The 41,612-nt window shown below is 73.4% G+C and carries 33 protein-coding genes; 19 read left to right on the top strand and 14 right to left on the bottom strand.

What is annotated here, in order from left to right; genetic code table 11:
* Together Q7T67_RS12980 and Q7T67_RS12975 are read right to left on the bottom strand one after the other, a co-directional pair.
* Positions 1 to 1,565, bottom strand: a 1,565-nt coding sequence (locus Q7T67_RS12980) for a hypothetical protein (protein WP_370695399.1), incomplete at its 3' end; no start/stop codon positions are given.
* 96 nt (positions 1,566 to 1,661) lie between these two features.
* The gene (locus tag Q7T67_RS12975; protein WP_304790081.1) at positions 1,662 to 2,438 is read right to left on the bottom strand and encodes a hypothetical protein; all 777 of its coding nucleotides are present in this window, start codon (positions 2,436 to 2,438) and stop codon (positions 1,662 to 1,664) included.
* A gap of 341 nt (positions 2,439 to 2,779) precedes the next feature.
* Here Q7T67_RS12975 and Q7T67_RS12970 point away from each other — a divergent pair, with 341 nt between their 5' ends.
* The 12 genes from Q7T67_RS12970 (at position 2,780) to Q7T67_RS12915 (ending at position 16,714) form a co-directional block, all read left to right on the top strand.
* Positions 2,780 to 3,940 (top strand): LuxR C-terminal-related transcriptional regulator, encoded by a 1,161-nt coding sequence (locus Q7T67_RS12970; protein ID WP_304790078.1) that lies wholly within the window; start codon positions 2,780 to 2,782, stop codon positions 3,938 to 3,940.
* A 679-nt stretch (positions 3,941 to 4,619) separates the two neighbouring features.
* The gene (locus Q7T67_RS12965; RefSeq protein ID WP_304790075.1) at positions 4,620 to 5,138 is read left to right on the top strand and encodes a hypothetical protein; all 519 of its coding nucleotides are present in this window, start codon (positions 4,620 to 4,622) and stop codon (positions 5,136 to 5,138) included.
* Positions 5,135 to 5,992, top strand: coding sequence for an ABC transporter ATP-binding protein (locus Q7T67_RS12960; RefSeq protein WP_304790072.1), 858 nt, complete (start codon positions 5,135 to 5,137; stop codon positions 5,990 to 5,992). The genes Q7T67_RS12965 and Q7T67_RS12960 overlap by 4 nt, the downstream gene beginning before the upstream one ends.
* Before the next feature lie 27 nt (positions 5,993 to 6,019).
* Complete coding sequence (locus Q7T67_RS12955; RefSeq protein WP_304790069.1) at positions 6,020 to 6,883, top strand: ABC transporter permease; 864 nt, start codon at positions 6,020 to 6,022, stop codon at positions 6,881 to 6,883.
* Positions 6,883 to 7,737 carry an ABC transporter permease gene (locus Q7T67_RS12950; RefSeq protein ID WP_304790065.1) on the top strand — a complete coding sequence of 285 codons (855 nt, stop codon included), beginning with the start codon at positions 6,883 to 6,885 and terminating at the stop codon, positions 7,735 to 7,737. The genes Q7T67_RS12955 and Q7T67_RS12950 overlap by 1 nt, the downstream gene beginning before the upstream one ends.
* A gap of 1 nt (position 7,738) precedes the next feature.
* Complete coding sequence (locus Q7T67_RS12945; RefSeq protein WP_304790062.1) at positions 7,739 to 9,052, top strand: MlaD family protein; 1,314 nt, start codon at positions 7,739 to 7,741, stop codon at positions 9,050 to 9,052.
* Positions 9,049 to 10,464, top strand: coding sequence for an MlaD family protein (locus Q7T67_RS12940; protein WP_304790059.1), 1,416 nt, complete (start codon positions 9,049 to 9,051; stop codon positions 10,462 to 10,464). The genes Q7T67_RS12945 and Q7T67_RS12940 overlap by 4 nt, the downstream gene beginning before the upstream one ends.
* A complete protein-coding gene (locus Q7T67_RS12935) occupies positions 10,461 to 11,759 on the top strand; it encodes an MlaD family protein (RefSeq protein ID WP_304790056.1) in 1,299 nt (432 codons plus the stop codon). Before Q7T67_RS12940 ends, Q7T67_RS12935 begins: the two co-directional genes overlap by 4 nt.
* The gene (locus Q7T67_RS12930; protein WP_304790052.1) at positions 11,756 to 13,165 is read left to right on the top strand and encodes an MlaD family protein; all 1,410 of its coding nucleotides are present in this window, start codon (positions 11,756 to 11,758) and stop codon (positions 13,163 to 13,165) included. The genes Q7T67_RS12935 and Q7T67_RS12930 overlap by 4 nt, the downstream gene beginning before the upstream one ends.
* Positions 13,162 to 14,427, top strand: coding sequence for an MlaD family protein (locus tag Q7T67_RS12925; protein ID WP_304790049.1), 1,266 nt, complete (start codon positions 13,162 to 13,164; stop codon positions 14,425 to 14,427). Before Q7T67_RS12930 ends, Q7T67_RS12925 begins: the two co-directional genes overlap by 4 nt.
* The gene (locus Q7T67_RS12920) at positions 14,424 to 15,770 is read left to right on the top strand and encodes an MlaD family protein (protein WP_304790046.1); all 1,347 of its coding nucleotides are present in this window, start codon (positions 14,424 to 14,426) and stop codon (positions 15,768 to 15,770) included. Before Q7T67_RS12925 ends, Q7T67_RS12920 begins: the two co-directional genes overlap by 4 nt.
* Positions 15,770 to 16,714 (top strand): hypothetical protein, encoded by a 945-nt coding sequence (locus Q7T67_RS12915; protein WP_304790042.1) that lies wholly within the window; start codon positions 15,770 to 15,772, stop codon positions 16,712 to 16,714. The genes Q7T67_RS12920 and Q7T67_RS12915 overlap by 1 nt, the downstream gene beginning before the upstream one ends.
* 15 nt (positions 16,715 to 16,729) lie before the next feature.
* Here Q7T67_RS12915 and Q7T67_RS12910 read toward each other — a convergent pair whose 3' ends face one another.
* The 5 genes from Q7T67_RS12910 to Q7T67_RS12890 form a co-directional block, all read right to left on the bottom strand.
* On the bottom strand, positions 16,730 to 17,704 hold the full coding sequence (locus Q7T67_RS12910) for an SDR family NAD(P)-dependent oxidoreductase (protein ID WP_304790039.1): 975 nt from the start codon (positions 17,702 to 17,704) through the stop codon (positions 16,730 to 16,732).
* A gap of 161 nt (positions 17,705 to 17,865) precedes the next feature.
* Positions 17,866 to 19,278 (bottom strand): NAD(P)/FAD-dependent oxidoreductase, encoded by a 1,413-nt coding sequence (locus Q7T67_RS12905; RefSeq protein ID WP_304790036.1) that lies wholly within the window; start codon positions 19,276 to 19,278, stop codon positions 17,866 to 17,868.
* Between the two features lie 43 nt (positions 19,279 to 19,321).
* A complete protein-coding gene (locus tag Q7T67_RS12900) occupies positions 19,322 to 21,238 on the bottom strand; it encodes a DUF3556 domain-containing protein (RefSeq protein WP_304790033.1) in 1,917 nt (638 codons plus the stop codon).
* 347 nt (positions 21,239 to 21,585) lie between these two features.
* Entirely contained in the window at positions 21,586 to 22,926 is a 1,341-nt protein-coding gene (locus Q7T67_RS12895; RefSeq protein ID WP_304790030.1) for a CdaR family transcriptional regulator, read from the bottom strand.
* Positions 22,927 to 22,948: 22 nt separating this feature from the next.
* Positions 22,949 to 24,205, bottom strand: a complete 1,257-nt coding sequence (locus tag Q7T67_RS12890) for a CdaR family transcriptional regulator (RefSeq protein WP_304790028.1) — start codon at positions 24,203 to 24,205, stop codon at positions 22,949 to 22,951.
* A 232-nt stretch (positions 24,206 to 24,437) separates the two neighbouring features.
* On the opposite strand from Q7T67_RS12890, the gene Q7T67_RS12885 reads away from it, so the two are divergent.
* Together Q7T67_RS12885 and Q7T67_RS12880 are read left to right on the top strand one after the other, a co-directional pair.
* A complete protein-coding gene (locus Q7T67_RS12885) occupies positions 24,438 to 25,988 on the top strand; it encodes an AMP-binding protein (protein ID WP_304790025.1) in 1,551 nt (516 codons plus the stop codon).
* Between the two features lie 116 nt (positions 25,989 to 26,104).
* Complete coding sequence (locus tag Q7T67_RS12880; protein WP_304790022.1) at positions 26,105 to 27,280, top strand: peptidyl-prolyl cis-trans isomerase; 1,176 nt, start codon at positions 26,105 to 26,107, stop codon at positions 27,278 to 27,280.
* A 53-nt stretch (positions 27,281 to 27,333) separates the two neighbouring features.
* On the opposite strand, the gene Q7T67_RS12875 is transcribed toward Q7T67_RS12880, so the two are convergent.
* From Q7T67_RS12875 to Q7T67_RS12865, 3 genes are all read right to left on the bottom strand, one after another.
* Positions 27,334 to 28,056, bottom strand: coding sequence for an SDR family NAD(P)-dependent oxidoreductase (locus Q7T67_RS12875; RefSeq protein WP_304790019.1), 723 nt, complete (start codon positions 28,054 to 28,056; stop codon positions 27,334 to 27,336).
* Entirely contained in the window at positions 28,053 to 28,814 is a 762-nt protein-coding gene (locus tag Q7T67_RS12870; RefSeq protein WP_370695400.1) for an SDR family NAD(P)-dependent oxidoreductase, read from the bottom strand. The genes Q7T67_RS12875 and Q7T67_RS12870 overlap by 4 nt, the downstream gene beginning before the upstream one ends.
* A gap of 73 nt (positions 28,815 to 28,887) precedes the next feature.
* Entirely contained in the window at positions 28,888 to 30,009 is a 1,122-nt protein-coding gene (locus Q7T67_RS12865; protein WP_304790012.1) for a DUF5938 domain-containing protein, read from the bottom strand.
* A 287-nt stretch (positions 30,010 to 30,296) separates the two neighbouring features.
* Here Q7T67_RS12865 and Q7T67_RS12860 point away from each other — a divergent pair, with 287 nt between their 5' ends.
* Positions 30,297 to 31,646 (top strand): CdaR family transcriptional regulator, encoded by a 1,350-nt coding sequence (locus Q7T67_RS12860; protein ID WP_304790009.1) that lies wholly within the window; start codon positions 30,297 to 30,299, stop codon positions 31,644 to 31,646.
* 51 nt (positions 31,647 to 31,697) lie between these two features.
* Here Q7T67_RS12860 and Q7T67_RS12855 read toward each other — a convergent pair whose 3' ends face one another.
* Complete coding sequence (locus tag Q7T67_RS12855; RefSeq protein WP_304790006.1) at positions 31,698 to 32,294, bottom strand: TetR/AcrR family transcriptional regulator; 597 nt, start codon at positions 32,292 to 32,294, stop codon at positions 31,698 to 31,700.
* Positions 32,295 to 32,427: 133 nt separating this feature from the next.
* Here Q7T67_RS12855 and Q7T67_RS21225 point away from each other — a divergent pair, with 133 nt between their 5' ends.
* The 4 genes from Q7T67_RS21225 (at position 32,428) to Q7T67_RS12830 (ending at position 36,243) form a co-directional block, all read left to right on the top strand.
* Complete coding sequence (locus Q7T67_RS21225; protein ID WP_370695398.1) at positions 32,428 to 33,945, top strand: fatty acid desaturase; 1,518 nt, start codon at positions 32,428 to 32,430, stop codon at positions 33,943 to 33,945.
* A gap of 194 nt (positions 33,946 to 34,139) precedes the next feature.
* Entirely contained in the window at positions 34,140 to 35,222 is a 1,083-nt protein-coding gene (locus tag Q7T67_RS12840; RefSeq protein WP_304790003.1) for a metal ABC transporter substrate-binding protein, read from the top strand.
* A 141-nt stretch (positions 35,223 to 35,363) separates the two neighbouring features.
* Positions 35,364 to 35,708: a hypothetical protein gene (locus Q7T67_RS12835; protein WP_304789999.1), complete on the top strand. Its 345-nt coding sequence runs from the start codon at positions 35,364 to 35,366 to the stop codon at positions 35,706 to 35,708.
* Between the two features lie 97 nt (positions 35,709 to 35,805).
* On the top strand, positions 35,806 to 36,243 hold the full coding sequence (locus Q7T67_RS12830) for a Fur family transcriptional regulator (protein ID WP_304789996.1): 438 nt from the start codon (positions 35,806 to 35,808) through the stop codon (positions 36,241 to 36,243).
* A 115-nt stretch (positions 36,244 to 36,358) separates the two neighbouring features.
* Here Q7T67_RS12830 and Q7T67_RS12825 read toward each other — a convergent pair whose 3' ends face one another.
* The 3 genes from Q7T67_RS12825 to Q7T67_RS12815 form a co-directional block, all read right to left on the bottom strand.
* Positions 36,359 to 38,692 carry a PhoX family phosphatase gene (locus Q7T67_RS12825; RefSeq protein ID WP_304789993.1) on the bottom strand — a complete coding sequence of 778 codons (2,334 nt, stop codon included), beginning with the start codon at positions 38,690 to 38,692 and terminating at the stop codon, positions 36,359 to 36,361.
* Positions 38,693 to 38,875: 183 nt separating this feature from the next.
* Positions 38,876 to 40,366, bottom strand: a complete 1,491-nt coding sequence (gene proS / locus Q7T67_RS12820) for a proline--tRNA ligase (RefSeq protein ID WP_304789990.1) — start codon at positions 40,364 to 40,366, stop codon at positions 38,876 to 38,878.
* A gap of 118 nt (positions 40,367 to 40,484) precedes the next feature.
* Positions 40,485 to 41,504: an alcohol dehydrogenase gene (locus Q7T67_RS12815; protein WP_304789987.1), complete on the bottom strand. Its 1,020-nt coding sequence runs from the start codon at positions 41,502 to 41,504 to the stop codon at positions 40,485 to 40,487.
* Positions 41,505 to 41,612: the final 108 nt, after the last annotated feature.

The following is a 41,612-nucleotide window of genomic DNA, read 5'->3' as shown; positions in this document are numbered from 1 at the left end:
GCGTCGACCGTCGCCGGGGCCCAGCCCACGCCGAGCCGCCGGCGCATCGAGGCGATCCGGCCCGCCGCCGCACCGCGCCGCGGGTCGCCGTGGGGCAGCGCCCCGACGAGGGCCTCGGCCGCGCGCAGGTCGTCCGCGCCGTGCGGGGCGGCGCACCAGTCGGCCAGCGCCTCGGCGTCCCCCGCCTCCAGCAGCGCGCCGCGCAGCTCCGCGTGCAGGTCGTCCGCGATCTCCCGCACGCCGGGCGCCGTGCTGTCGGGCAGGAGGGGTCCGCGGTAGGCCTCGACGGCCCCGACCAGGTCGCCGGCCCGCAGGCGGAGCCGCACCTGCGACAGGTCGCTGTCGACGCCCGCGGCCAGGCGGTAGGGCCGCGCCTGGACGACCCCGGGCAGTCTGCTCCGGAGCCGGGAGCACGCCGCACGGGCCGTGCCCGCGTTGGCGCGATCGCCGTGCAGGAGGACCGCGAGACGCTCGGCCGTGACGCCGGCGGGCGCGTGCACCAGCAGCGCGAGGATCTCGGCGTGGCCGCGCGAGAGCGGCTGGGCACCGTCGCGCTTGCGGGCCAGCGGGCTGTGCGTACCCAGCAGCTCGAGCGACACCGGCGGCCGGCGCCGGCCGGCCGGCGCGTCGGCGTAGACGAGGAAGCCGGCGTCGCCCGCGGGCTCCGCGTGGCCCATGCGCCCGTCCGGCAGCCGGATCGGTCCGCCCTCGGGCGCGGGGAGGGGCAGGCGCCACCGTCGGTCGCCCCCGTCGGTCGAAGGCGCCCCGGAGTCGGCGGCGGTCGCCCCGCGCTCCAGGACCACGACGCGACCGAGGGGACTGAGCGCCAGCTCGGGCCGCGGCGCACCCGCGGGTCGCTGACGGACCAGCGCGCGCAGGCGCCGGTCCCGCCGCTCGGCCTCGCCCCACAGCACCCGCTCGGCCGCCCGGGTCGCGCCGACGAGGTAGGGGAGGGTGCGGGGGTCGACGGTCAGCAGGTCGCCGGTCGCGTCCAGCACCCCGAGGATCTCGCCGGTCTCGGGACAGCGGATCGGCGACGCGGAGCACGTCCAGCCGTGGACCGCGGGGCGGAAGTGCTCGGCGCTGAAGATCTGGACCGCGTGCTGCTCGACCAGCGCGGTGCCGATCGCGTTGGTGCCCGCCGCCCGCTCGGACCAGTCCGTCCCCGCCTCGAACGCCATCTCGCCCCCGGCGCGCTCGACGGCGGCCTCGGACCCGTCGACCCACAGCAGCACGCCACGGGCGTCGCTCAGCGCGAAGACGTGGGGGGCGCTCGACGTCAGGTCGGTGAGCACGCGGGCCAGCGTGGGCCGCACCGCCGCGAGCGGATGGGTCGCGCGTCGCCGCTCGAGCACGTCGCGGTCCAGGGCGGCGCGGGGCCGGTCCGCCGCGGGGTCCACGCCGGCGGCCGCGGAGCGCTGCCACGAGCGGTCGACCACGGAGCGCACGGCGTCGCCCATCCGGCGGCCCTCGCGGGCGGACTCGTTCAGGCGGGCCAGGTGCAGCGCGTGGCGGAGGGGGTCGACGGCGGCATCGCCCGCCGCCCAGGGATCGCTCGTGTGCACGCTCAGCTCCTCTCCGCCCGCGGCCGCCCCGGGACGGGGCGTCCGACTCGCACAGAACCTACGCGCGCTTCCCCGGCGCGCGGTAAATATCCCGCCTCACGCGGCGTCCTCGCGCGCGACGAGCGACCGGCACATCCAGATCGCCTCCTCCACACGCAGGTCCGGCAGGCCCGGGACCCGCGCGCAGAAGAACGTGGTGCGCGTGGTCCGGCGGGTCGCGCAGAACGGCTCGCGGGGCTCGCGGCAGAGCTCGGCGACCACGCCCTCCGCGTCGACGACCACCGGCTCCGGTCGGCGGGGAGGCCGCTCGGCGGCGGCCGCCGCCGGGTCCGGGCGACCGAGCATCCGGCCCACCGGACCACGGGACCTCGGCTGCGGCTCGCCCGCCTCGAGCTCGCCCAGGAGGCTGCGCCGGATGCCCAGGTCGCCGGTGATGCGGTCGGCGTCCAGCGCCCAGATCGGCACGCCCGTCTCGAGGAGGACGAGGAGGAGGATGTCCTTCGGCGTGCCGCGGACCGGGAACCCGCCGTGCTTGATGCGGTCGTGGTAGGCGGCCTCCTGCGGGGCGCGGTCCTCGTTGGGGTCGCGGCCGATGCGCCGCAGCAGCTCGCGGTGCGCGGCCGGCGCGTCCTCGCGGTGGGCGTTCAGGACGGTGGGCCCGTCGACCCGGGTGGACAGCCGGGCCATCCAGTCGCGCGTCGAGCTCGGCGCGCGGCGTCGCCACTCCGTGCCCTCCGCGGTCCAGTGGAGGAGCTCGAGGCCGGGCAGCTCCTCCTCGACGTCGTGGGCGAGCCAGCCGCGGACCGGGGCGGGCTCGAGGACGAGGTCGTCGGGGAACGGTGGGAGGTCGCCGATGGGCTGCGAGGGGGGCACGTGGGCGCTCCGTGCGAGGGGGGACGGTCGTGCGGACGGGCGGTCCGGAGCACCCAGCATGCCAGTCGTCACGGGCCCGCGGGAGCGGTCGTCGCGACCGGTGGACGGTGTCCTCCGGATGCGGGACGCCGACACCTCCCGCGGGGTCCCGACAGGAGCCAGGACCCATCGACACGCCCGATGGGGGGTGGGAGAGTGGACGGCGATCATCGGGGCCGACCGCCGACCCGCGGCGCGCCGGACCGCTTCGCCGCCGCGGTCCCCGGACCGTCCCGGGCCCCGCTCCCCCACCGAATGCCGTCCCTCCTCCGCCATCGCCGCCCTCGCACCACGGCCGGGCCGTGCTGACGCGCGCCACGGCGTCCGGCCGGCAGCGCGGACCGGTCCTGCCGCTCCGCGACCCCGTGCTCCGCGGCGCGGTGACCGACATCATCCACCGCGTCGACCGGGCCCTCGAGCTGCCGTCCGTCAACGGCTCGGCCCGCACGGTGCTCGAGGACGGCGAGGCCGTCCGCGCCGAGCTGGCGGTGCGGCTCGTCCGGCTGGCGGAGCGGCTCCGCGAACCGGCCTCGCGGGACCGCTGGGCCACGACGCAGGACCAGCTCGTCGACCTGCTGCTCGACGTCCGCAGCATCTCCGACCGGGTCGAGAACGAGCTCGACGGCCGGTGGGCCTCGCTCTTCTCGCGCCTGCGCGACGCCGTGGCGACCGTCCGGCGGGCGAGCCGGCTCGACGAGCTGATCGCCGACACGCCGACCGCCGTCTGCGGGCTGGGCTTCCGCCGCGTCCTCCTCTCGTCCGTCGAGGAGGGCACGTTCGTCGCCCGCCACGCGCTCGACCTCGACGACCCCTCCCGCGAGGCCGTGATCGTGCACGCCGGCAGCGATCGGCCGCTCCTCCTGGACCGCGACCTGCGCGAGACCGACATGGTGCGCACGCGCGAGCCCGTGGTCGTGACGGACGCCCAGGGCGATCCGCGCGGCCACCCCGGCCTGCTGCGGGCGACGGGCTGGACGTCGTACGTCGCGGCACCCGTCACCGTGCGCGACGGCGAGGTCATCGGCTTCATCCACGCCGACCGCGGCGCGGCACCCGTCGGGACGATCGACGCGGAGGCCCTGCGGCTCTACGCCGAGGCGTACGGCATGGCGTTCGAGCGCCTGGCGGTCGAGCACCGCACGGAGCGCGCCCGCGACCGGGTGCGCCGGGCGGTCGCCGCGATGGAGTCCGTCTTCGAGTCCGGCGGAGGCGACGCCGGAGCGCGGCCCGGGGGCGACCCGCGGCCCGAGATCGAGGCGCTGCTGACGTCGCGCGAGACCGAGGTGCTGCGGCTGATGGCGACGGGGGCGACGAACGCGGCGATCGCCGCCCGCCTGGTCATCGCCGAGGGCACCGCCAAGACCCACGTGAAGAACATCCTCCGCAAGCTCGACGCGGGCAACCGCGCCGAGGCCGTGTCGCGCTTCCTCGGCGGCGTGGACGACGGCGACGACGCCGCCTGAGCGCCGGGCCGGGCCGGCAGAGCGGACCCTCAGCCCGTACTCGAGGCCGAGGGTCGGGCCGGTCGGCCCTCGACCCGCCTCGACCGCCTCTGGTCAGGAGGTGACGGGCGCCCTCCCGGTGGCGCGACGCGGTCCCCGGCGCCCCCGGCCCGCACCGGCGAACGGCGGCCCCGCGTCGTGGGCCCGCTTCCGGCGTGTCCACGGCACCCCCGTGGTGACCGCGTCCTACGGCACCGCGCATCCGGATCGGGTGCTCCGCGGGTGCAGGGCCGGCGGCCGGGTGGCCGCCGGCCGCCGCGCGTGGGCGGCCCGTCGGTCCGTGGTCGCTCTCCCGCGATCCCCGTCGTGGACGGGCGATCCGGGCCGGCGGAGGCGGCGGCACGAGCCGCCCGGGGTACGCCGCGACGCCCCCGGGGGTAGGAGGATCCCCCTTCCGGAGTATGGCGTCCGTCACACAGCGACTGACAGGGTGTCGTCACGTCGCGTGTTCTGTGGCGCCCGTCACCCCGCTTCTTCAGCCAGTGAACTCCGAGACCGCCACCTGCTTCCGCCCCACCGTACGGGGCCATGTGCTCGCGCACCAGCGCTCTACGACATCCGTGGAGCGGAACCCCACGGGCGGGCTCTGGGGCGCCCGTAGGTTGCTCCGGATTCCCGTCGCCCCCAAGGAAGGCCCCCGATGACCTCCGTCGAGGACGTGTACCCCCCGGGGCACGGCACCCCCGAAGACCCCGCCGACCCCGGCGCCCCCCGCCGGGCCACGTCCGGCGACGACCGGCCAGGCACCACCGCGGACCCCCGCGAGGTGTGGGAGTCGGTGATCGACGTCTTCGAGCAGGCCGCCGACGAGCCGAAGATCGCCGAGCCCATCGGCCGCATCGGGCACGACGTGCTGATCCGCTCGCTGGACGTCGAGGGCTCCGGGCTCCTGCTCGTCTGCCGCGACGCCCGCATCGAGGTGCGCGACGTCGACGGCGCCTCGGCCGACCACACGATCGAGATCGCCCTGGCGACGCCGGACCTCGAGAAGCTCGCCGCCGGCAAGTCGCGCACCGCCATGGCGATCGCCGACGGCCGTGCCACCTACGACGGCCCCGTCCGTCAGTTCCTCCGCGTCCTGCCGCTCGTGCAGGCGATGGTCAACCCGCCCGACGCGATGGGCACCAACGCCGAAGACATCGCCCAGGAGATCGTATGAGCACCGCCGACCCCAAGACCGCGGCGCTGCTGGACCGCGCGTCCGGCTACGACTACCACCAGGGGCCGATGACGGTCCCCCAGCGCAACCCGGGCGACTTCTGGTCGATCGAGTGCATCGACCTCTACAAGTCGTTCGGCTCCAACCGGGTCATGAACGGCCTGAACGTCGGCATCCCCGAGGGGATGATCACCGTCGTCCTCGGCCCGTCCGGCACCGGCAAGTCGGTGCTGCTGTCGCACCTGATCGGCCTGATGTTCCCCGACAAGGGCGACATCCTCGTCCACGGGGAGTCCGTCCCCCGGATGACGCAGTCGCGGCTCCTGGAGATGCGCCGCAAGTTCGGGATCCTCTTCCAGGACGGCGCCCTCTTCGGCTCCATGAACGTGTACGACAACGTGGCGTTCCCGCTGCGCCAGCACACGGACAAGTCCGAGAGCGAGATCCGCGACATCGTCATGCGGCGCCTCGACGAGGTCGGTCTGGCCAACGGCGCCGAGACCCGCACCCCGTCCGAGCTCTCCGGCGGCATGAAGAAGCGCGCCGGCTTCGCCCGCGCCCTGGTCCTCGAGCCCGAGATCGTCATGTTCGACGAGCCGGACTCCGGTCTGGACCCGGTCCGCACCGCCCTGCTCTGCCAGCTCATCGAGAAGGTCCACGCCGAGAACGGCGGGACCTACATCGTCATCACCCACGACATCGCGTCGGCCAAGCGCATCGGCGAGTACATCGCCGTGCTCTGGAAGGGCCGCATCGTGCAGTCGGGTGACCGGGACGACATGTTCGGATCTCCGAACCCGTTCGTCCGCCAGTTCCTCGCAGGGAATCCCGGTGGTCCCCTTGGCATGGAATAACCCCCGCAACGGAAGGAGGGCCGGCTGATGGAAGCCGCGACCCTGAGTCCCCCGACGCTGCCCCAGACGCCAGTTCAGCCGTCCGGGCCCCCGCCGGACAAGAAGTCGAGCACCGGCCTGGCGGCCGTGCTGGAGGAGATCGCCGCGATGCTCCTCCTCGTCGGTCAGGCCGCGCGTGCGTCCGTGACGCGCCCGTTCGTCTGGCGCGACGAGTTCATCGAGCAGACGTTCCTGATCATCCGCCGGTGCTTCATCCCGGTCGTCATCTCGACGACGTTCTTCGGCCTGGGCGCGCCCGGTCTGCAGGGCGGCAACATCACCTACATCCTGGGCACGGTCGACCGGCTCGGCGCCTTCTTCGTGATGGCGTCCGTGCGCGAGTTCGCCCCGTGGATCAACGGCATGGTGATCGCCGGCGTCGGAGGCACGGCCATCTGTGCCGACCTCGGGGCCCGCAAGGTCCGCCAGGAGCTCGACGCCCTGGCCGTCCTCGGCATGGACCCGGTGCGCACGATCGTCGTCCCGCGCTTCCTGGCCCTCGGCCTGGTGACCGCGCTGATGAACCTCGTCGCGATCGTCTTCGGCCTCGTCGGCGGCTGGCTCGCCGCGGTGCCGATCTTCGGCGACACGTCGGCCGGCTACCTCGCCACCTTCAGCTCGAACTTCACGATGCCCGACCTGCTGGGCAGCGTGATCAAGACCAGTCTGTTCGGCTTCATCGTCGCGGTCGTCTGCTGCTACAAGGGCATGACGGTCAAGGGCGGCGCCGAGGGCGTGGGTCGTGCCGTCAACCAGGCGGTGGTCCTGTCCTTCGTCGGGATCTGGGCGTTCAACTTCGTCTTCACGACGACGATGCTCGCCGCGTTCCCCCAGACCGGGAACCTCTCCTGATGTCGGCCCCGTCGCTCGCGGGCGCGTCCCCGACCCGCCGTCCGACCGCTCCCGCGCGGTTCCGTGAGGGCCTCGCCGGCCCCGTTCGCGGAACGCTGAAGGAGGTCGGCGAGATCGGGACCTTCTCGCTCCGCGCGGTCATGGAGCTGCGCGGCGTCTTCCGCTACTCCTCCGAGATCCTGCGTCAGGTCGGCATCCTGATCACGGGCTCCCTCGCCGTCGTCGCGCTCATGCAGTTCGTCATCGGCATGCAGTGCGCCACGGAGGCCAACTACGTGCTCCGCGGGTACGGCGCCTCCGCGTACTCCGGCGTCTTCACCGCCTGGTGCGGCGTCCGCGAGATGGGCCCGTACATGTGGGGCTACATCATCTCCGCGAAGGTCGGCTGCGGCCTGGTCGCCGAGCTCGGGTCCATGCGGATCAACAACGAGTTCGACGCGATGGAGTCCCTGGGCATCAACCCGATGCGCTACGTCGTGGCCACGCGCCTGATGGCCTGCATCATCGCGTTCCCGCTGATGTACCTCGTCGGCCTGGCGTTCCACAACCTCGCCGACCAGATCATCATCGTCAACCAGATCAAGGAGGTCTCCCAGGGCGGATGGGAAGGCGTCCACTGGGCCTTCATCCGGCCCATGGACGTCCTGTACTCCGAGGTCAAGATCATGGCGATGGGCCTGACCATCGTGCTGGTGGCCATGTACTACGGCTACACCGCGAAGGGCGGACCGGTCGGCGTCGGTACGGCGACCGCCCGCTCCATGATCCTCAACCTGGTTCTCATCCACATCATCGGGTCGGTCCTGACCATGGTGTTCTGGGGCCTCAACCCGGCGTCCCCCGTCGGAGGCTGACGTGCGGAGACTCGTCCTCGACAAGCCCTGGGCCATCATCGTCGCCGCGGCTCTGGTGGCGTTCGGATACTGGGCCTTGCAGACACGGCAGCAGGACCACACGGTCCGCGCGGCGTTCTCGTCCGCGGTCAGCGTGGTCCCGGGCCTCGACGTCCAGATCGACGGCGTCGACGTCGGCAAGGTCCAGAAGGTCCAGTACCAGGACGGGCAGGCGCTCGTGGATCTGGGCATCAGCGACCCCGACGCGTGGCCGCTGCCGCGTGGCACCAAGGCGGAGATCCGCTTCGGCACCACGATCGGCAACGGCACGCGCAACGTGGCGCTGACCCCCGGTCCCACGAACGCCCCGCCCATCCCCGAGGACGGGATCATCACCCGTGCGGACACCACCACCCCGGTGGAGTTCGACGAGGTCTTCAACACCCTCAGCGCCAAGACGCGGAGCCGGCTTCGCGCCGCGATGCAGGGCGCCGAGGAGTCGACGAAGAACCGCGAGGACGAGATCAAGGCGGCGCTCCGGCACGCGCCCGGCGCGCTCGACGCGACGAACGACGTGCTGGCCGACCTGCTGGCCGACGGCACGGCGCTCAAGGCGCTGATCCGCAACGGCGACCGCGTCACCGAGACCCTCGGGCAGCGGCAGGAGATCGTCTCCAACCTCGTCAGCGCCGCGAGCGGCACGTTCGACGCCTTCGGGCGGCGCACGAATCGCATCACGCAGTCGCTGGACCGCTTCGCGCCGATGCTCAAGGACGTCGACGGCACGCTCGCCCGCGCGAACGGCAGCCTCGACAAGGTCGACACGCTGATGCAGACGATCCGCCCGGGGGCCCAGGAGCTCCCGTCGCTGGCGAAGACCGCCGGCCCCGCGCTCGTCCGCCTGCAGGACGTCGCGCCGACCGCGGTGACCACGCTCAAGACGGTCCGCAACACGGCACCGCGGCTCTCGACGCTGCTCGACACGGCCACCCCGTTCATGAAGCCCACGAGCGAGGCCCTCAGCGGCCTGGCGCCCGTGGTCCGCTGCATCCGCAACTACACGCCCGAGATCGCGGCGTGGACGCAGACGTGGGGCGGCTTCACGAAGAACTACGACAACACCTCGCACTACGTGCGGATCAAGCTCAAGGAGGGCATCACGTCCGCCAACGGCCTCGTCCCGCCCGCGGAGTTCCTCAAGAACATCCCGGGCACCGACAACCGCTACGCCATGCCCCGGCCTCCCGGACTGAACGCCGGATCGCCGTGGTTCGACTCCGAGTGCGGCGTCACGAAGGACGCGCTCGACCCGTCGAAGGATCCGGAGAAGCGATGAACCGCACCAGGCGGCACTCCTACCCCCGACTGCTCGCGATCGCGGCCGTCGTCCTCATCGCGGTGGTCGCGATCGTCATCGCGACCACCGGCACCGACAAGGAGAGCTACACCGTCAAGGCCGAGTTCAAGGACTCATCCGGCCTGCGGAAGAACTCCGACGTGAAGATCGGCGGCGTTCCCGGCGGCAAGATCTCGAGCATCACCCTGACCCCCCGCGACACCGCGATGGTCACGATGCGGCTGCGCGACGGGGCCGTGCCGATCGGCACCGGCGCCACCGCCGACGCCCGCCCGGTCAACCTCCTCGGCGAGAAGTACGTCGACCTGCGCCCGGGCGACCTCAAGCGCACCGTGAAGTCCGGCGCGACCATCCCGATGTCGCGGACCGGCGCGCCGGTCGAGCTCGACGAGGTCATCGACACGCTCGACCCGACCACCCGCGGTCGGCTCCGCGTCCTGATCAACGAGGCCGGCGTCGGTCTCCGCGGCCGGGGCACCGACTTCAACGCGCTGCTCGACCGCATGCCGTCCTCGCTGCGCGAGGGCCGCCTGCTCCTGGAGAGCTTCGCGGCGGACACCACGCAGCTCAAGCGCGTCGCCTCGACCGGCGACCGGGTGCTGCAGTCCTTCGCGGACGGCGGCAAGCGCCTGGCGGACCTCGTCGACTCCGGTCAGCGGGCCCTGCAGGTCACGGCCCAGAACCGCGAGAAGCTCGGCTCCACGATCGACCAGGCCCCGAGCACCCTGCGCCAGCTGCAGGCCACGCTGACCACGCTCGACACCGCGGCCGGGCGCCTGAAGCCCGCCGCCGCCGAGCTCCAGCGCACGGCCCCGCCGCTGACGGACGCGCTCGACCGCCTGCCGGACCTCGAGGACGACGCACGGCCCACGCTGGCCAAGGTCAAGGACGTCTCGCCGGACCTCTCGCGCCTGGGGAAGAAGGGCACGCCGGTCGTCGGCCGCCTGCGCCTCCCCGCACGTGAGCTCCAGCGCTTCTCCACCGTCTTCGACCCGCTCAGCCGGGTGCTGGACGACCAGGTCAACCCGCTCCTGCGGGTGATGGAGGGCTGGACGCGGACCATCCAGGGCCGCGACGCCGCCGGCCACGTGTTCCGCACGGAGGCCGTCCTCGACGAGGAGCTGCTCACGAACCTCCTGTCGAAGATCAACAACGGCGGCGCCCAGGCCGACAGGCCGCAGGACCCCGGCCCGTCGGCCGGAGCCGAGGGCACCGAGCTCAAGCGCAAGGCGCAGCCGACGACGACCCAGGCCGCCCCAGCGGCGAAGGCGCCCGAGGCCGCACCCGCTCCGTCGACGAACCCGATCGAGCAGCTGACCGAGACGCTGAAGAAGCCGGAATCCTTGATCCCCGGCGTCCTGAACACCCTCAACGGGCTGGTGAACCGATGAGTCGCTCCCGTCCCCGCGGTCGCGCCGCCAGCCGGAGCCTGCCGCGTCCGGTGCTCTGGGCCATCGGCCTCGCCGGCATCGGTGCCGTCGTGGTCATGTTCCTGGTCGGCTACTACGCGCCGAACTCCATCCCGGGCAAGCAGTACTTCACGGTCCGGGCCGCGTTCGACAACGCCGACAACCTGACGGGCCATTACCAGGTCCGCATCGGCGGCAAGAACGTCGGTCAGGTCCTGAACCCGCGGGTCGAGAACGGCAAGGCCGTCGTCGACCTGCAGATGAACCCCGAGGTCGAGCCGCTGCGCTCCGACACCACCCTGCGGGTCCGCCCGCGCTCCCCGATCGGCGTCCGCTTCGTCGAGCTGAAGCCGGGGAAGTCGGGTACGCCGCTCGCGGACGGCGACATGCTCGGCACGGGCCAGACGTCCGCGTCGACCGAGCTCGACACCACGCTCGACACCTTCGACCGCGAACGGCGCCTGAAGGCGCAGGAGCTCGCGAAGGGTCTCGGCGGCGGCTTCCTCGGTCGCGGTCGCGACATCCAGGCGGTCCTCGACAACGGACCGCAGGGCCTGCGTGCCCTGAAGGCGATCGCCAAGCCGATCAACGACCGGACCGGTGCCGTGCGCAGCTTCATCAACGGTGCCGACGGCGCCTCGCTGGCCGCCGACCCGGTCCGCGAGACGATCAAGCAGGGCTTCGGCGACGGCGCCGACGCGTTCGACGCCTTCGCGAAGAACGGCGACAACCTGAAGGCCTCGCTCGACGCGGCCCCCGCCTCCCTGGCCACCGCGCGGGCCGGGCTGCGGGACACGGAGCCGTTCCTGCGCGAGATCCGTGCCCTGTCGCGGACGGCCCTCCCGGCGCTCGAGCCGGCCCCGGCCGGCCTGCGTGCCACGAGCCGCCTGATCCGCGAGTCCCCCGCGGGCCTGAAGAGCGCCCGCACGACGCTCGACAAGGCGCAGGAGGCGGTCGATCCCGTCCTCGGGCTCCTGGCCGAGGTCGATCCGGTGCTGCCGTCGATCCGCAGCGGGCTCGCATCGAGCCTGCCGATCGTGGACCGCCTCGGCGCCCACGGCTGCGACATCGCGCTGTTCACCAAGAACTGGTCGAGCATGCTCGGCTTCGGCGTTCCCGGTGGCGCGAAGGGCGTCGGCACGCTGAACGCCCTCCGCCTGAACGTCATGGGCAGCGAGGAGAGCGTCTCCGGCGCCGGGATCCGCTCGCCGCTGGTCGTCGACAACCCCTACCCGGCCCCGTGCACCGTCCGCCAGGACGCGAGGACCTTCCGATGAGCCGCATCCGCGATCGCTTCGCCTACCAGCCCGGGATGCACCGGGCGCGCCCGCTGCGCAACGGGTTCATCCTGCTTGGGCTCGTCGTCCTGGTGCTCTACGCGGGCTACAGCCGCTCCATTCCGTTCCTCGGCAAGGGCGGCGAAGAGATCCAGGCGCGCTTCGCCAACGCCACGCAGGTCCAGGGCGGCACCGTCGTCCGCACCGCGGGCGTCGACGTCGGCGAGGTCACGAAGGTCGAGCGTGAGCGCGGCCGTCGCGGCGCCCTGGTGACCATGCGCATCAAGGACGACCAGGACCTCGACCTCAAGAGCGACGCCCGCGCCGGCATCCGCTGGCGCACGCTGCTCGGCCGCAACATGTACATCGACCTCGATCCGGGGACGCCGGGCAACGGGGAGCTCGGCGCGGACGGCATCCCGCTGGACCGCACGAGCATCCAGACCGAGGCCGACCAGGCGATCCAGACCCTCGGCCCGACGCAGCGCAAGTCCGTGCAGGAGACGATCGCCGCGTTCGACGCCGGCACGAAGGAGCCGAAGGAGATCCAGGCCGCGATCGACGCAGCCGGCCCCGCGCTCAAGAAGATCCGCACCGGCGTCGGCTCCCTCCGCGGCACCAACCCGGGCAACCTCACGGACCTCGTCCGCGAGACCAGCCGCACGATGGGCGCGCTCTCGACGGCCGACGAGGACCTCGCCGGGCTCGTCGAGAACGGGCGCGTCGCGCTCGGCGTCACGGCCTCCCGCCGCGACAGCCTCGGCTCGCTGCTCGACCAGGCACCGGCCACGATGGACGACACCCGCCTGACGCTGGCCCGCGTCCGCGGCACGCTGAACCAGCTCGACCCGACGGCCGTGGACCTCCTCCCCGGCGCCCGGGCGCTGCCCGACGCCGCCGACGCGGCCCGGCCGGCCCTGCGCCGCCTGGACACCGTCCTCGACGACGCCGAGCCGACGCTCCGCGCGCTGCGTCCGGCGGTCAGCCGCCTGGCGACGACCGTCGACCCCGGCATCACGACGATCAACGCGCTGAAGCCCACGGTGACCAGGACGAACGACGTGCTCCTGCCGTGGCTCAACGAGCGCGACAAGGACACGAACCTGAAGCTGTCGGAGGCCATCGGGCCGTTCTTCAGCACGCTGAGCTCCGCGGCCTCCGGGTTCGACGCGAACGGCTTCATGATGAACTTCCAGACCGCCCCGAGCGAGCGGACGTTCCAGACGCTGCCGTGCACGACGTACCTGACGGACCCGGACGTCCCGGCCGACAAGAAGATCAACTGCGAGGCCCTCGGGGACATCGTCAAGGCGCTGTCGGGCTCGCCCCTGCCGCCGGCGACCGACTTCCCGGACGACCCGCCGCGGCCCAAGAGCGGCGCGGCGAAGAAGGGGAGCGACCGATGAGGTTCAACAGCGACCGCCTCAGGCTCGAGATCAAGCGCGGGCGCAAGCCCTTCGGGATCCTCCTGGTCCTCGTCGCCTTCGCCGGCGTCGCGGCCTGGTTCACCTTCCACAAGCAGGAGGCGCAGTGGCCCTGGCAGGCCACCCGCAAGTACCAGGTGGCCTTCCAGGACGTGAAGGGCGTCCGCCCCGGCCAGCAGCAGGTGCGGCTGGCCGGCGTCAAGGTCGGTCTGATCTCCAAGGCGAAGGTCGAGGGCAAGCACGCCGTCCTCACGCTCTCGCTCGAGGACAAGTACGGCGAGCTCTACAAGAACGCACGGATCCGGCTGCGTCCGGTGACGCCGCTGCAGGACATGTACGTCTCGATCGACTCGCGCGGCACGAAGGCCGCGGGGGAGCTCGGCAAGGACGAGGTCCTCGGGATGCAGCGCACGGACGTGCCGGTCGACATCTCGGGCGTCCTGAACACCTTCGACACCGACACGCGGGCCCGGCTGGCCGCGCTCACCGACGACTTCGGCGAGGGCGTCGGCGGGCACGGCGAGGAGCTGCGGCGCGCGTTCGCCTCGCTGGCCCCGTTCCTGCGCACCGCCGACAAGCTGGCGGGCGCGATGACCGACCGTCGTCGTGAGATCGCCCGGGTCGTCGACAACCTCGGTCGGCTGACCGCGGCGGTCAACACCCGCGACCAGCAGCTGACGAAGCTCGTCCGTGACGGCAACGGCACGGTCGCCGAGCTCGCCCAGCACGACGAGACGCTGTCGGCGACGCTCGCGGAGCTGCCCGGGACGCTGTCGCGCATGCGCTCGTCCTTCGCGACGCTGCGCGATGCGCAGACCGAGGTCGACCCGGCCCTGGCGTCGCTGCGCCCCGTCGCCGCGAAGCTCGAGACCGGCCTGAAGTCGCTCGAGGGCCTGAGCAAGGACGCGACGCCGTCGCTGACCGCGCTGCGGCCGGCCGCCAAGGACCTCAAGCCGCTGGCGACCTCGCTGCCGCCGACGGCCTCGGCGCTGAAGGACGCGTTCGACACGCTCGGGCCCGTCGCGCCGCGCCTGGACCGCGCGAGCGGGGACATCACCCCGTGCCGGCTGACGACGAGCAAGTTCTTCCAGTGGACGCTGTCGGTCCTGAAGTACTACGACGAGAACGGCGCGTGGCCGCGTGGTGAGCTCGTGGTGGGTGCGCCCGCATTCAGCCTGGGCAAGGTGGCGGAGCCCAACCTCCGCCGGGACAAGACCTGCACGCAGAACGGAGCGACCCGATGAGGATCGAGAACCGCATCGGCAAGCTGCTGACCATCGCGGTCTTCATGATCGCGACGATCGGCATCTTCGGCTGGCTGTTCGTCAAGGCCGGCGGCGACCTGCCCGGCGGCGAGTCGGGCAACCGCGCCCGCGCGCTCGTCCCGACCGCGTTCCAGCTCGTCCCGAACGCGGACGTCCGTCGCGCCGGCGTCAAGATCGGCCGCGTCAAGGACGTGACCAACCGCGGCTCGGTCGGCGTCGTCTCGTTCGAGGTCGACAAGGACCAGGGCACGCTCTACAAGAACGCCACGGTCCGCATCCGCACCAAGACGCTGGTCGGCGAGAACTACATCGAGCTCGACCCGGGCTCGCCGAAGTCGGGGCCCCTGGGGGACAACGGCGTGCTTCCGCTCGCGCAGGCCGGCGAGGCGGTGCAGCTGGACGAGATCCTCTCCGGTCTCGACGACCGGACCCGCAAGGCGATCCAGGCCAACCTGGACTCGCTCGGCGGCGGCTTCGGCGAGCGGGGGGCGCAGCTCAGCCGCCTGTTCGGCACCACGCCGGTCACGCTGAAGAACGTGCAGGAGCTCAGCGACCTGCTGGGCGACCAGAAGCCGCAGCTGGCGAAGATGGTCGACCAGACCGGACAGGTCCTGCAGGCGTTCGCCAACCGCACCGCCGACGTCCGCAACCTCGCGGTGCAGGGCCAGCGGACCGCCGCGGCCGCGGCGTCGCGCGACGCGCAGATCGGGGCCACGCTGGCCCAGCTGCCCGACACGCTGCGCCAGCTCGAGGAGACCTCGGCCAAGCTCGGTCGCGTGTCCCGTCGCAGCACACCGGTGACGGCCGACCTGCGCGTGGCGATGGCGGCGCTGCCGGCGGTGACCCGGCGCCTCGAGGAGTCGGCGAACGCCGGCCGCGAGCTGTTCGACGTGCTGCCGTCCGTCTCCCGCCGGGCCGATCCGATGCTCGCGAAGCTCAAGGACTTCAGCGGGGCGACGAAGGACGCGGTCCCCTCGATCGACGCCCTGATGCGCAACCTCAACCCCGCCCTGCGGTACCTGAAGCCGCACGCTCGGGACATCGGCACCGTCTGGGCCAACCTCGGCTCCGCCACCGACACGCGCGACGTGACCGGCAACCTGGGTCGGGTCCACGCCCTGGTCGACGAGGAGACCATCACGGCCCTGCCCAAGCAGGTCTACGACGCGGTCGAGCAGCTGACGAACATCGGCGGCTTCGGCCACGTCCACGGCGTCAAGCGCAACGCCTATCCCGATCCCGGGACGCGCAAGGCGCCCGTCGCCGGGACGAAGGCACCGCAGCAGCTGAAGACCGACCCGAGCGCACTGGGCGCGAAGTGATGGGTCGCGGCGGGACGACGTCGCTGGCGTACGTGCGGCTCGGGCTGGACCGCCCGCTGCCGCTGCCGCCCGGCCGCAACGTCATCGCCGCGGGACCGTCGGGCGCCAAGCCCGACCGGGCCACCGGGGTCGAGCGCTCCGAGGGCGGCGCGGACGTCCTCGAGTTCGAGATCCCCGATCCCGCCGACCCGGGGCGGGGGGCACCGCGCAAGCGCAAGCGCCGCGCGCCGGACCCGGCCGGCACCCAGTTCGTCGTCACGCTCGTGCGGGCCAGCGAGCCGCTGGACCCGCGGCGCGCCGGCGCGGTGCTCGAGGGCTGGCGTCGCGATCCCGACGAGGCCGGCCAGTGGGTCGGCGCCGCGCTCGCCGCCGTCAACGCGGCCGTGCGGGCCCACCGCCTGGTGCAGCGCGACCCGTACGCGATCGAGGTGACGCTCGACGACGTGCTCTGGGGCGTCGTCGGCCACGCGCCGGCCGACGTCGTCGGGGGCGGCGGCATCGGCGAGCAGATCGACGCGCTGGGCAACCGCCGTCGGCGCGAGTCCTCGTCGCAGCGCGCGCGACCGGGCGAGGTCACGGGCCTCGCGCTCACCGGCGGCCTCGCGCTGCTGGAGGGCGAGGAGCTGATCTCGTTCGCGGCGCGCGAGGCCAACCACGGGCGGCTGCACTCCGCCGCCGCGGCCCTGGAGGCCGGGCGCGGGCTGCTGGCCACCGAGCTGGACCCCCGCGCCGCCGACTGGCTGTCGCGGGTCCAGGCGCCGCACGGTGCCGACGCCACCGCTCTGCTGAAGGTGGCCGAGGGCCTGCAGGACGTCGTCGACCACTGGCGCTCGGGGATGGACGCCAACGAGGCTCCGGACGTCGTGCGCGCGGGCGAGACCGTCGACCCGTCGCGACCCTCCGCCCCGTTGCGCGCGGCGGAGTCCGACGGCTCGCGCCGCTGAGACGCGGCGTATCGCTCAGGCGCCCGTGGCGGACAGCGCGGCCCGTCCCTGCGCGACCAGCTCCTCCGACACGTCCCACAGGCGCCGCGCGTCCTCGGGGTCCAGCGCGTGGGGCAGGACCCCGTGGATGCCCTGCAGCTCGTCGACCGTCTCGGCCTCGTGGCAGTCCTCGAAGTACCGGCCGCCGACGCCCTGCAGCTCGGGTGCGGTGGCGACGTAGACCGAGGTCGCGGCACCCTGCTCCGGGGTCTTCATCGCGAACAGGCCCGTGGCCTCGGCCGCACGCGACTGCTCCTCGGCGGCGCGGCGCTTCTCCGGGCTCCAGTGGCGCTGCAGCGGGGTCCAGATGCCGCCGGGCATCAGCGCGTTGGCGGTGATCCCGTCCGCCGCCCAGCGGCGCGTCGCCTCGACCGCGAACAGGCTGTTGGCCGTCTTGGACTGCCCGTACGCCAGGCCGGGGTCGTAGGGGCGACGCTCGAAGAAGAGGTCGTCGAAGACGATCGGCGATGCGGCGTGCCCGCTGGAGGAGACCGACACGATCCGCGCGTCCCCCGCGGCCGCCAGGGCGGGGTGGAGCCCGAGGGCCAACGCGAAGTGACCGAGGTGGTTCGTGCCGAACTGCGTCTCCCACCCCTGCGCCGTGGTGCCGTGCGGCGCGTCCATCACACCGGCGTTGTCGACCAGCAGGTGCAGCGGACCGTCCCACGCGGCGACGAACGCGTCGATCGAGGCGAGGTCGGCGAGGTCCAGCGGTGCGACGCGGACCCGGTCGGCCCCGGTGCTCGCGGCGATGTCCCGCGCGGCCTCCTCGCCCGCCGCGGGGTTCCGGACGGCGATGGTGACCTCGGCGCCGGCCCCCGCGAGGGCCCGCGCGGTCTCGATGCCGATGCCCGACGCACCGCCGGTGACGACGGCGCGCCTCCCCGAGAGGTCGATGCCGTCGACGACCTCGGCGGCGGTGGAGGTGGCGGTGAACCCGTGCTCGCTCATGCCCCGACCATAGCGAACGAACCAGATAGTTACTAAACAGGTCGCTGCAGGGGATGTCGATCGGGGACGCCCGGTGGAGGGGGGGACGGCGGACGCCGGGGCACCGCCCTCCACCGGGCGTCGCCGCGGCGCCGGCGGTGGAGCGACGCCCGCGCTCGCCCCTACCGCAGGCCCTTGAGCGCGCTCGTCGCGGCGTTGAAGCCGCACATGCCGTGGGCGCCGGCGCCCGGCGGCGTCGCGGCCGAGCAGATGAAGAGGCCCGGGGCACCCAGGGAGTACGGGTTCAGCGCCGGGCGGGGGCGGAAGACCATCTGCAGCGCGTCGTTGGCACCGGTGATCGTGTCGCCGCCGACGAAGTTCGCGTTGTAGGCCTCGGTCTGCGCGACGCTGCGGACGTTTCGGGCGAGGATGCGGTCGCGGAAGCCGGGGGCGAAGCGCTCGATCTGCGCCTCGATGGCCGCGGTGGCGTCGCCGGTCCAGCCCGCCGGGACGTGGGCGTAGGAGTAGATCGGGTGGACGTCGCCGCGGGAGCGGGTCGGGTCCGCGAGGTACTGCTGGCAGAGCAGCACGAACGGCCGCTCCGGCATGCGGCCCCGGTTGACCATGCGCTCGGCCGTCGCCGTCTCGGCCAGGTCACCCGAGACGTGCACGGTGCCGGCCCGGCGGGTCGGCTCGTACGTCCACGGGATGCCGTCCTGGACGGCGAACTCGACCTTGAACGTGCCGGGTCCACGGCGGTACCGGCGCAGCGCCCGGGCCACGCGTGGGGGGATCCGGTCCCCGGCGATGCGGGCGGCGCCGGCGGGGTCGAGGTCGAGGATGGTGATGTCGGGACGGCCGAGCTCGTCGAGCGAGCGGACCTCGACGCCGGTCTCCAGCGTGGCGCCGTGCTCGCGCAGCAGCGAGATCATCGCCCCGGTGATCGACGCGGAGCCGCCTTCCGCGACGGGCCAGCCGTAGCGGTGCGCGGCGGTCCCCAGGGCGATGCCGATCGCGGCGGACATCGGGGCGTTGAACGGCCGCAGGGCGTGCGAGGCGACGCCGGCGAACAGCGCCCGCCCCTCCTCCGTCGACCAGCGCCGCGCCATGACCGCCGTGGGCATCGCCGCGTAGCCGCCGAAGCGGGCCATCTTGATCGGGTGCGACGGCATGCGCAGCATGGGCTGCGTGAAGTCCTCGGCGATGTCGCCGAAGCGCTCGTCGAGCTTGCCGTAGACCGCGGTCCAGGCCTTGCCGTCGCGGCCGAGGCCCTCGGCGGTGCGGGCGACGGACCGGTAGGCCGCGGCGCCGCGGCCGCCGTCGAGCGGGTGCGCGTACTCGACGTCCGCCCACTTCCAGGTGAGCCCGTGGGCGCCCAGGTCGAAGGCGCGCGTGAACGCGTTGTCGACGGCGAGCGGGTGGGCGGCGGAGCACTCGTCGTGCAGGAGCCCGGGGAGGGTCTGCTCGCTCGTGCGGGTCCCGCCGCCCAGGCGGTCGGCGGCCTCGAGGACCGTGACCTCGACCCCGGCGGCGGCCAGGGTCAGGGCGGCGGCGAGCCCGTTGGGCCCGCTGCCGACCACCGTCGCGCTCGTCATCCGGTGACGGACCGGTCGTGCTTGTGGCCCGTCACCGGCGTGCTCATGCGGTGACGGGCTCCCCGCCGGCCTGCGCCGCGCCGTCCTGGGGGGTGCTGGCGCCCGCCCGGACCTGACCGTGCTGCGACTGGCCGGCCTCGGCGCGACGACGCTCGACGGCCTCGCCCGAGCCGCCACGACCGCCCGGGTGGCTGACGCGCTCGTAGCCGTCCAGGCGCCAGGTGACGTTCGTCGGGATCGGGCCGTCGGGCAGCCACGGCTGGGCGTCGACGCAGTCCTGGACCTTCCAGGTGCCGCGCTCGACGACCCCGACGGCGGCGTCGATGATGCGGTACTCCTGCTGGCCGTTGCCGTAGGGCTCCGACTCGACCCAGACCACGATGAACTCGCCCGGCGCGAAGTTGCAGCGGCGCTGCAGCGCGGTGATCAGCCGCTCGTCGTGCAGGTGGCCCTCGCCGAAGTTCCAGCCGACGACCGCGTTGCAGGCGAACTCGGCCTCGCGCAGGTCGTAGCGGTCGACGTCGTCGCCGAGGGTCTTGATCATCACGGAGTTCATGCCGCGACCCTGGCTGTGCATCGAGCGCCAGCCGAGGAGCTGCTGGAGGACGACGGTGCCCTCGTCCTTGCCGTACTCGGCCTCGAGCTGGTCCTGCTGCATCAGCGACGCCTTCTTCACGTGGTCGTTGAGCTTCTGCTCCGCGCCCGGGGCCAGGGCCCACATCCCGCAGGCCCAGTTGCCGGCGTACTGGCGCAGGGCCGGCAGGAACGAGATCTGGTCGGGCCGGATGTTGCCCCAGATCGGGAACAGCACCATGCCGACGACCGTGAGGATCAGGAGGCCGGTGTTCATGTCCGCCAGCCCGTAGCCGTCGGACGAGCTGTGGGAGAGGAACAGGAAGCCGATGAGGAACATGAACATGACGTTCCACTCGATCGGCGTGGCGAGCGGGAAGCAGCTGATGATGAAGACGCAGTAGCCGAGCATGATGATCGCGGCGACCAGCGTGATCGTGTCGTTCGTCGAGAACAGCAGGACGAGCGGGACGACGATCTCGAACGCCGTGCCGGGGATCTCGGCCAGGAACTTCGCGCCCTTCGACGGGCGGAGGTCCTCCGGGAAGTTCCGGTAGTGCGCGCGCTTGATCTTCGTCGAGGTCAGCCACGGGGTGTTCGACACCATCGGCGGGATGACGTAGGCGAAGTGCTTCGTGAGCTTGGAGAAGCCGGCGCCGACCCACACGGCGACGATGAGGATCTTCGCGGCGATGATCATGTCGACGAACGGGAAGAACGCGAAGAAGATCAGGGCCGGCAGGTACTGCTCGGAGCGGGCGGCGAGGAAGACGATCTTGTCGCGCAGGCCCATGGCGACGAGCAGGACGATGATCGGGATCACCGACAGCGGAGCCATGAGGTCCGGGTTGTCGATGCCGGAGATCGCGGCGACCTCGCTGTCGAACTGCCCGGGGAGGGCGATCGCGACGACGTAGCTGAGGATCAGCAGCGAGTAGAGGCCGACGTCGACGATCGTCCGCTCGTCGCCCTTGGTGCCGGGGACCTTGTCCTCCCACGGCGGGAGGCGGATCGTGCCCATCCGGAAGTAGTGGCGGAAGCCGGCGGTGAACGGCTTGAAGTGCCCCGACAGCGGGCCCCACGACCCGCCCATGCCGAGCGACTCGATCAGCAGCATCCAGACGATCAGCTTCTGCCAGACGATCGCCTCGTCGAACCACTCACCCGGCTTGAACGGGTTGAGGCCAGAGGTCAGGGTGGCCGCGAGGATGCCGCAGCCGACCGTGAACAGGATCATCCGGAACAGGTAGATGAACGTGACGATCTTGGGTGCGCCGAAGCCGTACTCGGCCCAGTGCCGCGACAGGATCTTGATCCGCTCGCGGTACGGCATGTGCAGGAACGTCGGCGGATCGACGGGTGGGAAGTTCCCGGTGGTGAGGCCCATGACGGTCGTCTCCTGGGTCGGATGGGGAGTGGGCGGTGGGACGCCGGGAACCGCACGTGCGCGGCCGGGTCGTCCAGCGACGCGAGCCTCCCACCGGGGTGGGGGCCCCGCCGCGTACGTCCGCACAGGAATGCGGGCGGCACGTGGGTCGGCGACACCTCCCCGCGGCGCCCGCCGGGGCGGCGCAGGCGCGATCCGCCGCGCGGGCCGGGACGGCGTCCCACGGCGGGTGTGCGCGACACCCCTGCCCGCGGACGGCCGACGGTGCCCGGCGGGCCGGGCTCCCGGGGCCCGCGCGGGTCGGCCCCCGGGCCGACGGGACGCGGCGTCCGGGGCCCGGACGCCGGTCAGTGCGCGGTCTGCTCGCCGATGACCCGGTGGGGCATCGCCACGGCGAGCGTCAGGGCCGCGTGCAGCGCGGCGCGACCGGGGACCACCGGGGAGCCGAGCGACCGCTCGGCCCTGCGGACCCGCGTGTAGACCGTGTTCTTGTGCAGGTGCAGCGCCTGGGCGGCGGCGAGGTGGCTGCCGCCGTGGTCCAGGAACGCCAGCGCCGTCTCGCGCAGGCGGGCCGTCGCGTCGTCGGGGGCCGCCAGCGGCCCCAGCTCGCGCTGGACGAAACGGCGGCTGCGCTCGAAGTCGGCGGTCAGGAGCGACAGGAGCTCCATCGCGCGGTAGGAGACCGTCGGGGCGTCCGGACCGCCGACGCCGGCGTCCGGGTGCAGCTCGGCGGCGTGCTGGGCCTCCTCGTGCGTGACCCGGAACCCGTCGACGCCCGGCGCCGGGCGTCCGATCGCCAGGCGCAGCCCGCCGCGGGGCACGTGCTGCTCGAGCCGCTCGACGGCCTCGGCGTCGGTCAGCTCGCCCGTCGCCGCCCACGCCCAGAGGATCGACGTGCCGACCGGGACCAGCAGCGGGTCCTTGCAGCCGACGATCCCGGCGGCGGCGACGGCCGCGCGCTCCAGGGCGCCCGGCTGCGGCACGAGCTCGGGGGACGGCGCGGCCGAGACGATGAGCCCCAGGTGCCTGCCGCGCAGCTCGTAGACGAGGCGCTGGGAGGCGACGCCGACGTCGATCGCCGCGCCGTCGAGCAGCTCGCGGACCGTCTCGATCCGCACGGCGGAGGCGCTGCGGACCCACTGGTCGCGCTCCTGCTGGTAGATCGCGGCGAGCTTGTCCGAGACGCGGTCGACGTACTCGAACAGGAGCGACGCGATCGACTCCATCGTCTGCACGGACGCGGGGTCGTCGCCGGCGACCAGGCGCAGGCGCTCCGCGAACGTCAGCCAGAGGTGGTTCTGCCCGATCCGGTAGGCGCGCAGGAGCACGGCCAGCGGGATTCGGCGGTGGACGAGGGAGACCGCGTAGTCGCGCGCGGCGTCGGGGACCGTGACGTCGGAGACCGGCAGGCCGGACTCCAGGAGCCGCATGATCTCGGTGACGTTGGCCGCGCAGCTGGCCTCGGTCTCGGCGAACAGCGCCCGCTGCTCGGCGACGTCGGAGAGCTCGGGGATCCGCTGGTGGACCGACGTGGCCATCCGCCGGCCGTGCGCGGCGCTGTCGCCGCCGAGCGCCGCCAGCAGCTCGCGCATGACCTCGGGGCTCGGTGCGGTCGCGACCGCGGACCGGGGTAGCGCGGTGGGGAGGTCCTGGGTCAGCATCGGTGGGCCACCAACGGGGTCGAACATGGCAGGGGTGGAGGGCGCGAGCCTACGCCGAGGGCGCAAGCAGATGGGACGGATGTCCGAGGCCGGCCGGACCGGCGATCCGGTGCAGCCGCAGCGCGACCTGCAGCTCGGCCCGGCGGCCGGAGACCGGCGCACCCAGGAGCGCCTCGATCTCGCGGATGCGGTTGCGCACCGTGTGCTCGTGGACCCCGAGCGTCGCCGCGGTCGAGACGTGCGAGCCGGTCGCCAGCCAGGTCAGCAGGGTCTGGCGCAGGCGCTCCGCCCGCTCGTCCCCCTCCGCGAGCGGCCCGAGCTCGTCGAGCACGAAGCCGTGGGCGCGGTCGGGGTCGTCCAGCAGGAGCGTCTCCAACCGGACGTCGCGGTCGCAGACGACGGCCGGGGCGTCCCCGAGGGCGCGCTGGACGCGGGCGACCTGCAGCGCCCGGGCGCGGGCCTGGCGCATCCCCTCGACCCCCGGACCGGCGCCGGCGAGCGCGGCGACGACGTCGGTGGCCGCCAGCCCGCGGCGCAGGAGCGTGGTGGTCGCGGGGCCCAGCGGCTCGGGCAGGGCCAGCCACAGACCCCACTCGCCGAGCCCCTCGCGGTGGGCCAGCACGCCGAGCGCGGAGGCGGCGCGGCGCAGCGGCTCGACGACCGCGTCGGCGGAGGTGGTGGCCCCGGGCCGGACGACGACGTAGGCGTGGTGGGCCGCGGGGGAGTAGCCGAGCACGCGCTCCACCTCGTCGGCGGCGACCGAGGTCCGCGGGTCGGCCAGGCGCCCGAGCACCGCGCGGCGCAGGCGGTCGGCCCCGCCCCGGTGCTCGTCCGCCGCGGCCCGGTAGGCGGCGCCGACCGGCTCCAGCACGTGGCCGATGTAGGCGAAGAGCTGCTCGCTCGGCCGGCCGAGGTACGACTCCAGCGGCGTGCCGCTGGCGCGGGCGTGCGGCCCGGACGCGGCGAACCACCGGCTCCAGAAGCGGTTCTGCCCCGACCGGTAGGCGCGCTCGAGCAGCGCCTCGGAGAGCCCGAGCTCGGCCGTCGCCCCGGCGAGCTTCAGGGCCCCCGCCGTCGGGCGCGTGGCGGTCACCGTGGAGCGCCCGGCGAGGACGTCGCGGAGGTTGGCGAGGTTGCCGTGGGTGCTCGAGGTGACGAGCTCGGCGAAGTCGCGGTCCGCCCGCCGGCCGGCGAAGACGTCGTCCATCAGACCCCCGCAGAGGTCGGCCGTCAAGCCGTCGAGGTCGAGGCCGAGCGCCGCGTCCTGGACGGCCTCGGGTACGTCGGTGGTGGCGGTGCCCGTCATCGCTTGCTCCGGTCGGCGCCCGTGCGGGACGCGGGCCGGCGTCGCATCGCGCCCGCGGCCTGACGCAGGCTAGGCCGCACCGGACGCGCGATGCATGTGTTCCCGGCACATCCGTCGTCGCGGGCGATGGGCCGGGACCCGGCGGGGGCTCACGGATCCCGTCATCGCGCCGCGCGGCGGGCTCGCGACGGACGCCATTCCCGGCGCGCGGGGCCGGGCGTAGGGTCGGGCCGTGACCACGTCGTTCATCCATCAGACCGTCGGCGACCTGCTGGATCGCGCGACCCGGGCCTTCGCCGATCGCGACGCGATCGTCCACGGCGAGCAGCGCACGACCTTCGCCGCGTTCGGCGACGCGGTGCGTCGCGCCGGCCACGCGTTCGCGTCGCTCGGCCTGGAGCACGGGGACCGGGTGTCGATCCTCTCGGCGGACCGCACCGACCTGCTCGTCGCGTTCTACGGCACCCAGGCGGCCGGGTTCGCGGTGTCGCCGCTGAACGCCCGCATGTCGGAGGAGGACCACGTCTTCATCGTCGGCGACTCCGGCGCCAAGCTGCTCGTCCACGACGGGCCGTTCACGGAGCGGGCCGGCCGGATCGCGGAGGCCACGGGCGTGCGGCTCGTGTCGCTGGACGACGACGGACCCGAGGGCTTCGCGGCGCTCCTGGCCGCCCAGCCCGCCGAGGGGCGCGCCGGGCGCTCCGCCCCCGACGACCTGGCCGCGATCTTCTACACGGGAGGCACGACCGGGCGGCCCAAGGGCGTCGAGCACTCGCAGTCGGGCTTCGTCGCGTCGTTCGTCTCCGAGGCGCTCGAGATGGGGATCGCGGACCGCTCCGTGTTCGCGCACGCCGCCCCGCTGACGCACTCCAGCGGCGTCTTCTGCGTGCCGGTGTGGATGCGCGGCGGCACGAACGTCATCCTCGGCGGCTTCGACCCCGCCCAGATGCTGGCCGCGATCGAGTCGGAGCGGATCACCTCGACCCTCGTCGTGCCGACGATGCTCTACGTGCTCCTGGACCACCCGGACTTCGCCACGCGCGACCTCTCGTCGCTGCAGTCCGTGATCTACGGCGCCGCGCCGATGGGCCGGGAGCGGCTGCTGCAGGCCATCGATCGCCTCGGGCCGATCTTCGTCCAGCTCTACGGGCAGACCGAGGCGCCCAACCAGCTCTGCGCGCTGACGGCCGCCGACCACGCCGACGCGATCGAGCGCGGCGACCTGGCGGTCCTGTCGTCCTGCGGCCGGCCCGTGACGATCGCCGACGTGCGGGTCGTCGACGACGAGGGCAACGAGGTGCCGGTCGGCGAGCGCGGCGAGATCGTCGCCCGGGGGCCCCACGTCATGAAGAGCTACTGGAACAAGCCGGAGCAGACGGCGGAGACGCTGATCGACGGCTGGCTCCACACCGGCGACATCGCCACGGTCGACGAGCGCGGCTTCGTGACGATCGTGGACCGCAAGAAGGACATGCTGATCTCGGGCGGGTTCAACGTGTACCCGAAGGAGGTCGAGGCCTGCCTGTTCCAGCACCCGCACGTGCGCGACGCCTGCGTCATCGGCGTGCCGGACGAGAAGTGGGGCGAGGCGGTCAAGGCCATCGTGGTCACGGACGGGGAGGTCGAGCCCGCCGAGCTGCAGGCGTGGGTCAAGGACCGCAAGGGCGCGGTGATGGCGCCCAAGACCGTCGACCTCGTCGACGCCATCCCGCTGACCTCTGTCGGCAAGCACGACAAGCCCGCGCTGCGCAAGGCCTACGCCGAGGCGCAGGCCGCCGTCTGACGGCGGCCGGCGGGCGGGCCGGTCCGTCCGCCGGCCGCTCGACGGTCCCGTCGGCGCCGCGCCCCGTCCCCGGGCGTCCGGCACGCGCGGGGCGTCCCGGCGCCTACGATGCCCGGGTGGATCGTCGCCGCCTCGCCCTCCTCCCCCTGCTCCCCTGCGTCGCCGGACTGGCCCTGGCCGGGTGCGGCGGCGGGGACGACGACGGCGGGGTGCCCGCCGGTGCGGTCGCCAAGGTCGGCGACACCGTCGTCTCGAAGGCGGACTACGACCGGCTGCAGCGGTTCCAGCTCATGCGGATCAGCCGGCAGGTGACCAACGGCAAGCTGTTCCAGAGCGCGCAGCCGAAGCTGCTCGACGTCACCCCGCCGTTCACGGCCTGCATCAGGACGGCGACGGAGTCCGTCCCCGCGGAGGCCAAGGCGCAGATCACCGCCGCCCAGATCAAGCAGGCCTGCGAGAACATCCCGGAGCGCCTGAAGACGGACGCCGTCCAGCAGCTGATCGCCACCGAGGTGATCAAGCAGGAGGCCGAGGACGACGACGTCGAGGTCTCCGACGGCGACGTCGACAAGGCCCTGGACGCGGCCTACACGCAGGAGATCGACGGGCGCAAGAACCTCGCGAAGTTCAAGACCCTGACGGGCCTCGACGAGGGCATCTTCCGGCAGCTCGTGCGGCAGTCGCTGACCTACCAGAAGGTCACGGAGAAGATCGCCTCCGACGCCGGACCGGTCACGGACGACGACGTCCGCAAGGACTTCGACGACAACCGCGACCAGTACGGCCAGCCCGAGACGCGCGAGCTGCACGTCGTCCTGGCCAAGGACGAGGCCGACGCGAAGGCCGCGCGGACCGCGCTGGAGGGCGGCGCGACGTTCGCGTCCGTCGCCCAGCAGTACTCCACCGACGAGCAGTCGCGCGCGCAGGGCGGCAAGCTGACGCAGGTCCAGCGGGCGCAGCTGGAGAAGGCCGCCGGCGACGCCGCGTTCTCGGCCGGCGCGACGGAGCTGGCCGGCCCGGTCCGCACCGACCTCGGCTGGTACGTGATCCGCGTCGACAAGATCACGCCGGGCAAGGCGGTCTCGTTCGACTCGGTCAAGACGGCGATCCGGCAGCAGCTGCAGCAGACCAAGCCGCAGCAGGCGGTCGCGAAGTGGGAGGCCGACGTCCTGAAGCGCTGGAAGGCGAAGACGGACTGCGCCCCGGGGTACAACCTGGTCGCGTTCTGCAAGAACCAGGTGACGCCGAAGACCGGCACGACGACCGGCGTGGCGCCGGCGACCGGCGACTGAGGACCGAGGGCGCGAGCCGGTCCGACCCGCGCCCCCGGTCGCTGCACCTCGCCTCAGACGAGAGCGGCGTACAGGCCGCCGTCCATCACGTACGCGTTGGACGTCGAGAAGCTCGACCGGTCCGACGCGAGGAACAGCACCGTGCGGGCGATCTCCTCGGCCGTGCCCAGCCGGCCCTGGCGCGCGTCGATGACGTCGTGGACCGGTGCGCCGATCGCGGCCGTGAGCTCCTCCGCGTGTGAGGACACCATCTCGGTGTCCGCGAACCCGGGGCAGACGCAGTTGACGCGCACCCCGACGTCGCGCAGCTCCGCGCCCATCGTCTTCGTCAGGCCGACGACGCCGTGCTTGGAGGCACCGTAGGCCCCGATCAGCGGCGCGCTCCGCAGCCCGGTGACGGACGCGATGTTGACGATCGCCCCCTTGCCCGCCGGCGCCATGATCTTGGCGGCCTCGCGGGCCGTCACGAAGACGCCGTCGAGGTTGATCGACATGAGCTCGCGCCACTCGGCGAGCGACGTCTCGGTGATCGGCTTGACGAACGCGACGCCGGCGTTGGGCACGACGATGTCGAGCCGCCCGTGCTTCTCGGCGGTCTCGTTCAGGACGCGGCCGACCGCGGCCTCGTCGCGGACGTCGAGCTCGACGTCCGTGCCGCTGATGTCGGTGCGGACGACGATCGCGCCCTCCCCCTCCAGCGCGTCGCAGATCGCGGCGCCGACGCCCTTGCCGGCCCCGGTGACGAGGGCGACGCGGCCCTCCAGCTCGCCGCTCACAGGAGTCCCTCCACCAGTCCGCCGTCGAGCACGTGTGCGGCGCCCGTCGTCCATTCGGCGTCGTCCGACGCCAGGAACGCGACCATCTCTGCGACCTCCTCGGACGTCCCGAGACGTCCCTGCTTGATCTTCACGACGTCGCCGAACGGCAGGCCGACCGCGGCCTCGAACGGCTTGACCAGCCGGTCCACCATGGCGGTCCCGATGAACGCCGGGCAGACCGCGTTGACGCGGATGCCGGCGGCGCGCAGCTCGATCGCCGCGACCTCCGTCAGCCGCACGACCGCGCCCTTGGACGCGCAGTACGCGCCGAGCAGCGGGGCGCCGCCCAGACCGGCGACCGACGCCATGTTCACGATCGATCCGCCGCCGGACTCCACGAGCGCCGGGACCGCGGCCTTGATGCCCAGGAACGGGCCGGTGACGTTGATCTTCATCAGCCGCTCGAACTCGTCCTGGCCGGTCTCGGTGATCGGCTTGCCGATCTCGATGCCGGCGTTGTTGACGAGCACGTCGAGGCCGCCGAAGGCGTCGCGGGCGGCGGCCACGGCGGTCTCCCACTCGGCCGCGACGGTGACGTCGTGGGTGACGGCGACGGCCTTCTCGCCGAGCGCCGAGGCGAGCGCCTCGGCCCCGGCTCCGTCGACGTCGGTGACGACGACGCTGGCGCCCTGGGCGATGAACAGCTCGGCCGTGGCCTTGCCGAGGCCGGCCGCGGCGCCGGTGATGAGGGCGCGCTTGCCCTCGAGGCTCGAGATCACGGGGTCCTCCTGACGCCGCTGGTGGTGGTCCTGGTCATGGGACGCTCCTTCTGGTGGGGGGCGGCGGGCATCAGTCGCGGACGACGATCGGCTCGCCGGTCAGGCCGTACTGCTGCAGGACGTCGAGCAGGCGACGGTGGCCGAAGGCCTGGCAGCCGGACGCGAAGCCCACGCGGTCGGGCTTCTGGCGCAGCAGGTGCAGCGCGCCGTAGGCCTGCAGCAGGGCGGTCTGCTTGTAGTTCGAGTTGCCGCGCAGCACGACGTGGGCGTGCTTGAGCGGACCCGTTGCGTGGACGGAGTCCATCGAGCGGTTGTAGGCCGCCATCTCGCGCGGCGGCATCGGCGCGGCGTTCGCCGCGGCCATCTCGTCGAGCTTCGCGCGCTGCTGGTCCTCGGGCAGCGGGCGGATGGCCTCCTCGACCGCCTGGGCGATCTGGAGCACGACCTGCATCAGGCCGCGGTTGTAGACACCGCCGAGCGAGGAGACGTCGTTGACGCGCGGGTCGTCCTTGTACCAGACGGGCAGCGACGTGCCGCCCCACGGGAGCGTCAGCGCCGTCTCGTGCTGGCCGGGCATCGAGACCTCGTAGAGCTGCGTGCCCTCCCAGGCGACGTACTCGCCGGCCTCGAGCTTGTACGGGGTCGAGAGCAGGTTGGAGAAGATCGTCTCCGTCGACGCCGTGGTCGGCGCGCCCTTCCAGAGGACGACGGTGTCGAGGGTCTCGTAGCCCGGCTGCTCGAGAGCGATCTCGGACGCGATCTCGCCCGTCGTGTACATCTGCGCGATGCCGGGGGCGAGCAGCAGGCCGGCCTCCTCGAAGCCGGCGGCGTGACGCTCCTGGGCGGAGAGGATCCAGTTCTGCTCGCCCGTGGTGTCGAGGTAGTGGCAGCCGGTGGCCAGGCACGCCTCGACGACCTCGTGACCGAGGTCGGCGAACGGGCCGACGGTGTTCAGGACGACCTTCGCGCCGTCGAACAGCTCGGTCAGCGCCTCGACGGTGTGCTCGACGGCGGCGACCTCGTAGACGCCGGTGTCGGCGACGCCCGGGACGCGCTCGACGACCTCCTGGAGGCGCTCGGCGTTGCGGCCGGCGGCGACGAACGGGATGCGCAGCTCGCGCAGGTACTCGACGATGAGCCGGCCGGTGTAGCCGCTGGCGCCGTAGACGACGACGGGGTGCTTGCTGGGCATGCTTCGCTCTCCTCCTCGGTGGGGCCGACGGTGCGTGTCGGTCGACGCGCGTCCCGGTCCCGGGGGTCTCGGTGGGTCCCGTCCCGCGACGCCGGGCGGCGTCGTCCTCGGACGGGTCTGGGGCGACCGTCCCAGGCGGACTCCGACACGCGCCTGTCGGATCGCCCGCGTCCGGCGGCCCCCGGGTGTCGGAAACCCACGTCGCTGGCGGATCCCGGGAGCGGCCGGGGGACGGGCTCACGGGTTCGGTCATGGCCGCCCCGGGACCCCGGACGTAGCGTCCTCACGTGCACGCGCTCCCGGAGATGCAGGCCCCGACGGACGTCCCGTCCGCCGTCGTGCTCCACGGACGGCGCGCGACGCCCCCGCCGACGCGGACGGCCGGCCGCCGGGCCCCGGCGGGGCCGCCGTCGCCCTGGGCCCGGGGGCCCCGGGTCGGCCTGGGGCCGGACGACCTCGCACGCGACGTCCCGGTCCTGGCGCTCGCCCACCGCGTGGTCGGGCAGATCGTCGCCGAGGTCTACCCCGAGCGCGACGACGACCCGGCCTTCCGCTCGCTGCTGGGCTCGTGCGTCCGGGAGAACGTCCGCGCGGTCGTCGACCTGTGGGCGGGGCGCCTCGCCCTCGACGACGTCGCCCCGGAGCACGCGATCGCGTTCGCCCGGACGGCCGCCGAGGCACGGATCCCTCTGGGCGTCCTCGAGCGGACCTACTGGATCGGGGCGGGCCTGCTGTGGGACGCCTGGGTCGACCGCGTCACCGCCGCCGAGCCCGCACCCGGGGACCTCGGTGCGCTGATCGGGGCGCCCGGCCGGCTGCTCTTCGCCTACGTCGACCGGGTGCTGGCGGTCGTCGTGCCGGCCTATGAGGCGACCCGCGCGAGCATGGCCCGCCGGGTCGACGACCTGCGCCGGGTGGCGCTGGACGACCTGCTGGCGGACGACGGCCCGGCCGACCCCCGCTGGGAGGCGACGCTCGGCTACCGCCTGTCGGCGGAGCACCTCGCGGTCCTCGTGGAGCCCGAGGGCCGGGTGCCGCAGGAGACCGTCGCGGCGCGGATCGCGGCCGCGGCCGGTGCGACGGCGACGACGCTGCGCGACGAGGGCTCGGGCACGTGGGTGCTCTGGCTCGGACGGGCGGAGGGGTTCGACGCCGAGGCGGTGGGGCGCCTGCGCCGGCACCTGTCGACCGTCTGCGGGCGCGTCGCGGTGGGCGAGCCCGGCGCGGGCGTGGACGGGTTCCGCCGCTCGCGCGCCCAGGCGCTGCTGGCCCGGCGGGTGCAGCGGGTGGTGGCGGAGGCGACCGGCGCCGCGGCACCCAGCTGGTACGCCGACGTCCGCCTCGAGGCCCTGCTGCTGGCCGACGAGACCCAGGCGCGCCGCTACGCGACGGAGGAGCTCGGGCCGCTGGCCGGCGAGGACCCGCACGACGTCCGCGTGCGACGCACCCTGCTGGCCTGGCTCTCGTGCGGCAGCCAGGCCGCCGCGGCCGCCGCGCTGGGGGTGCACGAGAACACGGTCCGCCAACACGTCCGCCGGGCCGAGGCCGTGCTGCCGACGGTCCTGGCGCACCGGCGGACCGAGCTGCTGGTGGCGCTGCGGCTGGACGCGGCGCTGGCGGGGCCGGCTCGCGGGTGAGCCCGAGCCCCGGCCGATCCCGGGGGCGGACTCCGGCGGCGGGGGTGGGCCCTACGGCCCGAGCGACAGCGTCCGGGCCCACACGGTCGTCATCGCGTCGACGCGGCCGGCGTCCCCGGCGTCGTCGTCCTCGAGCACGAGCAGGTGGCACGAGCGCTCCACCATCCAGACGAGCACCTCGGCGAGCTCCCCGGCCTCGACCGGGTCGAGCCCGTCGCGGACCAGCCGGGCACGGGTGGCGTCGACGAAGCGACCGATCGCGGCGGTCCAGTACGCGGATACATCGGGGTCGTAGCCCGCGGCCTCCATCAGTGCGCGGACGAGGATGCGGGAGCCACGGTAGTGCGCCGCGATCGTGCGCAGGGTCTCGTGCAGCTGCGCCCGGCCGCCGGTGCCCGACCACCAGTGGTCGGCGTCGTCGAAGAGCCCCGCGACGAACTCGTCCGTCATCGCCAGCAACAGGTCGCGCTTGTCGCGGAAGTACTGGTAGAAGCCCGTCCGCGTCTGACCCGCGCGCTCCGCGATCGCGCCGACGGACAGCGCGGCGTAGGGGACGCCCTCCTCGAGCAGCGCGGTGGCGGCGGCGATCAGGGCGTGCTCCTGGCGCCGGAGCTCGCCGGTGCCGTCGCGCCTGGTGGGGGTCGACATCCCGGCGGACTCTAGCCCGTCGTCCCGCCGTGCCCCGGTGCCTCGGGAGATCCGCCCTTGACGCGGCACCTGACACCCTGTCAGGCTGCGGGTGCACGGCGTAGGCCGGGCGGAGCGAGCAAGGGAGCGGGACATGAGCACGGCGACAGTCGACGACCACCACGACCACGAGCACAGCCACCACCACGGTGACGCCGGCCCCGTGAACGAGCCGTCGTGGACCGACTCCAAGCGGTACATCTGGCTGCTGGGGCTCGTCATCCCCGTCACGCCGTTCCTCGCCTGGGGGCTCGTGGAGGCCACCGGCCTCGGCGTCTTCTGGTGGCTCGGGCCCCTGCTGGTCTACGTGCTGATGCCGGTGCTCGACAGCATCATCGGCACGGACGCGGAGAACCCGCCGGACCGGATCCTGGCCTGGCTCGAGCAGGACCGCTACTACCGCTGGTGCACCTACGCGTACATCCCGCTGCAGTACGCGTCGCTCGTCGGCGCCTGCGCGCTGTGGGCGAGCGGCGACCTCAGCCTCGTCGAGTCGATCGGCCTGGCGTGCACCGTCGGCGTCGTCTCGGGCTTCGCGATCAACGCGGCCCACGAGCTCGGCCACAAGCGCGACAAGTCCGAGAAGTGGCTGGCGAAGATCGCCCTGGCGCAGACCTTCTACGGGCACTTCTTCGTCGAGCACAACCGCGGGCACCACGTCCGGGTCGCCACGCCGGAGGATCCCGCCAGCTCGCGTCTGGGCGAGAGCTTCTACGCGTTCTGGCCCCGCACGGTCAAGGGCAGCCTGACCTCGGCGATCGAGCTCGAGTGGGCCCGCCTGCGCCGCCTGAAGCGCAACCCCTGGTCGATCAAGAACGACCTGCTGAACGCGTGGCTCATGAGCGTCGTCCTGTTCGGCGTGCTGATCGCGGCGTTCGGCGTCGGCGTCGCGCCGTGGCTCGCGTTCCAGGCGATCTTCGGCTTCACGCTGCTCGAGATCGTCAACTACCTCGAGCACTACGGCCTGACGCGCCAGAAGAAGGACGACGGCCGGTACGAGCGCTGCCGTCCCGAGCACTCCTGGAACAGCAACAACGTCGCCTCGAACGTCTTCCTCTACCACCTGCAGCGCCACTCGGACCACCACGCCAACCCGACCCGCCGGTACCAGGCGCTGCGCCACTTCGAGGAGGCCCCGCAGCTGCCCTCGGGCTACGGCGGCATGATCGTCGTCGCGGCGATCCCGCCGCTCTGGCGCCGCATGATGGACCACCGCGTCCTCGCCCACTACGGCGGCGACGTCACCCGCGCGAACCTCCTGCCGCGCAAGCGCGCGAAGCTGCTGCGGAAGTTCGGGCCGGGCACGCCGGCCGCCGAGAAGGGCGCGAGCGTCTACGCCCGGCGCGCCGAGGCCGACCGCCTGGCCCAGGAGCAGATGGCCGCCGAGGAGGCCGCCCGCGTGAAGACCTTCGAGCAGGCCGCCTACCGCTGCCCCGTCTGCGAGTACACCTACGACGACGCGGCGGGCGACCCGCACAACGGCGTCGAGCCCGGCACCCCGTGGTCCGCCGTCCCGAACGAGTGGAACTGCCCCGAGTGCGGCGTGCGCGACAAGGTGGACTTCGTGCCGGTGCAGGCGCAGGGCGCGTCCTCGCCGGTCTCCGCCGACTGAGCCGGAGCTCCCGAGCCCCGGGCCGTCCGCCGTCGGCCGACCCGGGCCGAGGCGGCGCGGGTCGACAGACTGGACGGCGGTCGGCGCTCGCGGGGCGACGGTCACTGATGATGGGACTCGTTCTCATGTAAGGTTCCTGCTCGTCGGGTGCGGAGCACCGCGCCCGGCGTCCTCCGTCGCACGTCAGGAACCCGATGACCTCCCGCCCCACAGCCCGCTCCGTCCGCCGCCGGGGAGCGGCCGTCGCCGTCGCCGCCGCGGCCGCCGCCCTGCTGGCGGGCTGCGGCTCCTCCGACGACACCACGACGGCGACGGCCGCCGACGGCACGACGGTCCCGGTCGTGAAGGTCGTCGCCACCACGTCGCAGCTCGGCGACCTCGTCCGGGAGGTCGGCGGCGACGCGGTCGACGTCCACCAGGTGCTGCAGCCGAGCACGGACCCCCACGAGTACGAGCCCCGTCCGAACGACGTCACGGCGACGGCGGAGGCCAAGGTCGTCTTCGCCTCGGGACTCGGGCTCGACGGGTGGGTCGACGACGTCGCGAAGCAGTCCGGGACCGACGCCCCGGTCGTCGAGGTCGGCGACACGGTGCCGACGAAGCTCGCCGGCGAGGAGGGCCACGACCACGAGCACGCCGAGGGCGAGGAGCACGCGGACGGGGACCAGCACGCCGAGGGCGAGGAGCACGCGGAGGAGGGGCACGACCACGAGGGCGAGTTCGACCCCCACTGGTGGCACGACCCCACGAACGTCGAGCACGCCGTCGGGGTCATCCGCGACGCGATCGTGAAGGCCGACCCCGGCTCGGCCGCGCTGGTCCGCAGGAGCGCCGCGGCGTACCTGGCGAAGGTCCAGGCGCTGGACGCCGGCATCGAGAAGTGCATCGCGACGGTCCCGAAGGCGGAGCGCAAGCTCGTCACCAGCCACGACGCCTTCAACTACTTCGCGGGCCGGTACGGCATCACCGTCGTCGGCGCGACGATCCCCTCGCAGACCACGCAGGCGCAGCCCTCGGCGGGCCAGGTGGACGCGCTGACGAAGCTCATCCGCGACGAGGGCGTCAAGGCGATCTTCCCCGAGTCGTCCGTCAACCCGAAGCTGTCGCAGGCGATCGCCCGCGAGACGGGAGCCTCGTCGGACCTGACGCTCTACGGCGACGCGCTCGGCGAGAAGGGCAGCGACGGCGCGACCTACATCGGCATGGAGCGCCACAACGCCGACGCCGTCGTCCGGGGCTTCACCGGCAAGGCGAAGGGCTGCAGCCTCCCGGGCTGACCCCTTCCGGGCGGGGTCGGCGGGCCGGCCCCGGGTGCCCCGCCGCGTGCGCGTACCGCGGCCACCCGGCGCACCCGCCCGAGAATGCTTCTCGCTCTCAGCTGCTTGGGGGAAGTGGGCCGGCCGGGCACCATCCGGGGCATGAGCGACCACGCCACCCACAGTGAGCACCCCCACGTCCACGGCCCCGGCTGCGGCCACCCGGCCGTCGAGCACGACGGTCACGTGGACTACCTCCACGACGGGCACCTGCACCACCCGCACGAGGACCACGTCGACGAGCACGTCATCGAGGTCGACGGGACGCACCCCGACGGCCACACCCACGCGGCCGCCGGCCACGACGGCGGCCACGTCCACGGCCCGGACTGCGGCCACCCCGAGGTCCCGCACGGCGACCACGTCGACTACCTCGTCGACGGCGTCCTGCACCACCCGCACGTCGACCACTGCGACGACCACGGCCCGCTGCCGGTCGTCTCCTGACGCGACGCAGCGCCCCGGGTGCGGCGCCCTGACCGCGGCGCGCTGTGCCGATTGATCTGCGAGTGAGACCCGTTCTCATTTCGGGTACGATGCGTTCGTGGACGTCGCGACCCGGGACCGATGGCTCGAGCACGCCGCGTCGCGCATGACCGCGGCCGGGCTGCGCACGGGTGCCGCCCGCTCCGCCGTGGTCGAGCTCCTCGCCCGCGAGGGCCAGTGCCTGCTGACCGCCGCCGAGATCTCCGACCGGCTGCGGACCGGCAGCACCGGCTCGACCGCCTCGGTCTACCGCGTGCTCGACGAGCTCTCCGAGCTCGGCCTGGTCCACCGCCTCGACGGCCGCGACGGCGTGGCGCGCTTCGAGATCGCCGATCCCGAGCACCATCACCACCATCTCGTCGACGACGTGACGGGCGAGGTCCGGTCGTTCGCCGACGACGACCTCGAGCGGGCGATCGAGGACGTCGCCCGTCGTCACGGCTTCCGACTCTCGGGTCACGACGTCGTGCTGCGCGGGACCGCCGAGACCGGCTGAGTCCCGCGCCCCGGCCGACGGCCGAGATCGCCGGGGACGGACCCGCAGGTCGGCCCCGCCGGCGGCCGTGCCGCCGGTGGACGGAGGGGGCCGGCGCACGCGCCGGCCCCGCCGGTCAGCTGATGCGGAAGCGGTCGCTGCGGCGCAGCTTCTTCGGCGAGCCGTCGACCGGGGTGACCTCGAGGAGCACCTCGGCCTGCAGCTTGCGACCACGGCGCAGGCGCAGCGCGGCACGGGCCACCGCGCCGGGGCGCAGGCGGACGTCGTGCTCACCCGCGCCGACCGTGCGGCGGACCGTCACGGCGGTGATCGTCCGCGCCTTCGAGCGCCCGACCTTCGGGACCCGGACACGCAGCTGCACGAGCAGGCGGGCGGCCTCGCGGACGCGGACCTCCGCCGTGATGCCCCGACCCGTCAGGGTCGCGAGCTTCACCGAGCCCGGCACCGAGATCGTCGTCCTGCCCGTGGGCTTCGGGGTCGGCTCGGGCGTCGTCGGCGGGATCGTCGTGCTGCCGCCGGGCGGGGGCGTGCCCGGGCCGGGGCCGGGCGTGCCGGGACCGGGGCCACCGGGGCCGGGCGTGCCGGGACCCGCGGGCTGCCGGGCCCGGGTGATGGCCACGGTCGTCGGGCGCGGCAGCGACGGGTTGACGCCGGCCGTCCTGTCGCCCTGCGGCCACCAGCTCGTGTAGGTCTCGGGCTTCCCGTACACGGCGCCCTTGACCGTCGGCGTCTCCTCGCCCGGGTGCTGGACGTTGACGAACAGCGTCGAGCCGTCGGCGGAGAAGTACGGGCCGGTGCCCTCGGCCTCGATCGGCATGTTCGCGAAGCGGTAGGCGATGCCGGCGTTGGGGCCCGAACGCGGGATCATGAAGACCGCGTTGTTGCCGTGGTAGGCGTAGTAGGCCTTCTGGCTCGAGGACCCCTTGAGCGAGCTCGACGAGATGTCGGTGACGACCCAGAGGTTGTTCGCGTCGTCGAAGACGAGGTTGTCGCAGGACGAGAAGCCCTGCTCGCCGACGTCGTCGCGGCCGGACGGTCCGCCCTCGGCGTAGTCCTCCCACGTGAACGTCGCCGCAGTCGGGTCGTTGTTCTGCTCGCGCAGCTTGCGGATCGCGCCGTGCTGATCGTTGACGCCCGAGTTGTTCGTGAAGGAGACGTAGACCGTGCCGTCCACGTCGACCTCGACGTCCTCGGGGCGGTTGGTCGCGAAGTACTTGTCGTAGTCCGCGCCGAAGCGCTTGCGCAGGTGCGAGGCGGTGTCGACGAGCTCGGACTCGTTCACGAGGACCCACTCGCCGGTGCCGGAGGTCGCGGTGAGCAGGCCGGAGCCGTCCGCGTTCTTGAACCGGCGGCGGCCCTCGGGCGACCACTTCGCGACGAAGAGCTGGCCCTCCGTGAGGATCTTCAGGTTCTCCTCGCGCCGGCCCTCGACGAACTTCCGGCTCGAGACGAACTTGTAGACGCCCTCGTTGACCTTGTCGTCGCCCATGTAGAGCACGAAGCGCTTGCCGGCCACGTGGCGGAACGCCGTGTTCTCGTGGCGGAAGCGGCCCAGGGCGGTGTGCTTGCGGGGGGTGGAGGACGCGTCGTAGGGATCGTGCTCGACGACCCAGCCGTAGTTCGCGTTCGTCGTCAGCGAGTAGGTGCCGCCCCAGCCGTAGCCGGACGCCGAGGCGTAGTCCTGGAAGTTCTCCTCGCAGGACAGCGCGGTGCCCCACGGGGTGATGCCGCCGGAGCAGTTGGCGATCGACCCGTCGATGACGTCGGGGCGCTCGGCGCTCTGGCCGACGCGGACGAGCGTGCCGTCGGCCAGCGCGGCGTCGGCCTTCCCGGCGAGCGGTCCGGTGACCCTGCACGCCGGCGAGTCGCCGGTGATGCGGCGGTTGTACGGCGACGGCGAGACCACGGTCCAGACGCCCTCCGCGTTCCGGCGGACGTGGACGATCGAGTTGCCGACGGAGGACTTCTCGAGCGCGATGTCGGCGGGGGTCTTCTCCGCGGCGGTCGCGTGCCCGTGCTGGAAGAACGGCCCGGGGTACTCGTGGTTGACGAAGAGCAGCGCCTCGTCCGGCTTGCCGGGCAGCGGCATGTACGCCAGGAAGTCGTTGTTGAAGCCGTAGCGGAGCTTCGTGCCGTCCGTGTTCTGGAACGCGTCGTCCCAGCCGATGACGACGTCGGCGCGGAAGCCCTCGGGGACCTCGAAGCGGTCGGCGGACGACGCGGCGATCGCCTCGAAGTCGAAGAACGGGGTGGGCGGGCCCGCGGCGACGGCGCTGTCGCCCATGAGGGACGTGGCCCCCGCGGAGTCCAGGGCCACGGCGGCCATGGTGCTGGCGCCCGCGACGGCGACGCCGCGGACGAAGCCCCGCCGGGTGTGGCCGGACGCGGGGGTGGCGGCGGGTGCGGGCGTGTCGGACGCGGCTCGGGCGGCGGCCAGGGGGTCGAGCATGGGGCTCCTGTGAGGGTGAGCGACGAGGGGCGGACGAGATACGGGAATGGATCCCGTCCTCGCTCCTCGACGCTAGAGCCACGCCCAGCGCGCCATGTGAAGCCCTCGTGAGCGGCCGGTGATCGAGGTGTCACCGGGCACCGCGCCCGGCCCGTGCGACCGGGCGCCCCACGCCCCGCGCGCTCAGTAGGACTTCGCCAGCACCAGGTCCTGCGTCGCCGGGTTGCCCGAGAAGAGGCAGGTCTCGGCCGTGGTGCGGCGGGTGAGGGTCGCGCAGCGGCGGCTCAGGGCGAGCTTGGCCAGACGCTCCGGCATGTCGGCCTCGCCGTCCCACGGGGCGATGACGACGCCGTCGAAGCCGGACTCGTACGCGGCGGCGATCTCCTCGACGCTCGTGAAGTCGGAGCGCAGGAAGGCGTCGCGGTAGCCGGCGGCCTCGCTCCACATCGTCGTCTGGGCGTCCTCGAGGATCTCGACGGCCTGGGCGACGATCTCGTCCTGCAGGAGGAGCTCCCGGTCGGGCTGCTCGCGCCAGCGGCGGGAGAGCATCGCCTTGCCGGAGCCGAGGTCGCGCTTGCCGAGCTGCACGATCAGCGGTACGCCGCGGCGGACCCACTCCCAGCGACGGGTGGGGGCGTCGAAGTCGCGGCCGTCGACGTGGACGCGGACCGGGGCCCGCCGCCAGGCTAGGCCGCGGAGCTTCGTCGCCAGCTCCTGGGCGGCGGCGACGACCTCGTCGTCGAGGTCCATCGGGATCACGACGATCTGGTGCGGGCTCAGCGACGGCGGCAGGCGCAGGCCGTTGTCGTCGGAGTGGGTCATGATCACGCCGCCGATCAGGCGGGTCGACGCGCCCCAGGAGGTCGTCCAGGCGTGCTGCACCTCGCCCTCCTTGTCGGAGAACGTGATGCCGGAGCCCTTGGCGAAGTTCTGGCCCAGGTCGTGCGAGGTGCCGGCCTGGAGCGCCTTGCCGTCCTGCATGATCGCCTCGATGCAGAAGGTCCGGACCGCGCCCGGGAACCGCTCCTCGGGGGTCTTCTCGCCCGTGATCACGGGCATCGCGAGGACGTCCTCCGAGAACGCGCGGTAGACCTCGAGCATGCGCGCGGTCTCCTCGGCGGCCTCCTCCGCGGTCGCGTGCACCGTGTGGCCCTCCTGCCAGAGGAACTCGGTGGTGCGCAGGAACATGCGCGTGCGCAGCTCCCAGCGGACGACGTTGGCCCACTGGTTGATGAGGAGCGGCAGGTCGCGGTAGGACTGGATCCAGCGGGAGAACGACTCGCCGATGATCGTCTCGGACGTCGGGCGCACGACGAGCGGCTCGGCCAGCTCGCCGTCGGGCACCAGACCGGAGCCGTCGTCCGCGGCCTTCAGGCGATGGTGGGTGACGACCGCCATCTCCTTCGCGAAGCCCTCGACGTGGTCGGCCTCCTTCTCGATCAGCGACTTCGGGATGAAGAGCGGGAAGTACGCGTTGACGTGCCCCGTCTCCTTGAAGCGCCGGTCCAGGTCGGCCTGCATCTGCTCCCAGATCGCGTAGCCCCACGGCTTGATGACCATGCAGCCGCGGACCACGGAGTTCTCCGCGAGGTCGGCGTGCTTGATGACCTCGAGGTACCACTTGGGGAAGTCGGACTCTCGGGTCGCAGCGAGTCGGGACGTGCCTGCGGCCATCGGCGGATCATACGTTCGCGTCCGGGGCGCGGCCCGGCCGTCGGGCCCGGCCCGGTCCGCCGCGGGCCGGATCCGCGGGTCGCCGGCGAGAGCGACCCGCGGATCGGCGGCGGCGGGCTCAGGCCCCGGTGGTCAGCACGACGCGGAAGCGCGCGTCGCCGCTCATCATCCGGGCGTAGCCCTCGGCGGCCTGCTCGAGCGGGTAGGTCTCGATCGTCGGGCGGACGTCCTGCAGCGCGCTGAAGCGCATCGTGTCCTCGGAGTCCTTCGACGTGCCCGAGGCGTGGCCGAGCACCCCGGTGCTGCCCGGGATCAGCGCGAACGGGGGGATCTGCATCGGGTCGGCGGACGCGCCCACGACGACCATCCGGCCGCGGGGGCGCAGGCCGCCGACGGCGGCGCTCATCGCGTCCGGCGCGGTGACGGTCGCCAGGATCGTCTGGGCGCCGCCCAGCTCCTGCAGGGCCTCGGCGACGTCGGTCGCCGTCGAGTCGATGTAGTGGTGCGCGCCGAGGTCGCGCGCGCGCTGCTCCTTCTCGGTGCCGCGGGCGATCGCGACGGTCTCGAAGCCCATGTTGCGGGCGTACTGGACGCCGAGGTGGCCCAGGCCGCCGATCCCGAGGATCGCGACGAGGTCGCCCGCCCGGGCACCGCTCTCCCGCAGCGCGTTGAAGGTGGTGATGCCGGCGCACAGCAGCGGCGCGGCGTCCTCCGCGGAGAGCTCGTCCGGGATCGACGCGAGCGCGGACTGCGGCACGACGACGTGGTCGGCGTAGCCGCCGTCGTAGGCGATGCCCGGCACCCGGCCGTTGACGCACGAGATCAGGTCGCCGCGGCGACACGGGTCGCAGTGGCCGCAGTGGCCGCCGAACCAGCCGACGCCGACGCGCTGGCCCTCCTGCCACGGCTCGACGCCCTCGCCGACGGCCTCGATCGTGCCGGCGATCTCGTGACCCGGGACGCGGGGGTACTCGATGCCCGGCATCCCGCCCTCGATCGTGAACGCGTCGGAGTGGCAGACCCCGCAGGCCTCCACCCGGACGCGGACCTCGCCCCGCCCCGGCTCGCGGAGCTCGCGCTCCACCAGCTCGAGCGGAGCTCCGGGTCCGGGGGCCTGCATCGCGCGCGACGTCGTCATGTCGCGACCGTACCCCACCGCCTGCGCGGGCCGGACGGGCACCGGCGACGCACGCTCCGCGCCGCGCGGCGCGAGCGGCGGCGGGCGGCGCCCTCCTCGCCCCCGCCG

The sequence above is a fragment of the Patulibacter sp. genome (assembly GCF_030655195.1).
In the GTDB taxonomy this organism is placed as follows: Bacteria; Actinomycetota; Thermoleophilia; order Solirubrobacterales; family Solirubrobacteraceae; genus Patulibacter.
The sequence above is the reverse complement of the archived record's forward strand: the minus strand, read 5'-3'. Positions and strand labels throughout refer to the sequence as shown.

Excerpts from the sequence above, each read along its gene's own strand:
- Q7T67_RS12965 (WP_304790075.1), top strand. The coding sequence starts at position 4,620 with ATGACCTCCGTCGAGGACGTGTACCCCCCGGGGCACGGCACCCCCGAA.
- Q7T67_RS12960 (WP_304790072.1), top strand. The coding sequence starts at position 5,135 with ATGAGCACCGCCGACCCCAAGACCGCGGCGCTGCTGGACCGCGCGTCC.
- Q7T67_RS12955 (WP_304790069.1), top strand. The coding sequence starts at position 6,020 with ATGGAAGCCGCGACCCTGAGTCCCCCGACGCTGCCCCAGACGCCAGTT.
- Q7T67_RS12950 (WP_304790065.1), top strand. The coding sequence starts at position 6,883 with ATGTCGGCCCCGTCGCTCGCGGGCGCGTCCCCGACCCGCCGTCCGACC.
- Q7T67_RS12940 (WP_304790059.1), top strand. The coding sequence starts at position 9,049 with ATGAACCGCACCAGGCGGCACTCCTACCCCCGACTGCTCGCGATCGCG.
- Q7T67_RS12935 (WP_304790056.1), top strand. The coding sequence starts at position 10,461 with ATGAGTCGCTCCCGTCCCCGCGGTCGCGCCGCCAGCCGGAGCCTGCCG.
- Q7T67_RS12930 (WP_304790052.1), top strand. The coding sequence starts at position 11,756 with ATGAGCCGCATCCGCGATCGCTTCGCCTACCAGCCCGGGATGCACCGG.
- Q7T67_RS12925 (WP_304790049.1), top strand. The coding sequence starts at position 13,162 with ATGAGGTTCAACAGCGACCGCCTCAGGCTCGAGATCAAGCGCGGGCGC.
- Q7T67_RS12920 (WP_304790046.1), top strand. The coding sequence starts at position 14,424 with ATGAGGATCGAGAACCGCATCGGCAAGCTGCTGACCATCGCGGTCTTC.
- Q7T67_RS12915 (WP_304790042.1), top strand. The coding sequence starts at position 15,770 with ATGGGTCGCGGCGGGACGACGTCGCTGGCGTACGTGCGGCTCGGGCTG.
- Q7T67_RS12910 (WP_304790039.1), bottom strand. The coding sequence starts at position 17,704 with ATGAGCGAGCACGGGTTCACCGCCACCTCCACCGCCGCCGAGGTCGTC.
- Q7T67_RS12905 (WP_304790036.1), bottom strand. The coding sequence starts at position 19,278 with ATGACGAGCGCGACGGTGGTCGGCAGCGGGCCCAACGGGCTCGCCGCC.
- Q7T67_RS12900 (WP_304790033.1), bottom strand. The coding sequence starts at position 21,238 with ATGGGCCTCACCACCGGGAACTTCCCACCCGTCGATCCGCCGACGTTC.
- Q7T67_RS12895 (WP_304790030.1), bottom strand. The coding sequence starts at position 22,926 with ATGTTCGACCCCGTTGGTGGCCCACCGATGCTGACCCAGGACCTCCCC.
- Q7T67_RS12890 (WP_304790028.1), bottom strand. The coding sequence starts at position 24,205 with ATGACGGGCACCGCCACCACCGACGTACCCGAGGCCGTCCAGGACGCG.
- Q7T67_RS12865 (WP_304790012.1), bottom strand. The coding sequence starts at position 30,009 with ATGCCCAGCAAGCACCCCGTCGTCGTCTACGGCGCCAGCGGCTACACC.
- Q7T67_RS12855 (WP_304790006.1), bottom strand. The coding sequence starts at position 32,294 with ATGTCGACCCCCACCAGGCGCGACGGCACCGGCGAGCTCCGGCGCCAG.
- Q7T67_RS21225 (WP_370695398.1), top strand. The coding sequence starts at position 32,428 with ATGAGCACGGCGACAGTCGACGACCACCACGACCACGAGCACAGCCAC.
- Q7T67_RS12840 (WP_304790003.1), top strand. The coding sequence starts at position 34,140 with ATGACCTCCCGCCCCACAGCCCGCTCCGTCCGCCGCCGGGGAGCGGCC.
- Q7T67_RS12835 (WP_304789999.1), top strand. The coding sequence starts at position 35,364 with ATGAGCGACCACGCCACCCACAGTGAGCACCCCCACGTCCACGGCCCC.
- Q7T67_RS12825 (WP_304789993.1), bottom strand. The coding sequence starts at position 38,692 with ATGCTCGACCCCCTGGCCGCCGCCCGAGCCGCGTCCGACACGCCCGCA.
- proS (WP_304789990.1), bottom strand. The coding sequence starts at position 40,366 with ATGGCCGCAGGCACGTCCCGACTCGCTGCGACCCGAGAGTCCGACTTC.
- Q7T67_RS12815 (WP_304789987.1), bottom strand. The coding sequence starts at position 41,504 with ATGACGACGTCGCGCGCGATGCAGGCCCCCGGACCCGGAGCTCCGCTC.